The following is a 57,671-nucleotide window of genomic DNA, read 5'->3' as shown; positions in this document are numbered from 1 at the left end:
GAGTATTTAACTCAACGGTTTCTAAGAATTCTGAAGATTCAAAGTACTCAGCAAGTCCTTCATTTAACCAGCGAGGTATACCACCAAATTGTCCGGCATTGATTACATGAACACTCTCATGGATTGCAGTTCTAAATGCTTGGGCATCTTCACGATGCCATACTGCTGCTAGGTTATGTTGACCGGAATAAAATCCTTGGCTTGCACCTACTTGAGAAGCATAACGTGCCTTTAATTTGTTATAAGCGGACAGGTTTCCAGCCAACATTAAGTTGACTTTGATTGGATGAAGCTGACGTTTTGGTAAGTATTTTCGGTAAATACTATCAATGTCTTTAATCGTTGCATTGAGACGATCTCGAAAAAATGGGGGAGGAGTCGTAGCCAATGAATCAATTTTTAACTCAAAACTATATTGAGGCTCTGTGTAAAGTGTCAGCTGACTATCCTTAATTGCATGGCTACTATCAGAGAAATGTGTCAGCCCTTTTTCATCAACCCAAGTATATATTCCTCTTCTTTGCTTAGCCTCTTCTCCCTGTTTTACTACCAAGGCATTACATCCATCAAAATCCATTTGGTGTGTTTCATTTTCCACACTCCGAGGTGTTATTTGACTCATTGTGGGCGGAACTTCTGATGCAGAGCACCAATCCCATTGATAAGCAGCACAGTAGTGATGAACAGGCTTCATAATATTAGTCACTAGTTGGCTGGTCTCAATGCGGCTCCATCGACCTTGATAGTGAAAGTAATCGACTAGCAAAGCGATAATGGCCATTGAAAATAACGTTACAAAAATATGCTTTGTGCGGCTTTCCATTGCCACCACTCCTTAAGATTCAATGACGATTAAGCTCACGAGTGAACACATAAACCTTCTCTTCAATAGGCAAAATTTCAATACCAAGATGTATTGAAATAAGACGTTATTTGTTCAGTCAGCAAGCTACAACTTCAAAATAAACAACACTATAATATTCACTTAAGACTAAACAAAATATCCATCGAAAAAGACTTGTTTTGCCGCATTTTTTCTCCCTTGGTTTACACTCATAAGGTACCCAACAAAACACAACTAAATGAATTGGGTTAATTAATCCTTAAGGGTATTGCATACGCAGCACCGGTGCACCAGTTTATTCTGTAAATCCTTATCATGGTGATGGTTTTATGAGTCTTGAAGAATCCTTAGAACAACTCAAACGTCAGTACTTACATGCTTTGCCTGATAAAAAGAAACAAATCATTACGTTATGGATCTCACTACGGAAAAACTGGCAAGGACATATGCTGTCAGCCGTTTATCGCGAAGTGCATAATTTAAAAGGTTCCTGTGAAACCTTTGGCTTAATCGAGACCAAAGATCTAGTCGATAAGCTTGAGCTTCAATTGAAACATCTTCTCGACACCCCAGCACCAACGCTAAATGTGATCAAAGGCCTAGATACGCTTTTCCACCAGTTACTGCAAAATAATCAACATTGTCAGCCTGCGGCCCCCGTGGTTGAGGCGCAAATGCAACAAAGCCCCTATAAACCCTCAAAGTCTCGCCATGAATACTGTATTGCCATCATCGAAGATGACAGTAATGTGGGCTTAATGATCACAAAACAACTACACGAGTTTGGTTTTAATGTGCAACATTTCTTAAATTTTACCGACTTTCTCAAGGTGCAATACTCAAGTCCATTCGATTTAATTTTATTAGATCTTATCTTGCCCGATTATACCGAAGAGGCACTATTCGAAGCCGCCACCGAATTTGAGAAAAATAATACTCGGGTATTTGTATTATCTTCTCGTGGCGATTTTGATATGCGTTTATTAGCGATTCGTGCCAATGTCAGCGAGTATTTTGTTAAACCGGCCGAAACAACATTGTTGGTTCGTAAAATTCATCAATGGCTCAAAATGTCCGATAAGCCTCCCCTTAAAGTGCTGTTAGTGGATGATCAGCAATCGATGGTGGATTATTTTTCGAGCTTGTTACGTAGCCATGGGTTAATGGTTAGAGGCATGACCAAACCCGAGCACGTCATGCCAACCCTGGAGCAATTTGAACCGGATTTATTTATCTTTGATCTCTATATGCCGGAGGTAAATGGCTTAGAACTGGCAAGAATGATCCGTCAGCTCGATAAATATACTTCAAGCCCTATTTTAGTGTTGAGCTCAGATGACACCATGCAAAATAAAGTCAGCATTATTCAGGCGGGATCCGATGATCTTATCTCTAAACAAACAGCCCCCAGCCTCTTTGTTACCCAAGTGATTTCCCGCGCGCAACGTGGCCATGATATACGCAGTTCTGCCAGCCGAGACAGTTTAACGGGCTTATTGAATCATACCCAAATCCTTGTTGCGGCTCGTCATAGTTTCAGCTTAGCCAAACGAGCAAACTCTTGCGTATGTATCGCGATGCTGGATCTAGATCACTTTAAGCAAGTGAATGATACTTATGGCCATTCAGGTGGTGATAAGGTTCTATTAGCTTTTTCGCACCTGTTACAACAGTCCCTACGCCCTGCGGATTTTATGGGGCGTTATGGCGGTGAGGAGTTTATGCTGGTCATACCTGACATGCCCGCACCGCTGGCGATTGCCAAAATTAATGCCATTCGTGAAAGCTTTAGCCATATTGTGTTTGTTGAAGAAGGCGCCGAATTTAAAGTCACATTGAGTGGTGGTTTGGCATTTTCAACCGAATGTCATCAGTTTCAAGAGTGTTTATTATTAGCGGATAAAAACTTGTATGAAGCCAAACGAAGCGGACGAAATTGTATTATCAATACCTTAGTTTAATGTATTGCCTAAGGTAAAAATCAGTATGACCTAGTCTCGTTTTAATGATGCCAAATACTGGAGCAGTTTATCCCCTAATTGAGGCAATTCTACTATATGATGAATCGCACCGCGTTTGATCGCCTCTTTAGGCATACCAAATACCACACAACTCTGCTCTCCTTGGGCAAAGGTTTTGCCACCTTGCTTATCTATCGCTTCCATCCCATCGGCCCCATCTTTACCCATACCAGTTAGGATCACAGCTGTCGCATTCGCGCCTGCATATTGAGCCACTGAATGGAATAACACGTCCACTGATGGCCTATGCCCGCTGACTTTGTCACCTTGGCTAAGCTTTGCTTTAAAACTCCCACCAACTTTGATGATTTCTAAGTGCTGATCCCCTGGTGCAATGTAGGCATAACAAGGTAATAACCGCTCCCCTTCCTCAGCTTGCTTTACATTAAGGCGAGTGAGTTTGTTTAGTCGTTCTGCAAAAGTACGGGTAAATCCAGCAGGCATATGTTGCGTAATCACGATTGGCGGCATAACCGCAGGAAATTGTTGTAAAAGATGCAAAATAGCCTCGGTCCCGCCAGTGGAAGCTCCAATAGCCACTAACTGGGTATTAACAGTACGTTGATTTAAGGCAGATTTTAAACTGGGTTTCAGCGTTATGGTCGGTGCAGGCAGGCTTTGCAACTTTGCCTTTGCCGCAGACTTAATTTTTTCGAGGATTAAATCCTGATATTCATTAAATCCCTGAGGTGAATCCAGCTTAGGCTTAGGAATAAAATCCACAGCTCCCAGAGCTAGTGCATTGAATGTCGCATCTGCGCCCTCTTCGGTTAAGGCAGAAATCATCACGACAGCTGTTGGTCTTGCCTTCATTAATCGATCTAAAAACGTGAGTCCATCAACCTTTGGCATTTCAATATCTAAGGTAATCACATCTGGCCGAAATTGATTCACCATATCCTTGGCCATATAGGCATCGACAGCCATGCCAACGAGACACAACTCAGGATCGGACTCGACCATCCTGCCCAACAGACTGCGGATTAAGGCTGAATCGTCTACCACTAATACCTTTATTGCCATCTGCTATTCACCAAAGAGTTCCACATCCCCACCACTCGGAAGATTTTTAATCCGTAAGCGGTATTCACTTTCCCTATCCATAATAGTGCTATTATGCATCGTCTTGATTTTTCTAACTTTAACTAATCCTGTTTCCGGGAAGAAGTACACTTTACGCGGGTAAATATCGAGTAAGTCCGCAGCGATGACGGGTATTTGCTCTATCTGCAAGTAATCCAACACAAATTCAGCATTACGCTCGCCAATATTGTGTAATGTTAATCCTGATAGCATGTTGCCACCACCAAACACCTTCGCTTCAATGAACTGCCGTCTTGCACCTAATTTCAATAAATCATTGATCAGCAACTCCATCGCATAGACACCATAACGCGCTGATTCAGCTAAAATACCATTTCCATGATTATCACAACTGGGCAATAAAAAGTGATTCATGCCACCAATTTTCCGTTCGAGGTCATATAAGCAAACGGCAATACACGACCCTAATACAGTCACAATTAATTTACCCTCCCGAGTGGCATAATATTCACCTGGCATAATTTTCACGGCTTCACAATCAAACAAGTGATCAAAATACCGATTTGGCCCTAGGGCAGGATATTCAATATTCGGTCTTAGCACTCGTTTTTCCCTTTACGGCCTGATAAGTAGTTTGTCCTACAGGGGTGAGGATCTGTGGAAACATATTGAAATTTTCAGAATGTCCCGCGATATATAATCCCTCTTCCGTTAGTGACAGCACCATATGTTTTAAAATGGCTTCTTGAGTTGCTTTATCGAAATAAATCATTACATTTCGGCAAAAAATAATATCGACGGGGGTTTTAATCGACCAAAAAGAATCGACTAAGTTGATTCGAGTAAACTGCAACATTTGCTTTAATTCCGGGATCACACGGACTTGACCGAGTTTCGCCCCTTTACCCCGCTGAAAAAATAACGTTTTACGCTCATCGCTCACCGTCTCAATACGCTCTATCGGATAAATCCCCGTCTGCGCTTTTTTTAAGACGGCACTGTCAATATCTGACGCTATTATCTCAATCGGCGTATTAAATCGACCAAAATGCTCAGCGACAACCATAGCTATTGAATAAGGTTCTTCACCCGTGCTACTTGCAGCACACCAGATCCGTTTTGTGTGTGGATGAGTCTGTAAATAGCGTTTTAACACCTCAAAATGATGCGGCTCACGAAAGAACGCGGTTTGATTAGTCGTGAGTGCATTAATAAATTCCTGGTGTTCGCATTCATTCGCTTGTAAATACTCTAAATAAGCCGTAAATCCCGATAATTTCAGTGCCCTAATTCGCCTCACTAATCGGCTATACACCATAGCGTCTTTACTGTCGGCTAATTTTATACCAGCGAACTGATACAGCAGGGTCTTTACCGCCTTAAAGTGAGCCAATGTAAACACATATTCCTTACCTAGCGGTCTGAGATCACTCAATCAAAAGTCTTCCCATTCATCTTGATCGACTTTATTTAACCTAGGCTTAGGCGTCATTGCTTTAGGTTTCGTGGACACTCGTGCTAATGAGGGGGTTTTAGTCGCTATTTTTTTAAGCTCAGAGGTGCGGCCAATTACGCTTGTTTCCTCATCGACTTTGAAATTTGCAACACTATCAGCTAGTTGCTGCGCCTGAGATTGCATACTTTCAGCTGCCGCAGCGGCTTCTTCGACTAACGCCGCATTTTGCTGCGTCATTTCATCCATTTGCACAACGGCTTTGCCTATTTCATCGATCCCAATCGCTTGCTCATTAGAGGCGGAGGCTATTTCCGCCATAATGTCGTTCACTCGTTTGATTGCAATGACAATTTCCTTCATGGTATCGCCGGATTTTCCGACGAGGCTATTGCCGCTCTCAATTTTACTGACCGAGTCAGAGATTAATGCCTTAATGTCTTTCGCTGCATTTGCAGAACGTTGAGCCAAGCTTCGCACTTCTGAGGCCACGACCGCAAACCCCCGCCCCTGCTCACCGGCTCTGGCTGCCTCGACCGCAGCATTGAGCGCCAATATATTGGTTTGAAAGGCAATACCATCGATCACGCCAATAATATCGGCAATTTTGCGCGCGGATTCGTTGATTGACGCCATGGTTTGCACGACTTGCTGGATAAGCTCTCCCCCATCTTCAGCCACATCGGCAGCTTTTGAAGCTAAGGCATTGGCTTGGCTGGCATTATCAGCATTTAATTTTACAGTTCCCGTTAACTCTTCCATGCTGGCGGAAGTTTCTTCGAGACTCGAGGCTTGCTCCTCTGTTCGACTGGACAGATCGGCATTGCCTTGAGCGATTTCAGTAGATGCGGTATTGATGGTATCAGCTGCTTTTTGAATATCTCTTATCATGTAAGAGAGCTTTTCAGCGGTTTGGTTTGAATAGTTTTTTAAATCATTAAAGGTGCCTTCATACTCGTTATAAATCCTCGTGGTCAAATCCCCTTCAGCCATGGCCATTAGCACACGAGCAACATCTTGTAATCCTCTATCAGAGGTTTCAATCAAAGCATTGAGGCTATTCGCTAACATTAAGAAAAAACCCTGCTTACTTTGACTATCGACACGTTGGGTAAAGTCTCCCGCAGCGGCTGCCCCAACGATCCGAGCAATTTCTTGTTCAACTTGTACTTCTTCAGTACGGTCGAGCCACTCAACAACTGTGCCTAACCGTTCACCTGACTTTGCAATAATCGGGCTTGCCGTTAGACGGAAATGACAACTCGCCACTTTGATCTGCGACTCATATTTACGATCGAGCTTGTCAAGCAGACTCGCTTGATGCGCCGGATTACGGTGGAAGATATCCATAGAACTACCGATGATCTTATCCACAGCGAAATGGGGTAAAACCTGGCGAATTTCACTTTCAGAGCGGCGTAACATGGCTTCAACTGAACGGTTCATATAAATAATGGTTCGATTGGCATCGGCGATCATCACATTGGTGCTTGTGTTATTGAGCGCTTCTAATATGCGTTGGGTTGCCCGTTCAGCTTCAATACTTTCAGTGCGGTCAATCCACTCAACACCAGTCCCTAAATGCTTATTATCACGGGAAATAATAGGTGTCAGTATCAATTTAAAGGTTCGCTTACCAATGCTGATTTGTGCCGTATGTGGTTGTGTTAATCTTTCTAGCATATTGCGCTGATGAGCGGGATTAACATGGAAGATATCGATATTACTGCCAACGATCTTGGCAACGGAAAACTGGGGTAACTGTTTACGGATATCAGCCTCAGCCTCTGACAGCATATTCAGTACGGCTTTATTGGCGTAAATGATATTGCGCTCACTATCGGCAATCATGAAATTATTACCACTGTTATCGAGCAATTGGAAATAACGTTGGCGCTCTTCATCTCGACGTTGGCGCTCTTCGGTATTACCGAAAATATCTAAGATACCCATAGTGTTTACTCCTGCTCAGAAAGACTGTTTGTATCCATTAGCCCCAACTCATCACTGCTGATAAGAGCTTGAATATTGACCAAAATAATCATTTTTTCTTCAACGGTTGCGAGACCTTTGAGATAGCGACTATCAAAGGCAGCGCCAAATTGCGGGGCGGGTAAAATGGCTTCACTCGCCAGTTTAATGACATCTGAAACAGCATCGACCACGATGCCGACAATTCGGTCACAAACATTGAGCATAATCACTATCGTGAACTCATCATAAGTAGCTGTTCCGACATTAAATTTCATTCGTAAATCGACAATCGGTACGATATCACCACGAAGGTTAAGCACTCCTTTAATAAAACTGGGCGCATTGGCAATTTTTGTGACAGGCTCGTAACCTCTTATTTCTTTTACCGACATAATGTCCAATGCATAGTGTTCTTCACCCAGCACAAAACTTAAAAACTCTACTTCATCATGGGCACTAAATTCCGGTTTAGGGCCGAGCAATGTGCGACTTTCCATTAGCATGTCCTCAGTTAATGCTTAATATGCTGGGCCAGTGATTCCACATCGAGAATTAAAGCGACACTACCATCTCCCATAATGGTGGCTCCAGACACGCCTGGGATCCGACGATAATGTTTTTCAAGACTTTTAATCACAACCTGCTGCTGACCAACCAATGCATCAACAAACAATCCAAAACGTTTATTGTTGCTTTCAAGGAGCACCACAATGCCCTCTTCGGGACGCTTGGCAAACGGATCGATTTCCATCAATTGATGCAGGTTTAATAGGGGTAAATATTCTTCCCTGACTCGGATTAAACGCTCGTGAGCGAAGGACGTTAGCTGCTCATTATGGGGTTGTATTGATTCGATAATATGGACAAGCGGTAAAATATAGATTTGATTACCCACACTCACACTCATCCCATCAACAATGGCTAAGGTCAGTGGCAATTGAATTTCAAAGGTAGCCCCATGACCCGCCACGGAATCGATATCGATTCGTCCGCCTAGTGCTTCAATATTTCGACGAACAACATCCATCCCGACACCACGGCCAGAAACATCAGTAATTTCCTTGGCGGTCGAAAATCCGGCGGTAAAAATCAGTTGCCAAATCAGTTTATCCGGCATGTTATCCGCAACTGGCATATTATTTTCTCGGGCTTTTTGTAAGATCCTCTCGCGATGTAAACCAGCACCATCATCGTGCACAGCAATGACAATACTGCCTCCACGCTGACTTGCTTTAAGCGATAATTGGGCCGTTTCAGCTTTACCCAACGCACGCCTGACTTCTGGTTTTTCAATACCATGGTCTAAACTATTGCGTACTAGATGCGTGAGCGGATCGACCAGCTTTTCAATCATGCCCTTGTCGATTTCCGTGTTGCCACCTTCGATCACGAGATTGACATTTTTGCCGAGTTGTTCTGATAAATCTCTGACTAATCGATGAAACCGGTTGAATACAAAGGAAACTGGCAACATTCGGACCGACATCACAGCCTCTTGCATCTCCCGCGTATTTCGCTCAAGTTCGACCAATGCAGTCTTAAGCCTTTCACCCAATTCACCCGACAGCTCATTACCAATGAGGGTCAACATTGACTGGGTAATAACCAATTCACCCGCAAGATTGACTAGGGTATCGATTTTGGAGGTTTCGACTCTTAATGTGGCATCTTGAGTGGTCGTGTTGACTTTTTTAGTCGCAACAGTTGTTTGTGGTGATGTGACGGCAGAAGCCACATGCTGATTTGATGCATTTGAAGTAACCAAATCTGTGGGTTCTGTTTTTTCGGTTTGCGTGACTTTGCCTGTATAACGAGGCACTTTAGCACCGGAATGATGACTAATTGGCTCTGCAATTGGCTCAATGATGGGATGTGCTGGATTAGTTTTAATCTGCACTAAAGCATCAATTTCACTGTCAATGCTTTCAGCTGTTAAGGACTCAAAGAAACCAAAACCTAAGTCATCGTCAGGCGCTGTATTAAGTTGCTGACTATTTGGGACCGTTTTGCTTAAATCATCAATACTAATTTCTTTCGCAATATACGCTTCATCAAAAAAACCAAAATCTTGATTTTCAATGGCTAAGGTTAATTTGACATCATCTTCAAAAAAACCAAAGCCGAGATCATTCTCGTCACAGGCCTTGGGTAAAACCGTTGCGGTGTGTGGCACTGCTGTTTGAATTGGCGAAGTGAACGTTTCGTTAGAATGGGTAATCGAAAAAGGCTCACCATTTAATGCTGCAATTAATTGATTTTTAGCAAATTCAACCTGTTGCCAATCAATTGGTGAATCTTCACGATACAAGCTAAGAATGTGGGATAGCGTGTCAACCGTCTTCAAAAGTAAATCAATGACCCCGGAAGATAACTCAAATGTACCCTTTCTCACTTTATCGAGTAGGTTTTCCATTACGTGAGTGACACTGGTGAGCGCCGTAAAGCCAAAAATACCACTGCCTCCCTTAATAGAGTGCGCCGCTCGAAAAATAGTATTTAACTCCTCGGGATCTGGCGACTGAAGATCGAGGGCAATAAGCAGTTGCTCCATGCTTTCAAGATGCTCATGGCTTTCTTCAAAAAAGACTTGATGAAACTCAGCCATATTAATGGACATATTGCCCCCGATACCCTCAACCCAGCACTTTGGCGGTTATTGCTAATAATTTTTGCGGGTCAAAAGGCTTAACCATCCATCCCGTTGCACCAACCGCTTTTCCTTGGGCTTTCATATCTTCTCCCGCTTCAGTGGTTAGCATTATGATTGGGGTTCGCATATATGCGGACATCCCTCGCAAAGATTTAATTAAGGTTAAACCATCCATTCTCGGCATATTTTGGTCAGTCAAAATAAAATCAAATCGCTGGCTACTACACAAATCGAGAGCCTCTTGGCCATCTTTAGCCAAAGTGACTAGATAGTTTGCTGATTTCAGCGTGGCTTCAACCATCTGTCGAATGGCAGCAGAATCATCAACAATTAATATTTTTTTACTCATGCCCTATTCCATAACCACTTTAGTGATATTACCGGGAGAAATTAATTCATAGTGTTTACATAATTTTTTCACCAGTGATAAGCCTCGTCCAGAAAGTTCAGGATAATTTGAAATCGATTTATCAAAACCAGTAAATCCTTTGCCACTATCAGATACAGTGATCAACAGTTCATACCTGTCATTCCAAGTTATGCTCACTTTTACCCAATCATTTGAAGTAAGCCTATCTACGCAACCATCTCTTATACTATGGTACAATTCAAAGCCTTCAGGATCATTTTTTAGTCTAGAGTCTAATTTTAGTACACCATGGTCGATAGCATTACTAAATAACTCGGCCACTACCGTAAATACTCTTTGACAAAAATATGTCGCAAAACCAAATGCTGATAAAAACTGGTTGAGCATACCCAAGTAATCCGCACTTAGTAGCATAGGTCCTGATATCTTGATATCCCAATCAAACTCTCCATTCTTATTTGATAATAAATACCTAACATCTTGAGAACGATACCAGTCATGAAGACGCTGAAAATCAAGAGTGCAAACACTAATATCATCAATAATATGATTGTCAAGAGAATTATTATCAAAATTTTCTTTAAAAAAGTAAGGCAAGGAATCTAACTTTTCATGAAACAGAGCATTAAGTCGCTCCATACCAAACTGACAGTTATCAAATAATGGCTGTTCAATTAATCCATCGCTATATAGACATGCATATCCTTCGTGCGGCAAATCAATCTCAGCAATATCTGCAATAAATGTATTTGGCGGTAAAATTCCAAGCGCCATATTCGTTGACTTAAACACTTTATTTAGCCACGAATTATTATCTTGAGATTGATTATTATGTCTGAGGTGAAGAAAAACAGGCGGCATACCACCATTCCAAACATAAAGTTTATTACGAAATAAATCGGCTTCAAGAAGAATGCAGGCAACAAATCTATCATCTGGATTTTCGTAAAATAATTTTTCATTAAGCTCATAGATTAAGGTTACTAGTGAAAAGCACTTAGAAACCATAGCCTTAAATGTACTTGCCACTCGCATGATAGGCATGGCAGCACTAAGACCGTGACCTGTTGAATCAGCTAGCATAATGAATAAATTACCGTTAGGTGAGACACTATTTAACAAAATATCGCCACTAAAATTCGCACTTGCTTGAGAAAATGACTTTATAAAGTCAAATTGGCTATTATCAACATTCACTAAATGCTCAAAAATATGACGAGCCAGTTGCTCTTCTCTTGCTTTTTCATAGAGCATTTTTTCGAGTTCAACACTTTGCTGCTTAACTTTTTCTTGCAATCTGATACGTGTTAATAAAATTTCAGCTTTATACCAAAACAATTCCACATTAATAGGTTTAACAACAAAATCCAACACCCCCATTTTAAAGCAATCTAAAAATGCCTGAGGTTCTTTCTTATCAGTTACAACGACAACTGGAGTTTCCTTATTCAATTGACGAAGATTTTCTAGTAATGTTAACGCTGTGCCATCGGACTGAAAAAAATTCACTAAAATCAAATCAATTCTATTGATAGCTATTTCAAAAAAAGCATCCTCAAGATTATCACAGATAATCACGTTATAACCTTTGCCATGAATAAAATCACTGATAGACTGACTCACAACAGCATCATTATCGACAACTAATACAAAGTGATTAATTACTGAGTGTTCTGACATAGCTAGATTACTCGATGATATAAATTTTCTGCATGTTGGCGACGGTTAATATCTCCTCAGCTTGACCATGAGCTCCTTTTACTGATGTCGACATGCCCTTTTCTTGAGCTTTTCGATATAGCAGTACCATCATGCCTAACGCTGAACTATCAAGATATAACACTCGGCTAAAATCCAAAATAATATGATTAACGTCCTTAAGAGTTAAGATTTGTTGATAGTCTCGTGTAAAATTTTTGTGGTAATAAAAGTCAAATCGCTCTGGCAAGATAATGGTCTGAATGTTTGACATAATATAATATCCATTTAAAAGAGTTCGATTTCGCCACTCGTTATTTCATTCCTTGATACGGGATTATGTTTTTCATTTCTGTGCCGACTCATTTTTTCAGTCACGTCTTCACCGGTAATTCCAAACTCCTCATAAGACATAGCTGTGACTTGTTTGAGCGATTCTTTTAAATGATGTAACGCTTGATTGGTGTGTGACAAACTTTGAGAGGTTATATCACTAAATTGTAATCCCCTTATCGTATCTGAAATTGCCGTTTCAAGTTCATGCGCCGATGAATCAATGCGCGCAATGACCTTAGAATCCTTTTCCGCCTTTACGATAATTTGTTTGAGTGCTGTATCAATATCTTTTTTTGCATCAATAATATAACTCATATCCTGTGCGGCAACTTTACTTACATGCTGGGTGAGTTGTTCAATCTGATTCTGAATAGATCTCAGTTGTTTTTGAATACTGTCACTAAATCCAGAACTGCGGTTAGACAATGCACGCACTTCATCCGCCACGACCGCAAAGCCTCTGCCCGCTTCCCCCGCACGCGCCGCCTCAATCGCGGCATTTAAAGCGAGTAAGTTTGTTTGAGAAGATATTTGATCGATATCCTGTAAGGCCTTCATCGCCTGCGGCATGGATTCGTAAATAAGGTTAACTTTCTCAAGCAATTCCATTGTTGAGGCAGACATTTCGATGGTGGATTGAATGAAGCGTTCTAACGTTTGCGACGTATTATTCGCAAATTGTTTCATCTGCTCGGAGTGAAATATCTCAGCATCATCAGTACTTTTTACTAGATCAGAGATAAATCCCGTTTGCTCAGTCATCAGCCGGCCTAAGCCATCAAAAGAATCTCCGAGTAAATTAACCGCATCTTCCTGAACCCGCAGGACATTATGGATATTATTTTCACATTCACTAACAGTCGCAATCGCCTCTTGGTATAAGCGTTGGTGCGTTTGCCAACCAAGAGCGACGCCATCCCGTTGTTTTACTTGAGAGGTGCTAGACATCACCGAAGATTGCTGCTGACGGTAAAATTGCCAACATAGCATCACGGCAACCGCCAACACCGGACTGAGGAGCCAAAGGGTAATAGACCCCACCAAGTAACCTATTGCTATTGCAAAGACTGCGATGATGCCATCCATGTATCTCATAAACACTTCACAATAATTTATCCGTGTGTAAAAAGTAGTTTGAGATTCAGGGGTTTTCAAACAAATACGGAAAAATTTTACTTTGTTGAGGGCGTGTTGACATTTCTTGATTAGATTATCTTCGCTCTGGCAAGCTTATTCTCTCGTAACACGTCGACTCAGATGACGAGAGGCAAGGAGTAGACGTTTGCCATCTGCTGCCTTGTAGCATTTGGTCACCAAAATCTCCGCAAAGCCCACAGGGTTTCGCTTCTGTAGTCAGAGATCTCGCTGTTACTAAAAATGTTTCATTAAAGATAAAAATATGATGTTTACCGCATTTAACTTAATGATTTACTAATAAACTTACCACGCAATACCTGAATCAAAACTGTGCAGCCCCACGTGCGTAGGTTACACTGGCAGCGTCTTCGTCTGGGATGGGATCATTTATGAGTCAACGTACACTACATTCCTTATTTAAACCCACATCCGTTGCCATCATTGGCGCCTCTAATAGCGAGAAACGTGCTGGAAATGTGCTGATGAAAAACCTGCTATCCAGCGGGTTTTCTGGGCCCATCATGCCCGTTACGCCCAAATATCGCGCGGTTATGGGCGTGCTTGCCTATCCCAACATTGAAGCCTTACCGATAAAACCCGACCTCGCGGTGATTTGTACTCGTGCTAGCCGTGTACCCGCGATTGTCGAAACTCTCGCGCAATTTGGCTGTAAAGTGGCAATTATTATGGCTTCTGGGATGGCGCAGGAGGTCAACGATGATGGTGTAAGCTTACTCGACCTAGCCATGCAACATGCCAAACGTTATGGCATGCGAATCCTTGGTCCTAATAGTTTAGGGATGCTTTTACCGCCCTTAGGACTCAATGCTAGCCTTGCCCATGCGGGTGCCTTACCCGGCAAAATTGCGTTTGTATCCCAATCAGCGGCAATATGCACCACAGTGCTCGATTGGGCAAATAACAAAGGGATTGGCTTTTCGTCTTTTATTTCCCTTGGCGATGCCACTGATATTAACTTCGATGAGTTGCTCGATTATCTCGGCCGCGATAGCCGCACCAGTGCCATTATGCTGTATATCGATTCAGTTAATGAGAAGCGCCATTTTCTCTCTGCTGCCCGAGCAGCATCGCGTAATAAACCGATTTTAGTGATTAAATCGGGCCGCAGCACCGAAGGCGTACGTGCCGCGAAACAACATACGGGCGGTATCGGTGGTAATGATGCTGTGTATGAAGCCGCCTTTAGGCGCGCGGGGATGCTGAGGGTAAATGATTTAATAGAACTTTTTGCGGCGGTTGAAAGCCTTGCCCACTCCAATCCACTGCAGGGAGAGCGATTAGGTATTATCAGTAATGGCGGCGGGCCCGCGGTATTAGCCGTCGATGAACTGATCCTCCGCGGCGGGAAATTAGCAGAATTATCCCCAGAAACGCTTGCTAAGCTTGACGCAGTACTGCCCTCGACGTGGTCGAAACAAAATCCGGTGGATATTATCGGTGATGCGAATGCTAGCCGCTATGCCAATGCGCTCTCCATCCTAATGGATAGTGAGGAATTAGATGCCATTTTAGTATTGCATTCGCCCTCAGCCCTTGGTGAAAGTGTCGAGATTGCCGATGCCTTAATTAAAGTTATCCACGCACATCCGAAGAAAAACCGTTTAAATATCCTCACCAACTGGAGCGGTGAAGACTCGGCCTATCAAGCCCGCAAACGCTTTACCAAGGGCGGCATCTCCACCTATCGCACCCCAGAAGGTGCAGTAGGCGCATTTATGCATATGGTGGAATATCGTCGCAACCAAAAACTGCTACAGGAAGTGCCGCAGTCGATCCCCGACAATATTCCGACCGATAGCCAAACAGCGCGAAAATTGCTGCAAGCGGCGCAGGCCAAGGGTAAAGCGGTACTCGAAACCCATGAAGCCAGCCCGATTTTGCGCGCCTATGGCCTCAATACTATCGACACTTGGTTTGTCAAAGATGCTGATGAGGCCGTCGCTATTGCCAATGAGGCGGGTTACCCCCTTGCGCTCAAGGTGCAATCACCCAATATTTTGCATAAATCCGATGTTCACGGGGTGATGCTTAATCTCACCTCTGAGGAAGACATTCGCCATGCCGCGAATGCCATTACCCAGCGGGTGCATCAGGCCAATCCGGACGCCATTATCGAAGGCATGATAGTACAAAAGATGGCACTGACTGCGGGCGCGCAGGAAATCCGTGTCGCCGTGATAAGCGATCCCGTCTTTGGCCCAGCCATCTGTTTAGGTGAAGGCGGCTCAGAATGGGATCCGACTCAGGATGCGGCGGTTGCTTTGCCTCCACTCAATATGGCGCTGGCCCGTTATATGGTCATCCAAGCCCTAAAAACCCATAAGTTAAAGGATAGGCATTTACCGCTGGGGCTGGATATGAACGCCCTATGCGTGATGCTGACGCAAATATCCCACATAATTATCGACTGTCCAGAGATTGCGGCGCTGGATCTCAACCCTGTACTGGCGGCGGGGGAAAACATTACCCTGCTCGATGTGAATATCCGTCTACACGATGCCAATACGGATAATCCCTCTCGACTTGCCATCATGCCCTATCCCAAAGAGTTAGAAGAATTTGCCGAGCTAAAAAATGGCCTCAGAGTGATGCTTCGCCCCATTCTTCCCGAGGATGAGCCTAAACATTTGGCCTTTGATAACTCCCTCTCCGATGAGGACAGATATAAACGCTATTTTGGCGTACGCTCGAAAATGACCCACGAGGAAATGGCGGTATTGACTCAAATCGATTATGCCCGCGAAATGGCCTTTATCGCTACGGCCAAAGGGCCGGACGGTGATGACATTACCTTAGGCGCGGTAAGGGCCTCCATCGACCCCGATAATACCGAGGCAGAATTTGCTATGGCGGTACGGGGGGATCACCAAGGCATTGGGCTAGGTAAACTGCTGCTTGAAAAATTGATTAAATACTATCAAGCCAATGACACCCCTGTGCTTACAGGCTTTACCATGTTTGAAAACCGCAATATGGCAAGTCTTGCTAAAAGCCTAGGCTTTAAGGTGACCTTCGATATGGAAGAACATCTAATCAAAATGCATATGGACCTCAAAAGTAACAGCCCTGTCAATACATGATATACCTAGGGTATGTTGACGTTTTAGGGTTATTTTTGCAGCAATTTGGCGGGCGTTTATGCAAGGCAAAGTCCGTGTAGTTATTCTACATAAACGGACGATAATGCGGCAGAAACGCCCGCAAAATGCTGCCCCAAGGGTTCGACTTACTTCCTGCCATAAGAGCCGCTCGTCATTTGAGTAGAATAACGACACAGCATTCCTCGTTTCGCGAGCACGTGCAGCCGGGACGAGCAACATTTAATCTTGAAACGTCAACACGCCCTAATGTCTTACAAATAATAAGTGCCGCTTATGCGGCACTTATTATTTGTGATGATCGCAGGTGACTCACATTATTGGTCCTGCCAAATCATTACCTGTGCGGGTTCACCATTGGTGCGGGTTGCACGGTACATCCCCTCGGTATTAAAGGGGGTAGCAACATTGCCTCGATGATCAACCGCAATCACCCCACCAGAACCGCCCGCCGTGATAAGACGTTGATTAATCACTTCATCCGCCGCTTGAATAATGGATTTTTGCTGGTATTTCACCTTAGCGCAGATATCGCCCGCCACTTGGTAGCGAATAAAAAACTCACCGTGACCCGTTGCAGATACAGCACAAACACCGTTTTCCGCATAAGTGCCCGCACCAATCACTGGCGAATCCCCGATCCGGCCAAAGCGCTTAGCCGTCATGCCGCCGGTGGATGTCCCCGCCGCTAAGTTACCGTTTTTGTCTAAAGCGACTGCGCCAACGGTGCCAAATTTATAATCGAGATCTTTCATCTCAATACCTGCAATTTGCTCGGACTTTTCAGCCGCCTGCAATTTTTGTCTGGCATCGAGTAATTGCTGATAACGGGCATCGCTATCAAAATGGCTGTTAGGTACCAGCGTAAAACCTTGAGTCAAGGCAAACTCCTCAGCGCCAGCGCCCGAGAGCATCACATGCTCGGACTTATTCATCACCGCTATAGCTAAATCGATAGGATTAGCAATATGGCGTACACCTGCCACAGCACCAGCATTCATGGTTTTACCATCCATGATAGAGGCATCTAACTCATGACCACCATCATAGGTGTAAACCGAACCGACGCCGGCGTTAAACAATGGGCTGTTTTCCAATACATTGATGGCTGTTTGTACGGCAAGTATGCTATCGCCGCCCTGTTCTAATATTTTTGAGCCCTTATCAACGGCTTCTTTTAGTTTATCTTTATAGGCTTGTCGCAGTTCAGGCGTGAGATTAGCTTTAGAAATCGTGCCTGCGCCACCGTGGATCGCAATGGCAAAAGGTTTTTCATTTGCTTGGGTATTTTGTGACATAAAAAGTGCACTCGAGAGAATTAAACTAAAGGTGGCTAATTTTATTTTCATTATTTACATCCCCTTAAACAGTAACGTCCTTTGTAACCATTTCAATGACTAATTTCAATCATCTCCTTGCCTGTTAACGCTATTCTGGCGACAATGAAGTCACATCACAGGGACTATAAAGTGCAGCGATTCTTGCAAATTACCTCATTATCTTTTCGTCTTCATTTGCTACTGAGTCTAAGTTTAGTGGCATCAGCGACTATGGCCGCTGATAACTTTTTAACGCTTTCAGTCAATGGGGTCGACGAAGCCCTGAAACGTAATATTCTCGCCCACTTAGGTGTAATGCCTGACTCCGAAGTGCAGCGTCGAGCCTTCTTATTTAATGTGGAAGACAATGTTACCACCGCCCTCGAGTCTATGGGGTATTACCATGGAGAGTTGGAGGAACATTTAGTCGAGAAAGAGAAAGGTCCTTGGGAACTCAAGCTTACGATCAATGCAGGTGAACCGGTTAAAATTCAATGGGTCGATATTAATTTTTCAGGCGAAATGCTTGACGACCGAGCCTTCGACAAATGGCTTGCTGAGGTGAATATTAAGCCCGGTGATACGCTCAACCACGGCATATATTCGGATGTCAAATCTCAACTGGTGACGCTCGCCCTCGCGCGAGGCTATTTCGATGGCGAATTTACAGAATCACAGATTAACATCAACCGCGATTTAAACACAGCCCAAATCAGCCTGCATTTTAACTCTGGCGCACGTTACCATTTTGGCCAAGTCAGTTTTGAAGGTCACACCTTAGAGCCGGATATTCTCACCAAACTTATCCCCTTTAAGGAAGATGCGGCCTATTCGACTCGCAGAGTCAGCGCCCTTAACCGTCAATTGCTGGATACGGGTTATTTTTCCAATATTAAAGTGATCCCACAGCTCGATCAGGCAAAAGATAATCAACTGCCCGTCAAGGTAGAGTTGACCGATAAAGCCAGCCATTCCATCGAATTAGGCTTAGGTGGTGATATCGGCCAAAGCGCAGATAAGACCTTCGATCCTAGGGTGCGTGTTACTTGGCGAACCCCACAGATCAATAAATACGGCCATTCCCAAGAAACCAGTTTGGAGTGGTCGCCTGATAGGCCCAAATTTTTGACCACTTATACCATTCCACTGACTCATCCTTTGGACGACCAACTGAAGATCCGTTTAGGCTTACTGCGGGATAAATATGGGGTTACACAAGTTTACGAGCCTGAAAATCGTGATTTTCGCAACACAGGGCAGCTAGAAGCGACCAAGTATTTACTCGGTCTACTAAGACAGCAACGGCTGGAAAATCAATGGCTCATGAGCTATTCCCTCGATGCCATTCGTGAAGAATATACTCAGTCAGATATCGACTACAGCCCGAGTTTTTACCTAGCGGGGATTAACTTTTCTAAAACTACCCGTGGCGATAACACCCTCGATCCCAAATCCGGTTTTAGGCAAATATACAGCCTAGATTATGCCGATCCTTATCTAGGCTCAGAAACACGCCTTGCCCGCTTGCAGGCAAAATTTAAGTGGATTGACACCTTTTTTGATAACCACAGAATCGTGGCGCGTATGGATCTCGCCGCTAACCTTGCCAATGAAAATGAGTTAGCCTTGATCCCACCATCACTGCGTTACTTTGCAGGTGGTGACCAAACCATTCGCGGCTATGGCTACCAAGAGTTAGGCCCTTATCTGGACTATATCGATGCCGATGGCAAGGTCAATCGGGAGGTTATCGGTGGTCGTTACTTAATGGTTGGTAGTTTGGAATATCAATATTACGTTACACCAACATGGCGAGTTGCAACCTTTGTCGATGCGGGTAACGCTTTTGATAACAATCAGTTTGAGCCCGTTATCGCCGTAGGCGGTGGTATCCATTGGATATCCCCCATTGGCCCAATTAAGTTGGATTTAGGGGTAGGTTTGAAAGAGACAGACACTATCGACCGCTCATGGCGTATTCACTTAACCATGGGGACAGAATTATGAGTCAGCCCCCAATTCATGAGCCCAATACATCCGCTCAACATGAAAATCAAACGCATGAGCCACAAACTGTGGAACAAAACCCAACTTGTGTTCCGCCTAAAACCCTAAAGCTGCGCCTATGGCAAATATTTAAACTCTGTACGCGCATTATTGTTTACGTCCCCTTAACTTTCTTGGTGATGATGGCATTACTGCTGGGGACTGAAATTGGCTCACGGGTCAGTGTCGGCTTAGCCGATAAATTTGTGCCCGATCTGGCGCTCACCTACACCTCTGGCTCCTTAAATAAGGATCTCACCTTAGCCCACGCCAGTTGGTCAATGGAAGGGATTAACGTTGAGCTCAAGAATTTACATTTGGCGTGGCAACCCACTTGTTTGCTACAAAAACAACTGTGTGTGAATGCTTTAACGGCGAGCCAAATCGATGTCAATATCGATACCGAGGCCTTAAGCTCAGGTTCCACTGAAGCCGACGTTACCCCCGAAAATGATGAGCCGAGTGAACTGGTTCTGCCCTTTGGGATAAAGCTCGACAGCGCTGAACTGAACAACATCAATATTGCGGTCGATAAGATGCGCTTTTCGGCCAATCATATTCAGACCGCCGCTACTTGGTTTGCCGAAGGACTGACAGTCGAGCAGCTTAGCAGTGAAGGCTTGGCTGTGTTAATTCCTACCGAAGACAGCCCTGTTCTAGACACACAGGCCACAGATCCTCAAGGCGCAAGTATTCAAGTCACAGATACTCAAATCACAGGCACACAAGTCACTGACACCAAGGCAGCCGAGACAGCTGCAACTGCAGCGGCGATAGCAAGTGCTAAAGCTTCAGCGGATAAGCCCATTGCTAATAAGGGAGCTACGGCGCAAACGCCAGCGAATACTCAGGCTGAAAAGCAAATTGATAAAAACGCCGATAAGCAAACATCGACAGAGGAATGGGCACTTGCCCATTTACCGCAGGTGTTTATGCCTTTTCCGGTGGATGTAAAACAACTTAGCTTAGACAACAGCCGTTTGCAGATTGGGCCACGCGAAGATCTGTTTAGCCATATTGAGCTTCAGGGGCAATTTGCCAAGTATCAGTTAACCCTTGATAAACTGAAACTTGGCCACAGTTATGGAGATCTTTCTGTGGTGGGCCAACTCGCCCTCGAACAGGACTATCCCCTCGCGCTTGAGGTTAAGGCCAATGTGACTCAGGTTGCCGAGTTGCCGGAGCTGACACATCAGCAATTAAGCCTCACGCTTAGCCAAAGTGTCGGACAACTCGGTATTCAAGCCCTTGCAAAAGGAGATGTCGATTTTAGTCTCAATGGGCAATTGACCCTGAAAGATCCCACGCTTCCCTACAAGGTCAAACTGGAGAAAGCCCGCGCACAGTGGCCACTGCAACATGCCGAGTATCTCGTCAGCGATCTTAACCTCGACAGCCAAGGCTCCCTTACTCAACAAGCCGCGACGCTCAAAGGAAATGTCACCACACCTTTCCATAAAATGTTAGCCATTAGCGGTGAACTCCATCATCAAGATGCGAAACTCGATATTAAGCAGTTTAATGCTAAGGGCGAGCTAGGTTCGATCGATGTGACCGGTGAACTAGATTACGCTACGGCGATCAATTGGAAAGCCAAGGTATTGCTCGATAACCTGAAATTACAGGAAATCACCCTGCCAGAAACGGCAAAGACGCCAGAATCAACGCCAAATAAGGACACGAAAACACCGAGCACAAATACCGATAAGGCGATGCCTGCAACTGCAAGCAGCAGCCTGCCAAACAGTTTAATCTCTGGACAATTACAGACCACGGGACGTTTGTTAGATAAACAGTGGCAAGTTGCTCTAACGGACACTCAACTGTCGGGCTCCTTGCAGGGATATCCATTTGATATCACCGCCGATGTCAGTATCAACGATAAACTGTATATCAGCGCCAAAGGGGTCAATGCCAAGGTACTGGGTTCCACCTTAACTTTAGCGGGAGAAACCAACAAAACCTGGAACATTGAGGGTAAGCTGCAAGTCCCCGATTTTGGTTTATGGCTGCCCCAAGCCAGCGGCCAATTGCAGGCCGATATCAATGTCACTGGGGATGAAAAACATCCACAGCTTGAGTTAACCGCGCAACTGGTCGATCTGGTGCACCAAAATATTAAGCTGAGGGAATCCACGCTCAAAGCCTACTATAAGCCTTTGGATGCACACGAATTTGCCCTATCGCTCAAGTCTAAGGCGCTACAACTCGGTTCACAGAATCTAGATACCGTCACCTTTGGCAGTAAAGGCGATATTCAAAACCAAAAACTGACCCTAAGTGCCACTGGGGATTTGGGGCTCGAGCTTGGCGTGACCAGTCAATACGATATGAAAAAATCTCGACTACAAGCTCAAGTGAATAAAATTAACTTGGCAACTCCTGTTGGTCGCTGGGAAATAGATAAAGATATCCTTGTTGCATGGGATCAAAATACAACCAAAGGCAATGTCAGCCCCTTCTGTCTAGTCAACCCTAACAGTAAGATTTGTTTAGATAATCAAATCTCGCTAGGTAAAAAAGGCGAGGTGCAACTAAGTTATGCTGGTAATCTTGGTAAACTTTTAGCCCCAGTATTACCAAGCAATATGGATTGGGATGGTCGCTCTTCGCTATTGGCAAACTTTGCTTGGACCGCAGGGCAAAAACCCACGGCGAATATCGATTTTAACTTCGATCCCGGTAGCATCAAACTCAAACGCGCCAAAAATCGCGAAGTCACCATTAAATATCAGCAACTTGCTTTAAAAGCTAACTTAGATGCCAAACGACTAATGTCGTCTATCAATTTTGAGTCACAGGACGTGGCAAGCTGGCAAAGTGAACTCACTGTTAACGTGACGCCTGACCGCGCGTTGTCGGGTTATGCCAATATCAAACAAATTAACCTTCAACCTCTTGGCGAATTTTTCCCACAGCTCAATACCCTAGAAGGCTTACTGACTGGCAAATTAAACTTTGCTGGAACCCTAGATGCCCCCGAAGTATCGGGTAATGTTTCGCTCACTCAAGGAGCTCTTGCACTGACAGCGAACCCTACCCTTATCAATAAAATTGATCTGTCGATGGATCTTGGCGGTCAGCAGGCATCCCTTAAAGGTCGCTGGATGATGGGCAATGGTTTAGGCCGAATTACGGGACAAATGCGTTGGCCTCAAGGGCTGTTTAGCGGAGAACTTGCCGTCAAAGGCGATAAACTAGCGGTGATCCAACCACCACTCGCACTCTTAGATGTATCGCCCGATCTCACGATTGCCTTTAGCAGCCAACAACTTGAAGTCAAAGGGGTAGTCGATGTTCCCTCGGGTAATATTAAGATAGTGCAACTAGCTGAGGGTGGTGTAGCCTTGTCAGAGGATGTCGTTTTCAATGACTCTATTGCCGCCGCGCAACCTAAAGCCAGCCCCTATGCCATTGTGGCCGACCTGAATATTAACGTTGGCAACGATCTTAAAATCGATGGTATGGGCCTCAAAGGTAAGCTACAGGGAACCTTAAAACTTCAGCAACAGGCGTTTCGCCCCCCCCTGTTATTTGGAGATATTAAGGTCAAACAAGGCAACTATAAGTTTATGGGGCAAACGCTGAAAATCCGTACGGGTGAAGTGCAATTTGTAGGCCCACCTTCTGTCCCTAATTTAAATATTGAAGCAATTCGGGAAATTAAGAGCGAAGATCTGGTCGCGGGAGTGCGCGTCACTGGTACTCCCACTCGGCCGGTGGTCACCCTTTTCTCTAATCCGGCCAAGGAACAAGCCGAAATTCTGTCTTATATTATTAAAGGCAGCGGGTTCAACAGTACCAATAATGAGCAGAACAACTCCTTGATGATGGGAGCTGCGCTGGGACTCAGTGCTCAGGTTGGTGGCGGTGGCGCTATTAATAATATTGGAAATACAGCAGCGGGCATTATCGAAGAATTTGGTTTCTCTAACGTGCAACTCGATACTAATGATGAGGGCCGTGTTGCCATCAGTGGTTTTATCGGTGATAACCTTATGGTCAAATATGGTGTTGGCGTATTCAATCCTGGATATGAGATGACTGTCAGATATTACCTGTTATCCCAACTCTATCTTGAAACCGTATCCGGTACCTTAGGGCAATCCCTCGATATCTATTACAATTTCAATATCAAGTAGTGCTTGGCTAGCACGCAGACACAATAGTGAGCTACATGCCGATAATGAGCCTGACGCTGTGCACAGGCAAAATGATTAAACACCTGCAATTGTTTGATGGTTAAAGTCACTTAACTTACAAGCATCAGAGTTTGATGAGTGAAAAGCAGCCACAAAAAAAGCGCCATATAGGCGCTTTTTGCTTCAATTACGCAATTAAGCGTAAACGAAGTCAACGTGTTCAATGATTGGCTTGAACGCGTGGCGTTGCATAGCTTGTGCACGAACGCCTACTTCTTTGCCATCTAATACGATAGTCACTACAGAAGTATAGAAGTCAGCGTTAGCTTGAATGTTGATGATATCTTTGTGATCAAAAACAATAGAAACTGGCTCTTTGCCTGCGCCATAAATAACGGCAGGAACTTTACCTGCATGACGTAGGCGGCGGCTCGAACCTTTCCCTATTTCAGTGCGGGTTTGTGCTGGGATAGTGTAAGACATGTGTTTCTCACTTAAATTTAGAGTAAAAAATATCACCATTCTCGACCAATGGTGACTCATATAAAGCGCGCGCATACTAACACAGTTACTCAGCAGGTACAAGAACAGCCAGACTCTGAATGCAATGGGGTAATAATGGGATATCGTTATCAATTAACAAGAGTATTTATTGAATTGGGAAACTTGTTCTAGCGCTGTTACATAGGCGAAACACCTTTGATCTGAATCGAAAAACACGCGATCTTGATCACACTTAAGCCATTCGATGCCTGTTAAGCTCGAGCAAATTTTGCCACTTCAGCCTTGTAAAACATGTGTCACGAGCTGTATTTATTGCAACAAGAAAATCGACTCTCCTGCCAATTAGCCCGTGAACTGGTCTCACTCATTAAAACTGTCCCCTATCAGCAGACCACGATAGAGTTAAAATTGCTGGAACTACTCGCCTGCACACAACAAAAAAACCGCAGTTTACTCATGCTAATGCAGATCTGTGAATCACCGGCAGTTGAGAGCCAAAGACTAAGACAATTTAAGTTTTCACAAAGTCTGAATAAGCAAGTTAGTGATTGGCAGCAACACCGTGAGATGAATAAACTGGGACAAGTTTTTTTGCCGCTACTCGAGTATTACTTACAGGACATCCAAACACTAGAGCTGCAATTTTATCAGCAGCTCTCATTAAACACTGAGCAAAAGATACAAACTACCAATGCCGCACAGGACCGCAGTCAACGTGCACAAAACCAGACTTAGGATAATAGCCTACGCCTCCTAGCTTAAGTGATAAAGCCGCATCTCTGATTGTCTTTAATTTGACCCCAGGGATCGCAATATCCATTGCCATGCCTTGCATATGGTAACTTTTTTTAGCTACACCACCACTTTTACCTGCCAACATCGCATTGGTTTTTGGTGAGCGGTAACCAGAAATCACATGGATTTCATTATCAGTATTTAACGTCGTCTTAAGCGTATAAAGCAGATCAAATAAGCGTTTATCCATCGGTGCTGTTACATTTTGACGGTGATCTCGCAGCAAGTGGCTAAAATCGGCCAACACTTCACTCTGATAATGGCCATCGACCCAATAGCTACCATTGTTATATTCACCCGTATGGCGATTATACAGGCTAAGCTCACGCACACCTTTGGTTGAACGGCTCGCTATCGCTTTGGAAGGAATTAAGGAACACAATGCCACACCACTGAGGCCTAACAACAACTGCCTACGGGCAGGACAAAGTAAGGTCACATCATCACCTTCTGTTCGTTTTTTGGACACTGAGAACGCAAATTATCGTGAATTGCCATCCAGATCAAGTCTTGATCGACATGCAAACAATCAGATTAAAAAATCCTTCAAAAGTTCAATCAATTAGAGCATGTTAAAAATCGTTGCCGAAACCACATAACTCAGCTCACTCTCCTGCTGGTAAATGTCATTCCGATATTGCACTTCCCCAGCGTCATCAAGCCATACCGTCCAATAGACAATAAATATGGGCAACTTATCAGACAAGGAAAACCATTGGGATTGGGTGATATCTGAACTTAATTTATCCCAAAGGCGCTGATCATTGACTAAATGGGTCTTAAACCAGCGTGCTAATTCTTCAACCTTCTCGACCCGAATACAGCCCGATGATAAAGCTCTGTTAGCCTTTTTAAAGAGACTTGGCTCAGAAGTTCCATGCAAATACACACTAAAACTATTGTCGAAATGAAATTTATAGCGGCCTAAGGCATTTTTGGGTCCTGGTCGTTGCACCAACTGATAAGGAAAATGCGATGAAGCGAGTGCTTGCCATTGTTCTGCAGAATGCTCGGCGCGCTTACCATCATAATCGTAAGCATCAAATTCTCGTTCAGTAAGATAATGCCCATCATGGCGAATATGCGGCAGGATATCACGTTGAATAATCGTGCGTGGCACTCGCCATTCAGGGTTCATCACAACACTGGAAATTTGACTTTTTAATAAAGGCGTTGGCCGCGATGCTTTACCGACAATCACTTTAGACTGTAAAGTCACCTTCCCTTCTTCAACTAACTGGAGCTCAAATGCTGGAATATTAACCAGTAGGTAGCGTGCTGGTAACTGTGGTGTCAATATCCACTGTCTCAGCATATTTTTCGCCAGTAACTTAGCCCGAGTATGGGGCGATTGGTTAAGCCAGAAAAGGGTTTGTTTCCCTATCACGCCATCAGCCTGTAAGCCGTGTTGCTGCTGGAATTTCTTAATGGCTATCACTAGTTCATCGCGATAAATCATCCCATTACTCACCTCTTCAGCAGATTCGATAGTGAGTTCATTTGGCAGAAAGCCTAATACAAAAAGTCGCTTTGCAATTGGCAAAATCAAAGGACTTTGCTGCCCGAGATTTAGTTTTTCTTCCTGTGTTAACGTATCCCATGAAGTCATGTTCTCTAACCTCATGAGCTGTTTAAGCGTAAAGAGCACGGCTCGGTAATGAGTGTCCTGTTGAGTAAATACCTTACTGATACAAGGTTCAACACATTCCGCTTGCTGATCGAGGTAATACCAATAGCGTTCCAGTTGTTGGTGCATCTTAAGCAGTTCGGCTTGTTCATCAGTACTCAAGGGCCGATGTTGCCATTGGCTGAGTTTTTGATAATTAGCTCGAAATACCGGACTGACATCGGCAAGATCAAGCAACAATGTCTGATCGAGTAGTTGTGTAATAGAAATGTCTAGCTCTGTAGAACCATGTGTTAGTTCGGTCGACTCAGCGGCTTGTGGTGCACTCGAAACGAATGTAAACACCATCAACAGCGCTTTTAAATACCATTGAAATGTGCAACACCCCAAGCGATAACACCACGCAAAACGAGTCACAGACACCATAGACATCTCCCTTTGACAACAGTAACTTAGGTAGGTTAAGAGATGGATAAATGCAATCAGTACAGCAAAAAATCAAATGCCTAATCTCAAACTGCACTTTGCGCTGAAAACAAGGAAAATGTACGCGCAAAAAACGAGCTTATAGCAAGTCAATTCAATCCAGTAAGTCGTGCAACGAATTGTTTGCGATACATTTATTATCCAGAGCGAGATTAGTATTAAGATCACTATAGCTGAAGCTGTTCGTAAAATGCAGCTCACTATCGACCTAAAACAAAAATGCCACTGATCATCAGTGGCATTTTTACTATTTAGCGTAATAGAAAGTAATTAACAGAAGGAGACCAGATCCTCTGGCACAAACTGTTCTGGTAGTTTTTGCAAACTCCGCAGCATTAGCGGATTAGCCAGCACTAAAGCCATTTCCTGGCGATTAAAGAGTGCTAAGGCACTTTGCTGACACTGTGCTTCATGTACTTTGACGTGCACAATGGCTTCAACTGGTTCAATCGGCGTTCCGGCGGCACGTAGTGGCTGTTTATCAACCATGGCTAAGTGAAGCTCCATCAGCGCAGGATCTTTCAGCAATTGAGCTAATGTCCAAGGCTGTTCAATATGCGCTTGGTAAGCCGCACGCGCTTCTTGTGCCCGAATACAAATAGGCGCAGGACTGCGTTCTTCTGGAGTGGCGAGGATCCCAATACGTTTGAAAAACTCCCCAATTTTAATCGAACCGGTCCAAGCCGAAATGGGCACCGCTAACCACAGACCAATCAAGGCGGGGCTCATCCACGCGAGCAATGTTAAGGAGTCCAAAATCGCAGCATAACCCAACATCACACCTGCAAGCATATGCCAACGGTGGCGATAAATCAGGGTTAACCAAGGCATGCTACCATCGTCGCGGCGCTGTGGAGACCAACCACTATCACGCCCCATCAGAATCGACATTACCGCACCGCAGTGGATGAACATCATGATTGGCGCGATCAATGCTGAGAGAATGACTTCAAATAACACACTGAGCATCGCTTTAATGCGCCCGCCTACGCTGCGGGCAAATTTGCCATCTTTTAACAGCAACAACACGCCAAAGATCTTCGGTCCAAATAACACCACCATAGTGATATAGAACAGTCTCAATGCCCTATCCGAGTCCATGATTGGCCACGTTGGGAATAATGAGAACTGATCGGTGAAGTACTCTGGACGAATAAAGTGGGCCTGCAAAGCGAGCATCAACCCCGTTAAAATCAATAACAACCAAAATGGCGAAGATAAATACGCCATAATACCCGTCATTAAGTGCAAGCGACTAACCCAATGCAATCCTTTAGTTGGCAGAATACGTGAGTGTTGCAAGTTACCCTGACACCAACGACGATCGCGTACCGCTAAGTCAACAATTGATGGAGGGCATTCCTCGTAGGAACCGGGTAAATCATATGCAATGACCACACTCCACCCCGCACGGCGGATCAATGCAGCTTCAACAAAGTCATGGCTTAGGATATGACCACCAAAAGGTGGCTTACCCTTAAGATTAGGTAAACCCGCAGCGCCCATAAAGGCTTCAGTCCGGATAATAGCGTTATGGCCCCAGAAGTTACCTTCTTTTTGCACCCACCAACCAAGACCAGTACCGATCACAGGACCATAAATGCGTGCAGCAAACTGCTGCAAACGCGCCATTAAGGTGGTGCCATTGATCAGTGATGGAATCGTTTGAATAAGACCCGCATCAGGATCAGCCTGCATCCGCTGCGCTAACCCCGTGATAGTGGATGACTCCATCAAACTGTCAGCGTCCAGGACCAGCAAGTGGTCATAACGCGAGCCCCAACGACGACAAAAGTCCGCTACGTTACCCGCTTTACGTGCGACGTTTTTACGGCGGCGACGATAATAAACACGAGAATGTTTATGGGTTTCTTGGCGAAGAACTAAAAACGCCTGTTCTTCTAACAGCGCAATTTCAGGATCGGTAGTATCACTTAAGATAAACCAATCAAACGCATGCCCATGACCCGTTTGCGATAATGCTTCAGCCATCACAGATACCGCTGAAAATACCCGGTCAGGAGATTCATTATAAGTAGGCATTAAAATCGCAGTGCGCGTGTGCAGCTCAGTTTGTGCAAGCTCGTTTGGTTTAGGCTTTTTCAATAGGAGGAAAAAGCCAGCAATACCACTACAAAACGCCAGTGCAATCCAGCAGAAGTTAATCGCAAATAACGCCAACATCAAATATTCGAGGGGAGTAATCCCTCCAATACTGAAAACTGCGCCCATTTCATAGATAGCAAAGGCCGATAGTAATAAGGCACCACCAACAACAAACACCCGACGGGAAACCCGTGAACGGACTCCATTTGCCACAGTGCTACGGCGTGGAAATCCTTCAGGCATTTGGGTTAAACTTTGGGGCTCCATAGCGCCTGGCCTTTCATTAGGCATAGCGCTACCACCCACGAGTACTTCAGTCTCAAGTACCGAATTCTCGGATACAGTCATATTATGTTGCTCCGTCATGGACCTTAAAGCGTCCAGCGATAGAGCCAGGTTTCAACCTGACGCGGTGTAGAGAACTTGAGTTCAGCACGCAATTCGATAAGGTCTTTATCTTCGGGCTCTAACTCAAACGCGAGGCGATAACCATTGTTTGCCGCATTACGCGCGATGACAACATTTGAAATTACTCCACCAGAAGATTCAACCTTCGCGAGTGGTAACTCATCAGGCATAGCGCCATTTAGATGATAATCAACGACAAACAAACGTCTAGGGGTCGCTTTAGCAATGTCAGCACGACCACTTGCAGTACGACTTACCACGACAGAATTGGTTTTCGCAACTGGTTCATCGCCCCAGCTCATGCGGTAAGCGAAGTGATATTCGCTACCAGCAGGAATAGGCTGACGCGGCTTCCAGAAGCTTACAATATTATCATGAATTTCTGATTCTGTTGGAATTTCTGTCAGAACAACCGCACCTTGTCCCCAGTTGCCCACAGGCTCAATCCATAAACTTGGACGACGCTCATACTGGGCTTCAAGATCCTGATAAGAGGCATAGTTACGTTCACGCTGTATAAGACCAAAGCCTTGTGGTGAGTTATCAGAAAACGCACTCACCTGCAATTGACGTGGATTTGCCAATGGACGCCATAGGTGCTCACCGCGGCCGTTGAACATCAATAAACCGTCTGAATCATGGACTTCAGGTCTAAAGTCATCGGTATCGTGGCGACCGTTTAATGAATGCAGGAACATGCTGGTGCTAGGTGCCAGTCCAACTTTATTTAATTCGACACGAGGGAATAAGGTCGCTTCAACGTCGATTTGGGTGTTATCACCTGGACGTACCGAGAATCGGTATGCACCTGCAACACTCGGGCTATCGAGCAACGCATGTACCACGATCAGATTACTGTCGTAGGATGGACGTTCTACCCAAAAAGCGCGGAAAATCGGAAACTCTTCACCTTCTGGATCAGCAGTTTTTAATGCTAAACCACGGGCAGATAAACCATAAGAGTTACCTTTACCTAAGGCGCGGAAATAACTCGCGCCTTGGAACACCATCAACTCGTCAAAAATACCGTTAGTGTTTAATTGGTTATGGATACGAAACCCTGAGTAGCCGATATCATCATTAGGTAATGCTTGAGAGATAACCTCACCCGCAGTGAAATACTTAGGCTCATAAGCTAAGTGGGTCGCTTGGTTTGCTTCAACGATGGCAATTTCAATTAAATCTTGAAAATAAAACCCACGGTGAAACATTTGCATTTGAAACGGTAAACCTTGATCGCGCCAAATTGACGATACTGGGTTAAAACGAATATCGCGGTATTCATCATAGGTTAACTTAGCAAGACCGGCAGGCAGTGGATCTTTTAACACGACATAGGGCTTAGAGGCCAATTTACGCGCCAATTTCACCACAGTTTCACCATCAAAGGTGCCTGTTTTGGTGAATCTTACTTGCGTTTTGTTTGCAGGCTGAGCAGTTGCCTTGGGTGGACTCACCACGGGCGTGGTAGGTTTATTCTCAACAGGCTTGGTCTCATCAGCAAATGCAGTGCCCGAAAAGGCGAACGCCGCGCTAAGCGCCAGTGAGCAAATGAGTGAAGAAGGTTTAAACGATTGGCAACGCAACAAGCTAACCATAGGATAGGTAACCTAAAAATAAACTAAGAAATCAACGTTTTTTATATGTACAGTGACATTTTTTTATTGCGGTTTGAGCGAAAAAAAACACCGACTGTTACACATCGCGAAAGATATCAGAAGGAGTAAAAAACTCATAAATAAAGATGCAGTTAACTCCCTTTGCACAATACTATTTAGCAATATACTTATACTTTTAAAGAATATCAAATTCGAATTAACATACCAAATTGATCTTTAAAAGTTACAAAGGCCAATAAAGTGCTGCCAAGTTCGCAGAATGAACATAAAATCAGTTAGTTTTACAAACTGGCCACCGACAATAATCTTAGGTGATAGTCGCTAATATGCGAGCCTAAGCATACAAAAAGTGATTCAGAGAGAGACTTCATTGACTTACACTCTTAACACTATCGAGGCAAAAATAGGCTGACGACTAAACCTGTCTCTTCACGGGGAGTGATGGTTAGTTGGCCTTGGTGTAAGCCAATAATATGCTGACAAATGGATAATCCCAATCCCGCACCTATACCTTCATTTTCATTGACACGGTAAAAACGCTCGGTGGCATTCGCAATTTGCTCACTTGTCATCCCTTGACCACGGTCGGCGATCTTTATTTCAACGCCTGTGGTGGTTTGCGCTGCACTAATGCTAATTTCAGATTCTACTGGGCTGTATTTACAAGCATTTTCGATAATATTCTTTAAAACCACCAGCATATAAAAACGGTCACACATAATGGATAATCCGGCATCCACGTCAATATTCCACTCATATTCAGTGATCAGGGGCATCAGTTGGTTGAGCGCATCCTCCACCATAGACAACAAGGTATGGGATTGCACATTCAACTCGGCAATCGAATCGACACGAGCGAGCAACAATAATTGTTCTACTGTATGGCTCATGTGCTTAACACCAGCATCAATCGCGGCAAGGTGGATATGCTGAGCAGGTTCATCTGCGACTAATCCCTCTAACCCCTGTTGATGTAACTTAATCACAGATAATGGCGTTTTTAACTCATGGGCGGCATCGGCACTGAAGCGGCGCTCTCTAGCAATGAAGTGCGCAATACTGCTGATATACTGATTGAGTGCCCGTCGAACTGGCACTAATTCCTTAGGCAATGACATAGCTAACGGAGTGAGATCGTTAGGTGAGCGTGCCATTAATTCCCGTTCAAGGGTTTTTAGCGGCCGAAATAGAATATAAAACAGTAAACTGACGATAAACAGGGTTAACGGTACCACAATTAATGGCACTATTACTGCGTTATGCATAATTTGCGAAACCAACTCTTGGCGCACTTCATCCTGCTGAGCCGTGATAATCCACACTTTATATTTAACAGAAAAAAAGCTGAACACATGCCACAGCTCCCCTTCGAATACTTTTTTACTATAGCCCTGCACAAATTTAGTGATCGGCTCGCGCCCAATATTGTCTGAAAAAACCAACGCCTGCCCCGCTTCACTCCAGATCTGAAACGCCAGTTTATGTTCATAGGCAAGCTTAAGTGCATCAGCCTTTTCAGCAAAGCTACTGACTTGACTGTCCGGAACGTGGAGAACTTGAGGTTGTGATTGGGGAAGCTTAAAATCGGCTTCTTCATGGTAGAACAACTCGAGCATTTTTGCGGTTTGCAACATTTGAGCATCAAATAATTCTTCAATTTGATGCTTCGCATCACGAGTGCTAAACCAGCTTGAAATCCCTACTGAAACCGAAATCCCCGAGAGCATTAGCAAGGTTAATAGCAAGCGTAAAGAGTACACATCCAGCACCTTGAGTCGATTCAACCCGTTATCCCCGTCGTTTGTATGAGTGTAACCTGTCTTATAAAGCAGTTACTTCATACCGATAAACGTCGAGTTTGTCACTTAAATCCTTGCATAAATTGCAAGATGGCTAATTCAGTTCCGTAAGGGTGTAGCCAATTCCGCGCACGGTCTTAATTAACTCATTAGCTAATTTTTTACGTAAATGATGAATATGGACTTCGATTGAATTACTGCCCACCTCATCCCAGCCATAGGTGAGTTGTTCAAGCTGATTACGGGTTAACACTCGACCAGCCGACTGAGCAAGTTCGAGTAATAATTGAAATTCTCTGCGTGAAAGGGGCACATTTTGATCGCGAAAAATCACTTCTCGCGTGTTGAGATCAATACTTAATGCACCAATATTTAAACTGTTATGGTCTAGACCATATTGACGGCGCACAATTGCCCTTATACGTGCCGCCAACTCACGCACATCGAAGGGCTTACCTAAATAATCGTCGGCTCCGACATCTAGGCACTCCAATTTAGTATCAAAATCGGTATTCGCGGTCAGCACTATGGTGGGAATCGATACACCCTGCGAACGCCATGTTTTAAGGAGTTCTTTACCATTACCGTCGGGAAGGCCTAAATCAAGCACAATAGCGCTAAATGTTTCATTTTTTATTCCCACTAACGCCTGCTGATAGCTACTTAAGTGATCCACCTGCATGCCCATTTTGGCAAGGTTGAGGCAAATTCCCTGGGCCAATAACTCATTATCTTCCACTAACATGATACGCATGATGATGCCCTATCGAAAAAGACTAAACTGAACCGATTGCTCGGTTAAAAAGGCTTCTGCCTGCTCACCCTGCAACATTGCCATGGTGGCGAGCATTCCCGCGGTAACGCAATTGGGTCCAAGAACGGTCACCGACCGTGGCGCACCGCGCACAGGATATCCGGTTCGTGGATCAATGATATGCCCATAACGCCTGCCATCGACCTCAATAAAACGCCTTGTGTCACCACTCGTCGCTAAAGCACCTTGTGTAATAGCGAGCACTTTGGCTGCACAATCAAGGCGATGCGGATCTTCAATACCCACCTGCCATGGGACTGAATGCGCTACAGGACAAGCAATATCACCGCCAAAATTCACTAATACCGAAATCTTAGGGTAGGATTCCGCCAGTTCATAGGCCACGCTGTCAACCGCGTATTCTTTTGCAATCCCCCCCACATCAAGTTGCATACCCGTGGGGATTTTTAGCTCGTGTGAATTAAATTCAAGGCGTTCAAATCCCACTAAAGATCGCGCTGCGGCGATATCAGCCATTATGGGCAGAGTGGCGTCCGGAGTAAAACGCCACACTTGCATCAATGGACAAGCAGAAATATCAAATAGCCCGCCACTAAGCTCAAAACATTGTTTTGCAAAGGATAAAAGTTGCCAGGTTTCTTCATCGATGGTCACTGGTTTGCCTTGAGCATGATTCAACTGCCACAGGTAATTACCTTCAATAAAACGGCTGTATTTTTGCTCGATGCGAGACGCCTCCCGAGCTGCCATATCGAGCATATCGTAGGCAATACTCTCATCATGACTGGCAATGAGTAACTCGCATGGGCTGGCCATTGCCCTAAATTCCCCCAAGAATCCCCAATCACGGCGCAGGAGTCGATATGGCGCACTTGGAGAAAATGATGGCATTTCGGGTTCCTTATGGTGGTGCTTAATGTGGCTTCACCGATGACAGGTTTAAATACAAGTCTTACATACAGGAACTGGGCAACTCAGTTGCCCAGTTCAAACCGTAATAACGTGAACTAATTAGCACAGTTTAGCTTTAAAAAGAATAACTAAACTGTGCAGTAATCGCCTTTTGAGTCGGAAACAGATCATAGTTTTGCAACTGACCAGGGAGCTCGGTGCCATTGTTTTTCGGATCTTGTTGATAGTATTCCAAGCGGTATGTCATCTCATGTCCGCCTGACAAACGGTGACCAAACTTAACCCCTACCGTATAGGCGCTCATATCCCCAATGCGGTAATCAGCACTAGCGAACTCAGGCAATGGTGACTCCGCCATCAAAAAAGGTTGATAGAAATTCACCGCAGCTTGTTGATAGTAACGAAGATGCAACTGACCATAAAAACTGCCACTGAAGTAATAACGATAATGGGTTTCTAAGGTGTGTGAGGTTAAATCCCAATCATCGGTAGTATAGCGATAAGAAAAATCGACCACTCCCGAATCGAGCGCGCCTTTAGTCATCATATAAAAACTGTGTTTTAAGCGTGAATCTGGACGATTCTCGTAGACGATATTCTCGGTCGTACCGTTATTGTCTACGACACTTAAGACTTTGTAGGGATCGGTTAAATAGCCACTGACACTCGATAAACCATAGTTCGCTTGCAATAACCAACGCTGATTAAGAATTTGAGTGATACCCAACATCAAATCAGCAGTTTGTTTATCATCGCTACTAGTTTGGCGAGTGGCATCAAATGCACTGCGATAAGCTTCATCGCTGGTAAAGTTATCGCGGATCGCCATCGTTGATAACGCTACAGGCCTGCCACCAACAGGGTCAACCACATCGAAGCTATATGAGGTGCCTAAAAACAGCGTGGTGTTGTCCTTATTAAAGCCACGCTCGACACCTGCATTAATCCCCATCGACATATAGTCGAATTCCTTAGAAGCATAAACACCGCCATTGACCTTCCAATCGGGATTCAGTACCTGCGACCAGTTCGCATTTGCCTGCACTCGAGTGTCGTGGAAAGTATCATCGAGCGGGGTTTCTCCCGCTGCTACGGTATATTGGCCATTGCCTGAAGGACGGGTAAAGGTTTGACTGTTACTTTGAGCGACAGCGCCCGAGGCTGAGGCCCCCGTTAAGCTATCAACCACCAGCTTAAGGTCAAGTACACTGTCATCACCAAAGTTTTTCTGTGCCGTACCTATGGCTTCAATCGCTTGAACTCTGTCCTGTTCACCGTAATACATGAGTGCGGCATCAACTTTCCAGTCATCGATATTTTTCGCCAGCTCGGTTGCGTGACCATTGGACGCGAACAACCCACAACTGGCTAAGGCTAACGCGCTAGCGATCTGTTTTGTCTGCGGTTTTAGTTGCACAATTTGCGAGTCATTTTTGTCTAACTTATTGTTCTTATTTGTCATGGCTGACAACACCTTTATGTCACTGAAGCTTATTTAGACGAAAACCTAAGGTATTAACGATTATTAAATTAAGGTTTAGTTACAACCGCATCCACCACCAGCAAAAGCTCGGCCACCACTACTACCTTCTTTACTGAAGTAAATATGATCATCTAACGCCTGATCTAACTTTTCGCTATCAAGCGCCATATCACTACGCGCAAACTGCCCTCTTTCCCACGGCTCAACCCCTAAGCTTGAACAACCACTCACTCCTAGCATCACTAACGAGACAGCAACTAATGTGATTTTGCGCATAGATCACTCCTTCAAAAGATTCACCAGTTCTTGTTCATAATCGGCAATATTGTCTTGGTAAAAACCGACATGCTGATTTACTAACTTGCCTTGGCGATTAAAGATAAAACTACTGGGCATACCCAATAAATCGAAGCTACGTGCGACATCGCCTTCAGGATTAAAGCGCACCGTAAATTGGGCTGGTACTTGCTTTAAAAATGCATCGGCAAGGGCTTTGTCGGTATCAAGGTTAATGGCTACCACCGCTAACCCTTGCTCTTGATACTTTTGCTGCATGGTATTCATCCAAGGAAAAGACTTACGGCAGGGTCCACACCAAGAGGCCCAAAAATCGACGTAAACGACTTTTCCTTTAAATTCATTCAGTGAAACAGTTTGATTTTGTGCATCAAAGACAAGGTGTTCAAGTGAAGGAGCGGCAAGTACGCTTGCACTAAATAATCCGAGGAACAACACGAGTTTTTTCATAGGCTATCCATTTATCACAATACAGTTCGAATTTATTAACTGAATCTTAAGGTTTGCTTAAACTTAAAAAGAATAAATAAAGTCTTTATGCCACATGGACATCTGAGCCATCAATTGGTTGGAAAGTGAGCTCTAACGGCAAAAATGTTAAAAGTGAGACATTTTGTCCCATTAGCAAAATCGAAATTAGATCTGAATCATGTTAATTTAATGTCAAAATCAGTTTAATCACATCTCTGAAAAATTCTTGATATGCATCAATAATTTTCTAGTGCCTAGCGCCTAAACTGCATGTGTCAATTATGTAAACCCTTAACAATTTACATTCCAACAACAAAAGGTTGACCCATGGACACACATGCAGCCCTCTATGAACAGGGAAAGGCGCGCTTAGATGCGTTGCGCCAATTAGCTCCCCGTCAACAGCAAACATTACTCGATAAATTACAACAACATGGCATCACACGCCGTGACTTCATGAAATGGAGTGCGATGGTAACGGGTATGCTCGCCCTACCACTCCCCTTTAGTAACTTAGTTGCAGAGGCCGCCGAATTAGCCGACCGTGTACCCTTAATTTGGTTACATATGGCTGAATGTACTGGTTGCTCCGAATCCTTAGTTCGTGCCGACACCCCCAATCTAGATTCGCTGATCTTCGATCATATCTCCTTGGAATATCACGAAACCTTGATGGCAGCTGCGGGTTGGCAAGCAGAGGAAAACCTCGAGCACGCCTTAGAAACCTACAAGGGTCGCTACCTGCTCGCGGTGGAAGGCGCGATACCGACCGCCAATAACGGCAGCTTCTTGACCGTGGGCTGTAAAGGCCATACAGGCTTAGAAATAATCAAACATGCCGCCGAAGGCGCCGCAGCGATTATCTCTGTGGGCACCTGTGCATCCTTCGGTGGTGTACAAGCCGCCTACCCGAACCCCACAGGGGCTAAGGGCGTGCACGAAGTTGTGAGCAAACCCGTGATTAACTTAGGCGGTTGCCCACCAAGTGAAAAGAACATTGTCGGTACTTTGATGTACTTCATCATGTTCGGCAAATTACCTGCACTGGATATGTTCAATCGTCCAAAATGGGCTTATGGCGCACGGGTACATGATAACTGTGAACGTCGTGGCCGTTTTGATGCCGGTGAATTCGTTGAAGAATTTGGCGATCACGGTGCAAAAGAAGGCTACTGCCTCTATAAAGTGGGCTGTAAAGGACCTTATACCTATAACAACTGCCCCACTGAACGCTTCAATCACCATACCAGTTGGCCTGTGTTAGCTGGTCATGGTTGTATGGGCTGCTCAGAACCTAATTTCTGGGATGATATGGCTGACTTTGAGAAACCCCTTGGTCGTCAACTGCTCCATGGATTGGATGCAACCGCAGACACCGTCGGTGCGGTGATTTTAGGCGCGACTGTCGTCGGCATTGGAGCCCACGCTGTTGCCAGTATTTTTGCCAAGCCGCTGGAGGAATAACCCATGAGCAAGCGCGTTGTTATCGACCCTATCACCCGTATCGAGGGTCACTTACGTATCGAAGTTGAAGTTGATGAGAATAATGTCATCAACAAAGCATGGTCATCCTCTACGTTATGGCGTGGTATTGAAGTTATTCTCAAAGGCCGTACGCCTATGGACGTGGGCCTCATTGTGCAACGTATCTGTGGTGTATGTACTTATTCGCACTATCGCTGTGGTACCGAAGCGGTGGAAAATGCCTTAGGGATTCAAATTCCCTTGAATGCAAAGTATCTTCGCTCGCTGATGCAAACATCGCTCTATATGCATGACCATATAGTGCACTTCTATCATCTCCATGGCTTAGATTGGGTCGATGTGGTTTCAGCACTCAGTGCAGACCCCGCTAAGGCCGCCCAAGTCGCCCTCAAATATACCGATAAGCCTATCGCCGCTGGCGAAGGTGAATTAAGGGCTGTGCAAGAGCGCGTAAAAGGCTTTGTCGAAACCGGAAAACTTGGTCCATTCGCCAACGCTTATTGGGGTAATGGCACCTATAAGTTTACCCCTGAACAAAACCTGATTGCTCTATCTCACTACCTTAAAGCCCTTGAAGTACAAAGGGTTGCTGCCGAAATGCTTGCAATATTCGGCGGTAAACAGCCACATCCTCAATCATTAGTTGTCGGTGGTGTGACTTCTGTACGCGATATGTTGAGCCCTGCACGTCTGCAAGAATGGAAGCAAAAACACGCAATCGTAACAGACTTTATCCTGCGTGCTTATCAAGCCGATATCGTGATGGCAGCCGAAGCCTTTGGTACTGAGCCTAGCGTGCTAGGCGGCGTCAATGTTAAAAACTTCATGGCTACCCATGACTTTGTGCTCGCTAATGGCGAATATATGTTCGACCAAGGCGTGATTATGAATGGCGATTTAGCAGGTGTGAGTGATATTAACCCTGATCTAATCGCCGAAGATGTCAGCCACGCTTGGTACAATGCTGATGCGCCGCAACATCCGTATGATGGCACCACCATTCCAAACTATACCGGCTTTGTTGAGCGGGATACGGTTTACGGCAAACTGCCAACCTTAGATGGTGATGGTAAATACTCTTGGGTGAAATCACCTCGTTATCAAGGTGAACCTGTCGAAGTGGGCCCACTGTCTTGTTTATTAGTCAGTTATGCCCGTGGCAATAAAGTGGTGGTCGATGCCGTCAATGCTTTGCTTGCACGCACAGGTCTCCCAGTAGAAGCACTCTTCACTACCCTAGGCCGCACGGCTGCGCGGATGCTGCAAACCGTGATCGTCGCGCAGGAAGGCCTGAAAACCTTCGATGCCTTGTTAACAAATATTCAGTCAGATGAAACCACCTATGTGAAACCCCATATCGATCCAAGTAAAGAGTATGTGGGTCACGCCATGATTGAAGCGCCCCGCGGCATGCTAAGCCACTGGATCCGAATCAAAAATGGTGTCATTGAGAACTATCAAGCCGTGGTGCCTACTACCTGGAACGCAGGTCCCGTGGATGCTAATGGCAAGATAGGCCCCTATGAAGCCTCACTGATTGGTTTGAAACTGGAAGATCCCACTAAACCCCTTGAGGTGATACGTATTATTCACTCATTTGACCCTTGCATGGCGTGTTCTGTACACGTGATGGATTTTAAAGGTCAGGCATTGAGCGAGTTCCGTGTCAGCCCCAATGGTCAATAACAACGAGGGAGGGAACGCAACATGAACCATTCTGAAACCCGCATTCGGACACTGGTTTTTAGTCCTGCGATACGGATTTTCCACTGGTTACGGGCACTGACGATTTTAGTGCTGGTGATCACCGGATTCTATATTGCTTGGCCGTTTCTTGTGGCGCCCGAAAGTACGGATGTATTAGTACAAGGTTGGATCCGTTTTGCCCATTTGATCTGCGGTTTTATCTTAACCGCAGTCACCTTGGCTCGCTTCTACTTGTATTTTTTCAGTCGTAGCGATATCGAGCGACGCTCGTTTCGTGATGTGATGAGCATTAAGAGCTGGATTACCCAACTAAAATCTTACATTTGGATGGGACATTTACATAAAGCTGGCGTTTACGGGCCACTGCAATTTGTGACCTATGTAGCAATCTCCTTTGTTGCGCTTGTGATATGTATTACTGGTCTCGTACTGTATGCCAATGTCTACCATGAAGGTTTAGGTGGCATGCTTTGGAGCAGTGCAGCTTGGATCACCGCACAAATGGGCGGGCTGGCACAGGTGAGAATTTGGCACCACTACCTCACTTGGGCATTCGTTATCTTTGTGGTTATCCACGTCTATATGGCGGTTTGGTCAGGGATACGCTTCAAACATAACTCAGTTGACTCAATTGTCTCTGGTTACGACTACCCGAAACCAGACTCACACCACTAGGAGTCCAATGAAGATATTGCTACTGGGTATTGGCAATGTCCTGTACGCCGATGAAGGCATCGGCGTACATTTTGTCAATTACATCACTGAGAATTATCAGTTTACGCACGAGTCCCATCAGCTCGAGATGCTCGATGGCGGCACTTTAGCCCAGGGACTCATTCCGATTATTTGCCAATACGATTATTTGATCGTGGTCGATACAGTCAATGCCAATGGCGTTGAAGCAGGAGAGGTCTATTTCTTCGACTTTGATAAAGCCCCGCAGGAAATTGACTGGCAAGGCAGCGCCCATGAAGTCGAAATGCTACAAACCCTAAACATGATGGAAATGGTTGGCGACAGGCCAAAAACCTTTGTATTAGGTGTTACTCCAACCGTGCTTGAACCTATGACACTCGGCCTCACCCCCAAAGTTGCATCCGCAGTTCCTTTGATGGAGCGCACCCTGTTATCCCACTTAGCCTCCCTTGGATTCACTGCGACACGCATTGCCAATCATAGTATCGACTCGCTGATCCCCGACTCCTATAAACGTGGTGTCACTCTTGGTGAAAATATAGAAGATGAAAAACATCAGATTTGATTTTACCTGCTCACGTCAGGTGCCCTTATATGCGCATTTATGTAATCAATACCTAAATTATGATGCGCTGAATATTAGCATTGGTTGCGACAACCACAATGATTTTGGTCCACAAACCTATTTTATTGAAGCCCAAGGTGAACAAGCGCCGCTAGAGCAATTGGCAGATGCGATTGCCGCTGACTTTTTAATGTCTGTTTGGTTGGTTGACTCAGGCATTAAAGTTATCGATGAGCCACAAGGCCAGCGTACCTTATTGGAGACTCATGATCCCCAAATGGATAAATCGGTTGCCGCTTTTTGCCAGCAATGTTATCCCCTGTTTGGCGATAATCAAGCGGCGCAATTTGGTGCTATTGATTTAACCTGTTCCTGTTGCCACGGTGAAACCCGCTTAACCCCTGCCCAAAAAGCCCTCACGCTAACCGATCTTAAAGCCATGGCTGAGCAGTTAATAACCCAAGGCTCATTAGCGTTAAGCTGTGAAGGTATAGCGTTAAGCTTAGAACCGTTTGCTCGCGATGCCAGCAGACCACAACTGCTGATCTGTAATCCAAACACCTTAAATGCGCATTTTTGCTTAAAGGATCATCAAGTCGTTGCGCTATCCAGCATTGAAAAACCGCTTATTTGCGCAAGACCCATTCAAGATCACCAAAAACTATTTGCGCCGCTATACGATATTTGTTTTGGCTATAGTCGCGTGGTAGCGGTTCTTAGCGAAATTTTGCGGCAAAAAGGAATTGATTGGGTTTATCTTCAAGGTCAGCACCATAGGCCCAAATTAGCTTGGGTTGATGGCGCATGGGCCCAGTTGTCCCACCAAAATGGAGATAATGCTAATAACATCAGCAAACATTTCAATGCGCCGGAGCCGTTAAGGGAAGACATTCGCTTTCTCGGTTTTAAAGCACAATGGCAAGCGCATAAAAAAACACGCTCACACCAAGGCACGCTTAGCGTACAAGTCTTATCCTCTGTAGAGAGTGAAACGAATTACGAAGGTGATCAAGAAGATCATACAATTACCGATGCAGCGCTCTTTGCTGCATTGCTAAATGGTAAATTTACCAGCCATAAGCAGGCCAAAAATGCGGCGGTGATTTACTTAAGCCATGATCATCCGAGCCAAATTGTCACCTGCGATAATAAAGGCGACACATCACTGTTTTTTGCCCTGCCTGAGCTGCCCGATAATGGATATGATATTTTCCACAGGCTCGACAGCAGCCCGCAAAAAGCGGTTGCGCAGAAGTTTAAAAGTCAGTTTCCTGATGACTACTTGAAACTGCTCAGCCTAAAACTCCACGGCAGACGCGATAATCTTCAGAGCCTATGGGCTATTGCCGCGATATTGATTGGTTTGAATCCGCAGGAAGAAACCCAGTCACAAGACTATTTGAGCGATGCCCTGATGGCGGCAGCCATGCGTTATCAGGGAGCGAATGCACCGCGCATCGATTACCCTCTCACCAAAGGCGAAGCCCATCGAAGCCTTAATTGGTGCAAAACCCTTGGCACACTGTTGAGCTTTAGAGTGGCTGGCCACAGCGACCCAAGCCAACTGGCTTTTGCGATGCAGGACTCCCTCGCCGATTACCTTGCCAATTGGCTTGAGCATATAGACTTAAATATTGGAGTTCAGACAATTGCTTTAGCGGGTAATGAGTTAGCTAACGAAACCCTCTGTAAACGCATGAGTTTACGCTTAGGTAAAAACTTCCCGTTACTGGTCAATCGTAGTCTCGACTTAGAGGGAGATAACCTTGCTGTAGGTGCGCTGTATGTTAAGCAGCGGCAATTAAACACCCTTGGATAAATACTTAACATTCGTGTTTGCCCCAGAGATATCGCAACATTAGAGGATAGATTGTTATCTTCTAATGTTGCGAACAAACCTAAAAGAAGACTGAAATTGAAACAAGCAGCCTCATCCGCTAACCAACAGGATATGATTGAACGTCGCCAACTGCATATCACTGGCATAGTACAAGGCGTGGGCTTTCGGCCTTTTGTCTACCGCTGGGCAACCGATTTGCAACTCACTGGCACAGTACTCAATAATGCCAAGGGCGTGATGATAGAACTGCAAGGACCGAGCGCAAAACTGGATATTTTTATCCAAGAGTTAGCAACTAACCCGCCACCACTGGCACGTATCGACCATATAACCCATGGACAGCTAGCGGTAAAATTAGCGGAGACACACTTCGAGATTGTTCAAAGCGATAGCCAAAGTGATGAAACAAAAGACCCTAGCTTAGCAGCACTGGTTGCCGTGTCGGCCGACAAAAGTACCTGCCAGGATTGCCTAGGCGATATGCGCAATCCACAGGATCGCCACTTTGGCTATGCCTTTACTAATTGCACCAATTGCGGCCCAAGATACACGATTATCAATGCCTTACCCTATGATCGCCATCATACCGCCATGGCAGATTTCGCTATGTGCCCCGATTGCGCCAAGGCCTATCAAGATCCTTTAAATCGCAGGTACCACGCTCAGCCCGTCAGTTGCCCAAAATGTGGCCCACGCCTGAGTTTAAAAACACCTCAGGGTGAGCTAATCGCATTGACGCCCTTGCTCCACTCGCAAAACAACAGCATGGCGGTATTGGCCGCTGCGGCCAATAAGCTTGCACAAGGACACATCCTCGCCATTAAAGGGCTCGGCGGATTCCACTTGATGTGTGACGCGAGAAACAGCTTCGCAGTGAGTCAACTACGGCAGCGAAAACAGCGTAAGGCGAAGCCGCTGGCGGTAATGATGCCGAGTATTGAAATGGCAAAACAGTACGTTACGGGCACGGAGGCGGAGTGGCAAACCTTAAGCTCGCCGGAACGGCCCATCGTATTGATGCAAGCGTTGGATGAGCATGACCTTAGCCCCGAAATCGCACCCAATATCCCCAAGCTGGGTGTATTTTTACCTTATACGCCACTGCATCACTTACTGCTTAGCCAATTTAATGGCCCGCTAGTGGCCACCAGCGCCAATGTGTCGGGCGAGCCCATTATCACCGATTGCGATGCGCTTATCAGCCAACTTGGGCATGTGGTGGATGCCATCGTCGATCATAACCGACCAATACTCAACGGCTGTGATGACAGTGTTGTGCAACTTATTCAACAGCCAAATGGCAATACGCCGCAGGTGCAAGTGCTGCGTCTAGCGCGGGGTTATGCGCCATTAAGTTTTCCATTAACAGCGCCACTAACACGCTCAATCCTCGCCGTGGGCGCACAGCAAAAAAATGCTATCGCTTTCGGATTTGGTGCAAATGTGTTTTTAAGTCCGCATATTGGCGATCTTTTTAGTGTCAGTGCCGAGCAGTATTTCGAGCTCACCTTAGGCACCTTCGCCCGCCTGTATCATTTCAGTCACGAGCTGATTGTCCATGATAAGCACCCAGACTACGCACCATCGCGCTGGGCAGAAGCGCAGCAACAGAAAAGCCTTGATACACAGAGTGGAGCCTATCGTTCAATCCAAACCTTAAGCGTGCAACATCACCATGCCCACGTGCTTAGCGTCATGGCCATCAATCAATACCAAGATCCGGTATTAGGCTTTAGTTTTGACGGTACCGGTCTTGGCGATGATGGCAGTCTCTGGGGCGGTGAAGTGTTATTGACCTTGTTAGACAAAGCTGAGCGCTTAGCCCATTTTGAAGCCATCTCCCTACTGGGCGGTGAGCAAGCAATAAAACAGCCTGTGCGATTATTACTGGCACTGCTGTTTGAACAAATGAGTTTAGCGGCGGTACAAACCTTAGAGTTACCGATCCTAAAAAGCCTGACCCCCTTAACGTTAAGCAATTTGCACCGGATCTGGCAAAGTGGCAATACGATTAAAAGCTCATCAGTTGGCCGATTATTTGATGCTCTCGCCTGCGCCTTAGGATTGATTGACACCACACAATTTGAAGGCCAAGCGGGCATGCTGATAGAAGCCGCAGCAAGACGCGCCGATAAACAACATCTACCGCCACTTATCCTCGATTTACCGCTGAGTTCATCAGAGGATGACCCGCAACAAGTGCAAGTTTGGTGTAGTAGCCAACTGTTTAAACAGCTTATCGTGCACATCACTGAGGCGCCACTTTCCTCCCACAGGCAAAGCATTATCGCCCGCGCGTTTTTGCATAGTCTTGGAGATGCTATTTGTAGTTATGCTGCGCGCTATCCATCACTGCCCATTGCGCTATGTGGCGGAGTATTTCAAAACCAATATTTGCTCGAATATTGCCTCAGTAAACTTCATCTCCAAGGCAATACCGTGCTCCCCAACAAACATATCCCCGTTAACGATGGCGGTATCGCCCTTGGCCAGCTTTGGTATGGAATTCATCAAGAGGCAATATAAAAACCACAAATAAACCGCTGCTATGACATATCTGCGTAGAGCTTGATATGCGCCGTGACCAAATGGCCAAAATCTGATTGATCAGGGTCAAAACGACCTAATAACCTGACGAACATCAAAGATTCCTTTAAGGATTTGTATCACACTTAACATTAGCGTAATCAAATTAACCCTATTCGATAGCATCACCATATTGTTCGGACAACAGCTCAAATCTGTGACGAGAACAAGGAGAATGACAAGATGTGTAAAGACTGCGGCTGCTCTCTACCCCGCCACTCTGCGATTCAACAAGGGCATGATCACCATACAGGTCATACCCACGAACACAGCCATAAACATCAGGAATTGCATACCAATCCTCAGCTTAACGATAAAAAAACCTTGTCGGTGATCCATAAAATTCTCGATAAAAATGATGTAGAAGCTGCCCACAACCGTGCCCATTTCGAGGCTCACCATATTACCGCCTTCAATCTAATGAGTAGCCCAGGTAGCGGCAAAACGACCTTGCTTGAGCACTTAAAAGAGTACACAAAACTTAATTACGCCGTTATTGAAGGCGATTTAGAGACCTCCCGTGATGCTGACCGTTTAATCGCAAAGGGCATTACAGCCCATCAAATTCAAACTGGCAGTGCATGCCACCTAGACGCCTTTATGGTGCATGGTGCTTTGCATCACTTGCCGCTGGAAGGGTTAGATATTTGCTTTGTGGAAAACGTGGGCAACCTCGTCTGCCCCGCCAGTTATGATGTGGGCACCCATAAAAATATCGTGCTGCTCTCCGTTCCAGAAGGCGATGATAAGATTGAAAAATATCCAGTAATGTTCCGCCGTGCTGACCTGGTTCTGATCACAAAATGTGACCTATTACCCTACTTCGATTTCAGTGTCGACGAGGCCAAAGCCCAGCTTAAAAAACTCAATCCCGACACTCAAATACTCGAAGTCTCCATTAAAGATGGCGATTCCATGCATGCCGTTGCCGCTTGGCTAAATGAAAATCTGCGCCGAAACACTGTGGGAGAGCCACAATAATGTGCTTATCAATCCCCTCACAAGTGGTAGCAGTTGATAACGAGCGCCAATCTGTAACCGTCGATACCTTAGGCGTAAAACGCGATGTCAGCAGCCATCTTATGACTGAACCCTTGGCTATTGGTGATTATGTGCTCATTCATATCGGTTTTGTGATGAATAAAATTGATCGCAATGATGCTCTGCAAAGCCTTGAATTATATCAAGAGATAGTCGCAAAACTTGAAAATGAAACCACGCATTAAGCAACAGCCGCAGTTGTAAACGATCGCAAACCACAGACGATACACTGCGACAAGGATTGAACATGCTTGAATTAAAACAACTTTATCAAGGCTTTCGCGATCCCCAAACCATTGCCTCGCTTGCAAAGGATATTGCCCAGGTCGCTCACTCACTCGATCAACAAATCAACATTATGGAAGTGTGTGGCGGCCATACCCACACCATAATGAAATACGGCTTACTGGATTTGCTGCCGGATAACATTGAGTTTATCCACGGCCCCGGTTGCCCTGTATGCATTATGCCTAAAGAGCGGATCGATCAAGCCGCAGTGCTTGCCCAGCAGGAAGATGTGATTTTAGTGACGCTAGGCGATATGATCCGCGTCCCCGGCTCCCAAGGTTCACTTGCCAGTTTCAGAGCCAAAGGCTGTGATATTCGGCCTATCTATGACCCTTTAGACACGCTCAAAATTGCCCGTGATAATCCAAATAAAACCGTGGTGTTTTTCGCCATTGGATTTGAAACTTCCACCCCAATGACGGCAATATTGTTGCAACTGGCCGAGCAGGAAAAGCTGGCGAATTTGTTTTTTCATATCAACCATGTATTAGTCCCACCCGCAATTGATGCCGTGATGCACGATCCTAATGCGAGGGTCAATGCCTTTATTGGCCCAGCACACGTCAGTGTGATCAGTGGCGCCAAAATCTATCGCCCGGCCGTAGAGCAATACGGCACACCGGTAGTGGTCTCTGGTTTTGAGCCCGTGGATGTTATGGAGTCTATCCTGCGTATCGTGCGTCAAAAGGCCGCAGGCAAGGCAGAACTCGATATCCAATACAGTCGCGCTGTATCTGAGCAAGGTAATCTTGCCGCACAGGCAAAAGTTGAACAGTTTTTCCAGATCAGACCGCAATTTCGTTGGCGCGGGCTTGGACCAATCCCCAACTCGGCGCTGCAATTAAGGGATGAATACGCCCACAGGAACGCAGAGCTGCGCTTTAAAGACAGATTGCCCGTCAAAGAGATTGATGATCATAAGGCTTGCCAGTGCGGCGATATTCTACGTGGACTAGCCAAACCGAAGGACTGCAAAGTCTTTGGCCGCGGCTGCAATCCCGAAACCCCTCTCGGTAGCTGCATGGTCAGCTCCGAAGGCGCTTGTAATGCTTATTACCGCTATCAAGGCATCGATAGCAAGGAGCAACATCATGGCTGATGTATCAACCAAAGAGAAAGCGATTCAACTCAGCCACGGTGGTGGCGGTAAAGAAATGAATAAGCTCATCCGCGATCTGTTTTTTGCCGAATTCGATAACCCGATTTTGCGTAGCGAAGAAGACGCCGCAAAACTTGAATTACAGGGTGCGACGGCCTTTACGACGGACTCTTTCACTGTATCACCGTTGTTTTTTGCCGGTGGTGATATCGGTAAGCTGGCGATTGCTGGCACCGTTAACGATCTCGCCATGATGGGCGCTGAGCCTCAATATTTAAGCTGTAGCGTGATCATCGAAGAAGGTTTTTCGCTCAAAGACTTAACCACAATTGTACGCAGTATGGCCAAAGAGCTGAAACAAAGTGGGGCTAGAATTGTTTGTGGCGACACCAAAGTAGTACCTAAGGGCTGCGCCGATGGCTTATTTATCAATACATCAGGCATTGGGCGTATTTTACGTCCGAATATCTCGGCGGCCAATGTCGCGCCCGGCGATGCGATTATTGTCTCCCGTGATGTCGGCTGCCATGGCGCGGCTATTTTGATGGCGCGTGAGGGTCTTACCCTCGAGTCCACGCTACAAAGCGATTGTGCCACGCTCTGGCCAGTAGTCGAGCAATTGATCGCTGCTAATATTCCACTCCATGCTATGCGCGATGCTACCCGCGGCGGGCTCTCTGCCGTATTAAATGAATGGGCCGTTGCCGCCAATGTAGGCATCACAGTTAATGAGGCGAGCATCCCGGTTTGTGATGAGGTCAAAGGCTTGTGTGAACTCTATGGCTTTGAGCCAATGGATTTAGCCAATGAAGGCACCTTTATCTTGGCTGTTCCCAACGATATCGCCCTTGGTGCGTTGGAAATTATGCAACGATTTGGTCACTGCGAGCAGGCGGCCATCATCGGTACCGTCAGCGACGAACTTCCCGGAAAAGTGATCTTAAGAACGCCATGGAATACCAAACGTTACTTAGACTTGCCTCAAGGTGAACTGCTACCAAGGATTTGTTAATGCACGAGTATTCTATAGTAAGCGCCTTAATTGAACAGTGCGAGCAACATGCGCGGGCAAATCAAGCAACTAAAATTACTCGGGTAGCAATCAAACTCGGCGTAATGAGCGGTGTCGAACCCACCCTACTTCAAACGGCGTTTGAAACCTTTAAACTCGATGGGATCTGCCGCGAAGCCGAGCTTTGCATGACACTACAGCCACTGGTGATCAAATGTGCAGATTGCCAACAAGAGTCGGTGCTCGATGAGCGTTCAATCGTGTGCCCCGCCTGTAACAGTTATCATACGCGGGTATTAGAGGGTGAAGATATGCTGCTGATGCAGCTCGAAATGGAGCAAGCAGAGGATATTTAATCGATTACAAGCACGGTTTCAGTGATAAAAATGGCTTTAAGTCTAAACACTTAAAGCCATTTTTATTCGGGTTTACAATAAGCGATAAACGCTTACTGATAAATTGAGGCTTGCCCTTCAGGGCGAGTCTTTAGCAATCTTAGGAACCACATATACTGCTCTGGATAAGCGAGTATCACTTGCTCAACCGCTTTATTCAGTGCTAGCGCCTCGTTTTCCTTACCGACCATGTCTTCGGCGGCAATGGCGGGCATCACAGTTAAATCAAACTGGCGCGAAGCTTGGTTATAACCAATTTTCACCGGCAGCACTTGGGCATTTCCCGCCTGAGCTAATCGGCCAACCACGGGTAATGTCGCTTTGACTGTGCCTAAAAACGGGGTAAATACACTCTGATCTGGGCCTAAATCCTCATCGGGCAGGTAGAAAAAGCTATTGTTCTGCTTAAGCTCTGCTAATAAGGCGCGAATTCCGGCCTCTCGCATATAAACGTGGCCACCACAACTGCTACGTACTCGATTATTAAACCAGTTAAATAACGCGTTTTTATGGGCCTTTGCCATAGTGACCATGGGCAAGTCGAGGTTTAACCTCAGCCCAGCATAATCAATGGGCCACACATGGGGCATGATAAATATCACCGGCTGCCCTACTGCTTGCGCCGCTTGTACATGCTCAAAGCCCATCAAATTCACACGGCGGCGTAAATGCGCCTTAGATCGTACCAACAGCTCACCTTGCGATAACAGCACTAATACGAAGTTCTGCACGTTGTCATCAATTAAGGCTTCTATTTCTGCGGCGGATTTTTCAGGGAAACACGCCTTTAAGTTCGCCCTGGCAATACTTATCGGCTTTTTCGCAATAGGCGCCACCAGTTTGGCTAAGGTTCTAGCAATAGGATCACGCAGCCACGCGGGCATGATCCCAAAAATCACTAATAGACCGATCGCCAACCAAGTAACCCAATATTTAGGGTGCAATAACGCCAGTTGAAAACGTCGGTCAAAATGTTTGGGCTGTCTTGACAAAGAAATCACCTCAGACAGTGGAAAAGTCATTCACCATAAAAAGAAAATAGTAAAGCCACTCACGAAGGAGTGGCTTTACTGTCGAACATCTAAAATTACTTGCCCGCGTTAGAAGCTTCTACGCGAGTTTTCAGTTTCTGGCCGGGACGGAAGGTCACGACACGGCGAGCGGAAATCGGGATATCCTCGCCTGTTTTTGGGTTCCTTCCCGGTCTTTGATTCTTATCCCTAAGGTCAAAGTTGCCAAAGCCAGATAACTTGACCTGCTCACCACTTTCAAGTGCGCCTCGAATTTCTTCAAAGAACGACTCAACCATCTCTTTGGCTACACGCTTGTTTATACCGAGTGTTTCAAAAAGATGTTCTGCCATTTCGGCTTTGGTAAGTGCCATACTTTAATCCCTCAACGATGCGTTGAACTCGGTCTTCAGGGCAGAAACAACTGAATCAACAGTTTCAGCGATCTCTTTTTCCTCAAGTGTACGAGTAGTGTCTTGTAATGTAAGTGCTATCGCCAAGCTCTTCTTGCCGGGCTCAACACCTTTACCTAAGTATACATCGAACAAGTTTATGCCAACCAACTGATTTTCGCCAACTTTTCTTATCAATTTCATTACATCGCCTGCAGATACACTTTCATCTACGACTACTGCGATGTCACGACGATTAGCCGGGAACTTAGATACAGCTTGGGCTAGCGGTAAACTGGTATGCAATAAAGCATCCAATTCCAACTCAAAAACGATGGTTTTACCATTGAGTCCAAAAGGCTTCTCCAAACTAGGATGGATAGCACCTATATGACCGATCACTCGATCATTTCTCAATATTTCAGCACATTGCCCTGGATGAAGAGCAGAATGCGTCGCTACTCTAAAGCTAAATTCTGATGCGGAAACTGTCAAGCCGATAATTGCTTCTAAATCACCTTTAAGGTCGAAAAAATCAACGGTTTTCGATTCCATTGACCAATGTTCGTCATTTTGAAGCCCTGTAATGACGCAACCGAGCATTGCTTGCTGTCTTACACCGGATTCTGCATGAATATCAGGAACAAAGCGCAGGCCAGTTTCAAAAAGTCTCACGCGACCCTGTTGACGACTTTGGTTGTAGCCAACCGCAGTCAATAATCCAGTGAACATCGACAACCGCATGGCCGACATTTCGCTAGAAATCGGGTTCGGTAACACCATGGCTTGCTCACCTGGGTGAACCAGATTTTGCAGCTTAGGATCAACGAAACTGTAAGTCACAGCTTCTTGGAAACCACGGGCCACTAACAGCGAACGAACGCGCTTGAGGCTTAAGTCGGTTTCTTTATGATCAGACATCCGCAGTGACGCCACGGGCGCAACGTTTGGAATGTTGTTGTAACCGTAGATACGGGCAACTTCTTCGATTAAGTCTTCTTCAATCGCCATATCGAAGCGGTAAGTGGCGGTGGTGACCTGCCAGCTACCCTCACCTGCAACGACGCCGAAACCTAAACGTTCGAGGATTTCAACCACGTCGCTATCGGGAACATGGTGACCCAGAATTTTATCTAACTTGCTGCGACGCAATAGAATTTGCGCAGGCTTTGGTAAGTCAGCGTCAGATTTGGCTTCAACCACAGGACCCGCTTCACCGCCGCAAATATCCAGCACTAAGCGAGTCGCACGGTCCATAACTTTGTGCTGCATCTCAGGGTCAACACCACGTTCGAAACGGTGTGATGAATCGGTATGCAGACCTAAACGGCGTGACTTACCCATAATCGCTAACGGCGCGAAGAACGCACATTCAAGCAGTATGTCTTGGGTAGTGTCGCTCACACCCGAATATTCACCGCCAAACACGCCAGCAAGCGCTAATGGACGCGCATCGTCGGCAATCACTAGAGTGTCGTTTGGAATAGTCACTTCGCTGCCATCGAGCAGGGTGATTTTCTCTTCACGATTACCTAAACGCACTTGGATATCGCCAGTCAGTTTGGCAAGGTCGAAGGCGTGCATCGGTTGACCGAATTCAACCAACACAAAGTTAGTGATATCCACGATAGGATCGATTGAGCGGATACCACTGCGACGCAGTTTTTCCTGCATCCATAATGGCGTAGCCGCTTTCACGTTCACATTCTTCACCACACGACCTAAGTAGCGTGGGCAAGCTGCGGTTTCCTTCACATTGATAGCCACTTTGGCATCAATCGTTGGCGTCACGGTTTGCCATTGTGGCTCGGTTACCGCTTGACGGTTTAACACGCCAACTTCACGGGCCAAACCTACCATGCCTAAGCAATCGGCACGGTTAGCGGTTAAATCCACTTCAATCACAGCATCATCAAGCTGGAGATACTCACGTAAATCCGTGCCTAATGGCGCATCTAATGGCAGTTCGATAATGCCATCGCTATCGATATCAATACCCAGCTCGCTGTATGAACACAGCATGCCTTCTGAAGGCATACCACGCAGCTTAGCCTTTTTAATTTTAAAATCGCCTGGCAGTACGGCACCGACCATTGCTACGGCCACTTTTAAGCCTTGACGGCAGTTTGGTGCGCCGCAGACGATATCAATAAGCTCGCCACTGCCAACACTGACTTTAGTCACGCGCAGTTTGTCTGCATCTGGATGCTGGCCACATTCGACCACTTCACCAACCACAACGCCGTTGAACTCGGCAGCCACGGCATCAACGCCATCGACTTCGAGTCCAGCCATAGTGATCTGGTGGGATAATGCTTCACGGCTAACGGCAGGATTGACCCACTCACGAAGCCAAGATTCGCTAAATTTCATGCTATACAGCTCCGTTATTTAAATTGCTTCAGGAAACGCAGGTCGTTTTCGAAAAACGCTCGTAGATCGTTTACGCCGTAACGCAGCATAGTTAAACGCTCAACGCCCATACCAAAAGCAAAACCAGAGTATTTTTCTGGATCGATGCCAACGCTACGCAGCACATTTGGGTGCACCATACCGCAGCCTAACACTTCTAACCATTTGCCGTTTTTACCCATTACGTCCACTTCGGCTGAAGGCTCAGTGAATGGGAAGTAAGAAGGACGGAAACGCACCTGCAAATCTTCCTCAAAGAAGTTACGCAGGAAATCATGCAACACGCCTTTTAATTCGGCGAAGTTAACGTTTTCATCGACCAGCAAACCTTCCACTTGGTGGAACATTGGTGTGTGAGTTTGGTCGTAATCGTTACGATACACACGACCCGGTGAAATAATCCGTAGTGGCGGCTTTTCCGTTTCCATAGTACGAATTTGCACGCCCGAGGTTTGGGTACGCAGCATCAGTTTAGGATTAAAATAAAACGTATCGTGGTCGGCACGCGCTGGGTGGTGCTCAGAGATATTCAAGGCGTCGAAGTTATGGAAATCATCTTCGATTTCAGGGCCTTGTTTTACCGAAAACCCTAATTCCCCAAAAAAGGTTTCGATACGTTCAATGGTGCGCGTCACTGGGTGTAAACCGCCGATTTCGATAGTGCGGCCAGGTAGCGTCACATCAATCTTTTCAGCAATTAATTTAGCTTCTAGCTCTGCACTTCTCAGGACGTCGATGCGCTCAGTTAATTTCTGTTGAATGGCCTGTTTCGCATCATTGACCGCCTGACCAAAAGCGGGTTTTTCTTCAGGACTTAAGCTGCCCATCATTTTCATCATGTCGGTGATCTTACCTTTCTTACCTAGGTAATCGACACGGATATCATCCAGTGCTTTTAGATCACTGGCCTGGTCAATAATGACTAAGGCTTGTTCTACGATCTCAGTTAACTGCTGCATTTTCTCTTCCACTGCATAGTCGCGCTTGATAAACAAGTGCTATGGGCGCCAAACTTTCAGGCTATTTCGGTGCTCAGGTTATCGGGCGTTAATGCCAGACGCTTTGCTAGCTATAACGAAATAAAAGGAGAGAAATTTTACGCGAGCGAGCGGCATATTACTAGGGCTTATTCGGGGTTTTTATCATGCAAATTCATGTGTTATCCCAACAAACCTTCCAAGTTGATCGCCTTGGAAAGACATTTGTCGATTTTTACAGCAGTCACGTGATCACGCACTAACCACTGGCGACACATGTAACTAAACTGTAAACTTATGTTTGTACCTTGCCAAAATTGCTGCAAAACAAACAAAAATGCCGCAATTGGACAACAATAATACAAGCAACAGCTTACTAAGCAGAAAAACATAAAGTCTATGGCAAATCGACCGATATCCATTTGGTCACAGCCCAATTTATCGAGGCGCTAATGAAAGAAGTTAAATTTCGCTGGATAGATCAATACCTTATCCACATGACCTTAAAAACCAAATTTGCAATTCTCGCCCTAGTTCCGATGTTTATGATTGTGGGATTAGCGGTATTTTTAAATACTCAGTTTAGGGATACCCTGCTTGAAAGCCATTTGCATGGGCTCCAAGACACTTCCCAGAAAATCAATCAACTCGCCGCCCAGATTTCTAGCAAGCTACCCGAGCAAGAACGCCAAAATTTACCTAATCAGCTGAGCCAAGGCTTACAGAATGTTCAGATTGTTACAGTTTCTGAGGCTGATAGCCGCGCACAAACCCTTGCGCGCAGCGGTGGTGGTATTGATACCAGCAGTTCACCTAATCGGGCTGTTAGCTCGGTTAATGATCAAAATATGCTGACCATCATTCCCGTCGATGATCGTCAACTTAACGCCCTTTTAGCCGATGACAATATCTTAGTCTACAGCCTGATGGCAGTGCTGTTATTCGTGCTCTTCCTGTTTAGCTACTACATCTCTACCTTCGTTGGCGGTGCACTCTACACCACAGTCATGGCACTTAAACGCGCGGCGTCTGGGGATTTGACAGGCCGATTAAACTTCTTCGAAGTCAAAGATGAGTTCAGCATCTTAGCTATCAGTATCGACACGCTAGTCGAGCGCCAGCACAACTTGGTGAAGCAGATAGCAGAATCCACCAGCAAGATCCGCGAAGTGGTTTCATCTTTTAGAAGTACGGCTCAGCAAGGACAAGCCCTTGCGGTCAATCAACGTCAGCACCTCGACTCCTTAGCCACGGCGATGGAAGAAATGACCGCTGCGGTAAAAGAAGTGGCGCGCAACGCTGAGCAATCCTCCGCCGAAACCCAAGAGGCGAATCAACAGGTTAATGCGGGTTCTAAGGATATTGAAACCACAGTAAGCGCAATTGATGTGCTGTCGGATGAGATTTCTGCTGCATCGAATGCGGTCAATACCCTCAACGACAACGCCAGTAAGATTGATGAGGTGGTTTCGACCATTAATGCTATCTCGCAACAAACTAACCTACTCGCCCTCAATGCCGCGATTGAAGCGGCGCGTGCTGGCGAACAGGGTCGCGGTTTTGCGGTAGTGGCCGATGAGGTACGAACCCTTGCTGGCCGCACGCAAGCTGCAACGGTAGAAATTAAATCCATGATTGAGTCGCTGCAACAAGGCACACGTAACCTCACCCAAGTGATGTCTCGCACCGTGAGTCAAGCAAGTGAAGGCAAACAGCATGTACTGCAAACGGGTAAAGATCTCGATTCGATTGCCCACCATAGCAGCCGCGTTTTCGAAATGAGTGTGTTGATTGCCACGTCTGCGGAAGAACAATCGGCCGTAGCTAACGAAATCGCGACCAATCTGATGGAAATTCGCAATCAATCCCACGATGTCGAGCAATCGGCGAACCAATCGGTATCGGGTTGTGATGAGTTGCAAGCCACCGCGGGACAATTGGACCAGCTGATGGTGGGTTTAAAAATCTAATCGTTGAAGAGCTAAGCAACAAGGGAGCCAAGCACCCTTGTTGCTTAAATAACGAATCGCCATCTGGTTAATCCCTAATTAATTCATTTCTATAATCTAGAATTCCTAAATAAATTAAAATAAAATCTAAATGTTAAAATTTAGATTTGGATTATCGAATTTATCGCCCCCACAATAAAATCTTGATCATACTTTTAAACTAAAAAAGTATTCATCCATTCACCTTTGATAACGATCAACGTTTTGTCACCTTAAAAATCTATTATACATTCAAGAAGCCAAGTTAAATCTCAAAAAACTATTAATTTAAGCTTAATAAACTCTGTTAAGCCCTAATGTATTTCAGTACACATTAATAATAAAACAGCGGTATAAGTTTCAAGAGAAATACTAATTAGACATTTAAAAAAGCAATGTTTGCACATTGCTTATATTGCGCCACTAGCTCTTTATGATCGAATAAGAGCTTATTTGCTGGCTTGAGAATGATAATTTAACCCACAATAAAAGAAGGAAAATAACATGCTTAAAAAGATGATGCTCATGTGTGCACTGTGTTTCTCTACTAGTTTAATGGCGACATCACTTGCCGACAGCCATTCAGAAAGATCAGACTGTGAATCATGCCATAAGGATAAAACACCTTCTGCGGATTATGTTTTTGAAAATGAGCAATGTGTATCATGCCATGGCGAAATGAAAACACTCGCAGGTGAAGCTCATACTAAGCATGATGGTGTTTTAACATGCACTAATTGCCA

Annotated in this window: 45 protein-coding genes (2 of these 45 cut by a window edge); 18 read left to right on the top strand and 27 right to left on the bottom strand. The window is 45.4% G+C overall.

From position 1 onward, the window contains the following. On the bottom strand, positions 1-823 hold the 5' portion of the coding sequence (locus tag KXJ80_RS12390; RefSeq protein WP_172588312.1) for a DUF1570 domain-containing protein. It extends 329 nt beyond the left edge of the window; the window shows 823 of its 1,152 coding nt (coding positions 1-823); its start codon is at positions 821-823; the stop codon falls past the left edge of the window. Positions 824-1,173: 350 nt separating this feature from the next. On the opposite strand from KXJ80_RS12390, the gene KXJ80_RS12385 reads away from it, so the two are divergent. Then, positions 1,174-2,805, top strand: coding sequence for a diguanylate cyclase (locus KXJ80_RS12385; RefSeq protein WP_037429090.1), 1,632 nt, complete (start codon positions 1,174-1,176; stop codon positions 2,803-2,805). 30 nt (positions 2,806-2,835) lie between these two features. On the opposite strand, the gene KXJ80_RS12380 is transcribed toward KXJ80_RS12385, so the two are convergent. Genes KXJ80_RS12380 through KXJ80_RS12335 form a run of 10 tightly spaced genes read right to left on the bottom strand, consistent with a single transcriptional unit; the run spans position 2,836 to position 13,485 of the window. Beyond that, on the bottom strand, positions 2,836-3,888 hold the full coding sequence (locus KXJ80_RS12380) for a protein-glutamate methylesterase/protein-glutamine glutaminase (RefSeq protein ID WP_047537574.1): 1,053 nt from the start codon (positions 3,886-3,888) through the stop codon (positions 2,836-2,838). Positions 3,889-3,891: 3 nt separating this feature from the next. Further along, on the bottom strand, positions 3,892-4,512 hold the full coding sequence (gene cheD / locus KXJ80_RS12375; protein WP_172589632.1) for a chemoreceptor glutamine deamidase CheD: 621 nt from the start codon (positions 4,510-4,512) through the stop codon (positions 3,892-3,894). Next, a complete protein-coding gene (locus tag KXJ80_RS12370; protein ID WP_169547675.1) occupies positions 4,493-5,344 on the bottom strand; it encodes a CheR family methyltransferase in 852 nt (283 codons plus the stop codon). Before KXJ80_RS12370 ends, cheD begins: the two co-directional genes overlap by 20 nt. Further along, positions 5,345-7,315, bottom strand: a complete 1,971-nt coding sequence (locus KXJ80_RS12365; protein WP_047537580.1) for a methyl-accepting chemotaxis protein — start codon at positions 7,313-7,315, stop codon at positions 5,345-5,347. Between the two features lie 5 nt (positions 7,316-7,320). Beyond that, positions 7,321-7,833, bottom strand: coding sequence for a chemotaxis protein CheW (locus KXJ80_RS12360; RefSeq protein WP_037418008.1), 513 nt, complete (start codon positions 7,831-7,833; stop codon positions 7,321-7,323). Positions 7,834-7,847: 14 nt separating this feature from the next. Next, positions 7,848-9,953, bottom strand: a complete 2,106-nt coding sequence (locus KXJ80_RS12355; RefSeq protein WP_218738552.1) for a chemotaxis protein CheA — start codon at positions 9,951-9,953, stop codon at positions 7,848-7,850. 16 nt (positions 9,954-9,969) lie between these two features. Beyond that, positions 9,970-10,335: a response regulator gene (locus KXJ80_RS12350; protein WP_037418002.1), complete on the bottom strand. Its 366-nt coding sequence runs from the start codon at positions 10,333-10,335 to the stop codon at positions 9,970-9,972. A 3-nt stretch (positions 10,336-10,338) separates the two neighbouring features. After that, entirely contained in the window at positions 10,339-12,036 is a 1,698-nt protein-coding gene (locus KXJ80_RS12345) for a SpoIIE family protein phosphatase (RefSeq protein ID WP_218738553.1), read from the bottom strand. A gap of 7 nt (positions 12,037-12,043) precedes the next feature. After that, positions 12,044-12,328 (bottom strand): STAS domain-containing protein, encoded by a 285-nt coding sequence (locus KXJ80_RS12340; RefSeq protein ID WP_099458170.1) that lies wholly within the window; start codon positions 12,326-12,328, stop codon positions 12,044-12,046. Positions 12,329-12,342: 14 nt separating this feature from the next. Then, the gene (locus KXJ80_RS12335; RefSeq protein ID WP_218738554.1) at positions 12,343-13,485 is read right to left on the bottom strand and encodes a methyl-accepting chemotaxis protein; all 1,143 of its coding nucleotides are present in this window, start codon (positions 13,483-13,485) and stop codon (positions 12,343-12,345) included. A 431-nt stretch (positions 13,486-13,916) separates the two neighbouring features. On the opposite strand from KXJ80_RS12335, the gene KXJ80_RS12330 reads away from it, so the two are divergent. After that, positions 13,917-16,628, top strand: a complete 2,712-nt coding sequence (locus KXJ80_RS12330) for a bifunctional acetate--CoA ligase family protein/GNAT family N-acetyltransferase (protein ID WP_218738555.1) — start codon at positions 13,917-13,919, stop codon at positions 16,626-16,628. A 335-nt stretch (positions 16,629-16,963) separates the two neighbouring features. Here KXJ80_RS12330 and KXJ80_RS12325 read toward each other — a convergent pair whose 3' ends face one another. Beyond that, positions 16,964-17,995 (bottom strand): isoaspartyl peptidase/L-asparaginase family protein, encoded by a 1,032-nt coding sequence (locus KXJ80_RS12325; protein ID WP_037429111.1) that lies wholly within the window; start codon positions 17,993-17,995, stop codon positions 16,964-16,966. A gap of 120 nt (positions 17,996-18,115) precedes the next feature. Here KXJ80_RS12325 and KXJ80_RS12320 point away from each other — a divergent pair, with 120 nt between their 5' ends. Both KXJ80_RS12320 and tamB read left to right on the top strand, forming a co-directional pair. Continuing rightward, entirely contained in the window at positions 18,116-19,972 is a 1,857-nt protein-coding gene (locus KXJ80_RS12320) for an autotransporter assembly complex protein TamA (RefSeq protein WP_218738556.1), read from the top strand. Then, positions 19,969-24,153 carry an autotransporter assembly complex protein TamB gene (gene tamB, locus KXJ80_RS12315; protein ID WP_218738557.1) on the top strand — a complete coding sequence of 1,395 codons (4,185 nt, stop codon included), beginning with the start codon at positions 19,969-19,971 and terminating at the stop codon, positions 24,151-24,153. Before KXJ80_RS12320 ends, tamB begins: the two co-directional genes overlap by 4 nt. 195 nt (positions 24,154-24,348) lie before the next feature. On the opposite strand, the gene rplY is transcribed toward tamB, so the two are convergent. Then, positions 24,349-24,636 carry a 50S ribosomal protein L25 gene (gene rplY, locus KXJ80_RS12310; RefSeq protein ID WP_037417983.1) on the bottom strand — a complete coding sequence of 96 codons (288 nt, stop codon included), beginning with the start codon at positions 24,634-24,636 and terminating at the stop codon, positions 24,349-24,351. 312 nt (positions 24,637-24,948) lie between these two features. Here rplY and KXJ80_RS12305 point away from each other — a divergent pair, with 312 nt between their 5' ends. Next, a complete protein-coding gene (locus KXJ80_RS12305) occupies positions 24,949-25,392 on the top strand; it encodes a hypothetical protein (protein WP_037417982.1) in 444 nt (147 codons plus the stop codon). Here KXJ80_RS12305 and mepK read toward each other — a convergent pair. The 10 genes from mepK to KXJ80_RS12255 form a co-directional block, all read right to left on the bottom strand. Continuing rightward, positions 25,343-25,891 carry a peptidoglycan L,D-endopeptidase MepK gene (gene mepK, locus KXJ80_RS12300; protein WP_047540686.1) on the bottom strand — a complete coding sequence of 183 codons (549 nt, stop codon included), beginning with the start codon at positions 25,889-25,891 and terminating at the stop codon, positions 25,343-25,345. The genes KXJ80_RS12305 and mepK overlap by 50 nt on opposite strands. Positions 25,892-26,014: 123 nt before the next feature. Then, the gene (locus tag KXJ80_RS12295) at positions 26,015-27,505 is read right to left on the bottom strand and encodes a L,D-transpeptidase family protein (RefSeq protein ID WP_256931106.1); all 1,491 of its coding nucleotides are present in this window, start codon (positions 27,503-27,505) and stop codon (positions 26,015-26,017) included. 330 nt (positions 27,506-27,835) lie between these two features. Beyond that, positions 27,836-30,019, bottom strand: a complete 2,184-nt coding sequence (mdoH, locus tag KXJ80_RS12290; RefSeq protein ID WP_037417976.1) for a glucans biosynthesis glucosyltransferase MdoH — start codon at positions 30,017-30,019, stop codon at positions 27,836-27,838. A gap of 23 nt (positions 30,020-30,042) precedes the next feature. Then, the gene (locus tag KXJ80_RS12285; RefSeq protein WP_037417971.1) at positions 30,043-31,677 is read right to left on the bottom strand and encodes a glucan biosynthesis protein G; all 1,635 of its coding nucleotides are present in this window, start codon (positions 31,675-31,677) and stop codon (positions 30,043-30,045) included. Between the two features lie 410 nt (positions 31,678-32,087). After that, on the bottom strand, positions 32,088-33,482 hold the full coding sequence (locus tag KXJ80_RS12280) for an ATP-binding protein (RefSeq protein WP_088585664.1): 1,395 nt from the start codon (positions 33,480-33,482) through the stop codon (positions 32,088-32,090). A 109-nt stretch (positions 33,483-33,591) separates the two neighbouring features. Then, the gene (locus KXJ80_RS12275; RefSeq protein ID WP_037417965.1) at positions 33,592-34,251 is read right to left on the bottom strand and encodes a response regulator transcription factor; all 660 of its coding nucleotides are present in this window, start codon (positions 34,249-34,251) and stop codon (positions 33,592-33,594) included. Between the two features lie 9 nt (positions 34,252-34,260). Next, positions 34,261-35,163, bottom strand: a complete 903-nt coding sequence (locus tag KXJ80_RS12270; protein WP_140907351.1) for an FAD:protein FMN transferase — start codon at positions 35,161-35,163, stop codon at positions 34,261-34,263. 136 nt (positions 35,164-35,299) lie between these two features. After that, on the bottom strand, positions 35,300-36,646 hold the full coding sequence (locus tag KXJ80_RS12265; protein ID WP_218738559.1) for a DUF3570 domain-containing protein: 1,347 nt from the start codon (positions 36,644-36,646) through the stop codon (positions 35,300-35,302). 75 nt (positions 36,647-36,721) lie between these two features. Next, positions 36,722-36,943: a DUF4266 domain-containing protein gene (locus KXJ80_RS12260; protein ID WP_037417959.1), complete on the bottom strand. Its 222-nt coding sequence runs from the start codon at positions 36,941-36,943 to the stop codon at positions 36,722-36,724. 3 nt (positions 36,944-36,946) lie between these two features. Next, on the bottom strand, positions 36,947-37,414 hold the full coding sequence (locus tag KXJ80_RS12255; RefSeq protein WP_037417957.1) for a TlpA disulfide reductase family protein: 468 nt from the start codon (positions 37,412-37,414) through the stop codon (positions 36,947-36,949). A 348-nt stretch (positions 37,415-37,762) separates the two neighbouring features. Between KXJ80_RS12255 and hyaA the strand changes: the two genes are divergently transcribed. From hyaA to hypA, 11 genes are all read left to right on the top strand, one after another. Continuing rightward, a complete protein-coding gene (gene hyaA, locus KXJ80_RS12250; RefSeq protein WP_037427738.1) occupies positions 37,763-38,899 on the top strand; it encodes a nickel-dependent hydrogenase small subunit in 1,137 nt (378 codons plus the stop codon). Between the two features lie 3 nt (positions 38,900-38,902). Then, a complete protein-coding gene (hyaB, locus tag KXJ80_RS12245; protein WP_037417953.1) occupies positions 38,903-40,606 on the top strand; it encodes a nickel-dependent hydrogenase large subunit in 1,704 nt (567 codons plus the stop codon). A 21-nt stretch (positions 40,607-40,627) separates the two neighbouring features. Beyond that, positions 40,628-41,302, top strand: coding sequence for a Ni/Fe-hydrogenase, b-type cytochrome subunit (gene cybH / locus KXJ80_RS12240; RefSeq protein ID WP_037417952.1), 675 nt, complete (start codon positions 40,628-40,630; stop codon positions 41,300-41,302). Positions 41,303-41,309: 7 nt separating this feature from the next. Beyond that, positions 41,310-41,888, top strand: a complete 579-nt coding sequence (locus KXJ80_RS12235) for a HyaD/HybD family hydrogenase maturation endopeptidase (RefSeq protein WP_144345444.1) — start codon at positions 41,310-41,312, stop codon at positions 41,886-41,888. Next, a complete protein-coding gene (locus KXJ80_RS12230) occupies positions 41,869-43,707 on the top strand; it encodes a Kae1-like domain-containing protein (protein ID WP_218738560.1) in 1,839 nt (612 codons plus the stop codon). Before KXJ80_RS12235 ends, KXJ80_RS12230 begins: the two co-directional genes overlap by 20 nt. Positions 43,708-43,839: 132 nt before the next feature. After that, positions 43,840-46,254 (top strand): carbamoyltransferase HypF, encoded by a 2,415-nt coding sequence (gene hypF, locus KXJ80_RS12225; protein WP_218738639.1) that lies wholly within the window; start codon positions 43,840-43,842, stop codon positions 46,252-46,254. Positions 46,255-46,497: 243 nt separating this feature from the next. Continuing rightward, positions 46,498-47,295 carry a hydrogenase nickel incorporation protein HypB gene (gene hypB, locus KXJ80_RS12220; protein WP_218738561.1) on the top strand — a complete coding sequence of 266 codons (798 nt, stop codon included), beginning with the start codon at positions 46,498-46,500 and terminating at the stop codon, positions 47,293-47,295. Continuing rightward, positions 47,295-47,540 carry a HypC/HybG/HupF family hydrogenase formation chaperone gene (locus KXJ80_RS12215; RefSeq protein WP_055648372.1) on the top strand — a complete coding sequence of 82 codons (246 nt, stop codon included), beginning with the start codon at positions 47,295-47,297 and terminating at the stop codon, positions 47,538-47,540. The genes hypB and KXJ80_RS12215 overlap by 1 nt, the downstream gene beginning before the upstream one ends. 62 nt (positions 47,541-47,602) lie before the next feature. Beyond that, entirely contained in the window at positions 47,603-48,742 is a 1,140-nt protein-coding gene (gene hypD, locus KXJ80_RS12210; RefSeq protein WP_218738562.1) for a hydrogenase formation protein HypD, read from the top strand. Beyond that, positions 48,735-49,754: a hydrogenase expression/formation protein HypE gene (hypE, locus tag KXJ80_RS12205; protein WP_088585671.1), complete on the top strand. Its 1,020-nt coding sequence runs from the start codon at positions 48,735-48,737 to the stop codon at positions 49,752-49,754. Before hypD ends, hypE begins: the two co-directional genes overlap by 8 nt. Further along, entirely contained in the window at positions 49,754-50,110 is a 357-nt protein-coding gene (gene hypA, locus KXJ80_RS12200; RefSeq protein ID WP_037427750.1) for a hydrogenase maturation nickel metallochaperone HypA, read from the top strand. The genes hypE and hypA overlap by 1 nt, the downstream gene beginning before the upstream one ends. A 92-nt stretch (positions 50,111-50,202) precedes the next feature. Here the strand turns inward: hypA and lpxM are convergent, their stop codons facing one another. From lpxM to pheS, 4 genes are all read right to left on the bottom strand, one after another. Then, a complete protein-coding gene (lpxM, locus tag KXJ80_RS12195) occupies positions 50,203-51,141 on the bottom strand; it encodes a lauroyl-Kdo(2)-lipid IV(A) myristoyltransferase (RefSeq protein ID WP_069455451.1) in 939 nt (312 codons plus the stop codon). A 95-nt stretch (positions 51,142-51,236) separates the two neighbouring features. Next, positions 51,237-51,533, bottom strand: a complete 297-nt coding sequence (gene ihfA, locus KXJ80_RS12190) for an integration host factor subunit alpha (RefSeq protein WP_011622581.1) — start codon at positions 51,531-51,533, stop codon at positions 51,237-51,239. Between the two features lie 3 nt (positions 51,534-51,536). After that, a complete protein-coding gene (gene pheT / locus KXJ80_RS12185; RefSeq protein ID WP_259474422.1) occupies positions 51,537-53,924 on the bottom strand; it encodes a phenylalanine--tRNA ligase subunit beta in 2,388 nt (795 codons plus the stop codon). Positions 53,925-53,938: 14 nt separating this feature from the next. Beyond that, a complete protein-coding gene (pheS, locus tag KXJ80_RS12180; RefSeq protein ID WP_037417925.1) occupies positions 53,939-54,922 on the bottom strand; it encodes a phenylalanine--tRNA ligase subunit alpha in 984 nt (327 codons plus the stop codon). A gap of 470 nt (positions 54,923-55,392) precedes the next feature. On the opposite strand from pheS, the gene KXJ80_RS12175 reads away from it, so the two are divergent. Both KXJ80_RS12175 and KXJ80_RS12170 read left to right on the top strand, forming a co-directional pair. Next, positions 55,393-56,910 (top strand): methyl-accepting chemotaxis protein, encoded by a 1,518-nt coding sequence (locus KXJ80_RS12175; protein WP_172589798.1) that lies wholly within the window; start codon positions 55,393-55,395, stop codon positions 56,908-56,910. A gap of 522 nt (positions 56,911-57,432) precedes the next feature. After that, positions 57,433-57,671, top strand: partial view of a cytochrome c3 family protein gene (locus KXJ80_RS12170; protein ID WP_218738564.1) — the 5' portion only. The gene runs 52 nt beyond the window's last position; only the first 239 of its 291 coding nucleotides appear in the window; the start codon lies at positions 57,433-57,435; its stop codon lies beyond the right edge, outside the window.

The sequence above is a fragment of the Shewanella xiamenensis genome, assembly GCF_024971755.1.
Lineage (GTDB): Bacteria > Pseudomonadota > Gammaproteobacteria > Enterobacterales > Shewanellaceae > Shewanella > Shewanella xiamenensis.
The sequence above is the reverse complement of the archived record's forward strand: the minus strand, read 5'-3'. Positions and strand labels throughout refer to the sequence as shown.

What these genes read in the sequence shown, in the direction of transcription:
- KXJ80_RS12385 (WP_037429090.1), top strand. Translation starts at nt 1,174, where the DNA reads ATGAGTCTTGAAGAATCCTTAGAACAACTCAAACGTCAGTACTTACAT.
- KXJ80_RS12380 (WP_047537574.1), bottom strand. Translation starts at nt 3,888, where the DNA reads ATGGCAATAAAGGTATTAGTGGTAGACGATTCAGCCTTAATCCGCAGT.
- KXJ80_RS12365 (WP_047537580.1), bottom strand. Translation starts at nt 7,315, where the DNA reads ATGGGTATCTTAGATATTTTCGGTAATACCGAAGAGCGCCAACGTCGA.
- KXJ80_RS12360 (WP_037418008.1), bottom strand. Translation starts at nt 7,833, where the DNA reads ATGGAAAGTCGCACATTGCTCGGCCCTAAACCGGAATTTAGTGCCCAT.
- KXJ80_RS12355 (WP_218738552.1), bottom strand. Translation starts at nt 9,953, where the DNA reads ATGTCCATTAATATGGCTGAGTTTCATCAAGTCTTTTTTGAAGAAAGC.
- KXJ80_RS12350 (WP_037418002.1), bottom strand. Translation starts at nt 10,335, where the DNA reads ATGAGTAAAAAAATATTAATTGTTGATGATTCTGCTGCCATTCGACAG.
- KXJ80_RS12345 (WP_218738553.1), bottom strand. Translation starts at nt 12,036, where the DNA reads ATGTCAGAACACTCAGTAATTAATCACTTTGTATTAGTTGTCGATAAT.
- KXJ80_RS12340 (WP_099458170.1), bottom strand. Translation starts at nt 12,328, where the DNA reads ATGTCAAACATTCAGACCATTATCTTGCCAGAGCGATTTGACTTTTAT.
- KXJ80_RS12335 (WP_218738554.1), bottom strand. Translation starts at nt 13,485, where the DNA reads ATGAGATACATGGATGGCATCATCGCAGTCTTTGCAATAGCAATAGGT.
- KXJ80_RS12330 (WP_218738555.1), top strand. Translation starts at nt 13,917, where the DNA reads ATGAGTCAACGTACACTACATTCCTTATTTAAACCCACATCCGTTGCC.
- KXJ80_RS12325 (WP_037429111.1), bottom strand. Translation starts at nt 17,995, where the DNA reads ATGAAAATAAAATTAGCCACCTTTAGTTTAATTCTCTCGAGTGCACTT.
- tamB (WP_218738557.1), top strand. Translation starts at nt 19,969, where the DNA reads ATGAGTCAGCCCCCAATTCATGAGCCCAATACATCCGCTCAACATGAA.
- rplY (WP_037417983.1), bottom strand. Translation starts at nt 24,636, where the DNA reads ATGTCTTACACTATCCCAGCACAAACCCGCACTGAAATAGGGAAAGGT.
- KXJ80_RS12305 (WP_037417982.1), top strand. Translation starts at nt 24,949, where the DNA reads ATGTGTCACGAGCTGTATTTATTGCAACAAGAAAATCGACTCTCCTGC.
- KXJ80_RS12295 (WP_256931106.1), bottom strand. Translation starts at nt 27,505, where the DNA reads ATGGTGTCTGTGACTCGTTTTGCGTGGTGTTATCGCTTGGGGTGTTGC.
- mdoH (WP_037417976.1), bottom strand. Translation starts at nt 30,019, where the DNA reads ATGACTGTATCCGAGAATTCGGTACTTGAGACTGAAGTACTCGTGGGT.
- KXJ80_RS12285 (WP_037417971.1), bottom strand. Translation starts at nt 31,677, where the DNA reads ATGGTTAGCTTGTTGCGTTGCCAATCGTTTAAACCTTCTTCACTCATT.
- KXJ80_RS12275 (WP_037417965.1), bottom strand. Translation starts at nt 34,251, where the DNA reads ATGCGTATCATGTTAGTGGAAGATAATGAGTTATTGGCCCAGGGAATT.
- KXJ80_RS12270 (WP_140907351.1), bottom strand. Translation starts at nt 35,163, where the DNA reads ATGCCATCATTTTCTCCAAGTGCGCCATATCGACTCCTGCGCCGTGAT.
- KXJ80_RS12265 (WP_218738559.1), bottom strand. Translation starts at nt 36,646, where the DNA reads ATGACAAATAAGAACAATAAGTTAGACAAAAATGACTCGCAAATTGTG.
- KXJ80_RS12260 (WP_037417959.1), bottom strand. Translation starts at nt 36,943, where the DNA reads ATGCGCAAAATCACATTAGTTGCTGTCTCGTTAGTGATGCTAGGAGTG.
- KXJ80_RS12255 (WP_037417957.1), bottom strand. Translation starts at nt 37,414, where the DNA reads ATGAAAAAACTCGTGTTGTTCCTCGGATTATTTAGTGCAAGCGTACTT.
- hyaA (WP_037427738.1), top strand. Translation starts at nt 37,763, where the DNA reads ATGGACACACATGCAGCCCTCTATGAACAGGGAAAGGCGCGCTTAGAT.
- hyaB (WP_037417953.1), top strand. Translation starts at nt 38,903, where the DNA reads ATGAGCAAGCGCGTTGTTATCGACCCTATCACCCGTATCGAGGGTCAC.
- cybH (WP_037417952.1), top strand. Translation starts at nt 40,628, where the DNA reads ATGAACCATTCTGAAACCCGCATTCGGACACTGGTTTTTAGTCCTGCG.
- KXJ80_RS12235 (WP_144345444.1), top strand. Translation starts at nt 41,310, where the DNA reads ATGAAGATATTGCTACTGGGTATTGGCAATGTCCTGTACGCCGATGAA.
- KXJ80_RS12230 (WP_218738560.1), top strand. Translation starts at nt 41,869, where the DNA reads ATGAAAAACATCAGATTTGATTTTACCTGCTCACGTCAGGTGCCCTTA.
- hypF (WP_218738639.1), top strand. Translation starts at nt 43,840, where the DNA reads ATGATTGAACGTCGCCAACTGCATATCACTGGCATAGTACAAGGCGTG.
- hypB (WP_218738561.1), top strand. Translation starts at nt 46,498, where the DNA reads ATGTGTAAAGACTGCGGCTGCTCTCTACCCCGCCACTCTGCGATTCAA.
- KXJ80_RS12215 (WP_055648372.1), top strand. Translation starts at nt 47,295, where the DNA reads ATGTGCTTATCAATCCCCTCACAAGTGGTAGCAGTTGATAACGAGCGC.
- hypD (WP_218738562.1), top strand. Translation starts at nt 47,603, where the DNA reads ATGCTTGAATTAAAACAACTTTATCAAGGCTTTCGCGATCCCCAAACC.
- hypE (WP_088585671.1), top strand. Translation starts at nt 48,735, where the DNA reads ATGGCTGATGTATCAACCAAAGAGAAAGCGATTCAACTCAGCCACGGT.
- hypA (WP_037427750.1), top strand. Translation starts at nt 49,754, where the DNA reads ATGCACGAGTATTCTATAGTAAGCGCCTTAATTGAACAGTGCGAGCAA.
- ihfA (WP_011622581.1), bottom strand. Translation starts at nt 51,533, where the DNA reads ATGGCACTTACCAAAGCCGAAATGGCAGAACATCTTTTTGAAACACTC.
- pheT (WP_259474422.1), bottom strand. Translation starts at nt 53,924, where the DNA reads ATGAAATTTAGCGAATCTTGGCTTCGTGAGTGGGTCAATCCTGCCGTT.
- pheS (WP_037417925.1), bottom strand. Translation starts at nt 54,922, where the DNA reads ATGCAGCAGTTAACTGAGATCGTAGAACAAGCCTTAGTCATTATTGAC.
- KXJ80_RS12175 (WP_172589798.1), top strand. Translation starts at nt 55,393, where the DNA reads ATGAAAGAAGTTAAATTTCGCTGGATAGATCAATACCTTATCCACATG.